The sequence below is a fragment of the Streptococcus sp. 1449 genome, from assembly GCF_013276805.1.
Classification (GTDB): Bacteria; Bacillota; Bacilli; order Lactobacillales; family Streptococcaceae; genus Streptococcus; species Streptococcus pseudopneumoniae.
In genome coordinates this window covers 1-57,671 of the sequence record NZ_VMLS01000009.1, presented here as the reverse complement: position 1 = coordinate 57,671, position 57,671 = coordinate 1, and the positions used below count along the sequence as shown (strand labels likewise).

The following is a 57,671-nucleotide window of genomic DNA, read 5'->3' as shown; positions in this document are numbered from 1 at the left end:
CATTTCTTTAAATACTTTACGCATTTCCTTCTCTAGTTTGGTTCTGCTTTCCATATCTCGACCTGGATATTGTTCTCGAAGCGCCTTAATGCGTGGCTGAGCTTCCTGCATTTTCCTAGAAGCCACCATTTGCACCTGAAAGACTGGCAAGAGGACTGTACGAATCAAGACCGTAAAGAGAATAATCCCCACTCCGATACTAATATCAAACGATAAAAAGCGAATGATTTCCGCAAAGAAGTAAACCAATTTACTCCAAAAATCAGCCGAATCGGCTGTAATATCGCTAGTTACCCCATTAGTCGCACAGGCTGTCATGATCAATAGAGACAGTCCTAGCAAACTAGTCAACTTTAGTTTCTTTTTCACTCCCATTTCCTTCCTGGTAAATCTTTGATAATTTTAATACGTGGAGTAGATTTTTCTCCATCTCTGCGTATCCCAAGGTTTCAACCCCTTTTCGAGCAATGACAACAAAGTCGACATCTTCTACCAGACTCCCTTTTGCATTCTGGATAATATGTCGGATTCGTCTCTTGATTTGATTTCTAGTGACCGCATTCCCCAGCTTTTTGCTAACTGATAGACCTACTCGAAAATGATTTTTCTGGTTTTCTAGTTGGTAGACGACAAATTTGCGATTGGCAAAACTTGTCCCCTCCTTGAAAATCGCCTTAAAATCTTTCTCTCTTTTTACACGAAAGTTTTTCTTCAAAACTCAACTCCATCTATTAAATTACTACTATTATACCATATTTTTCAAAAAAGCCAATCATAGCAAGGTTTTGGACAATTCTACCAATATTCTCTTGTTTATTTTTTAATCCTTTTCGTCGTGCTTTCATTCTCTTTCTTATTGTCACAATGTCTACCGTTCCCGTAACAGTCTATACTTAAAACTTAAAAAATTTGAAGTCATTTTCCCTGTAAACACTAAAAACGACAAAATGGTTAGAAAATTTATTTTCCAACCACTTTATCACATTCATTAAAGACAGAATTATCATTTTAACATTCTTAATTACAAGTATTTAAGCATAACTAACCCCAAATAGCACATTTTCCAGCAGAGATTCCTAATTGTGCAACGATTCCTGCAACGTTACTCTTCATGCCAAATTTAGCAAGTTCCATTGCTATATATGAGGCAGCTTTGCCCCACATTTTACCTTGAATATAACTGATAATGTCCCCTCTCATTAAATCAACAAGTTCCATACCTGGAATCATACCAATCAACTCATCACGCATACATGAAACAAAATCTCTATCTTGTAAAGAGGCTTGCAAGTTTTGAACCAAATTAGGCTCTGTATAAATACGTTCAATGCCCATTACAATATACGGTGCTAAAGTGCCATAGCGTTCTGTCAATAATTCTTTATTAACATAAAGAACGCCATTCTCATAACTCGTCGCTTCTGTAAACAAGAATTTCAAATCCTTCTCTACTTCGGCAACATCAATATACTCTACAGTTGTATTTGGAACCTTTGTTTCATTAGCGTATGCAATCCCTATAAAACTCGGTACCATAATAAGCAAAGTCGTAGCAATAACAATACATTTTGTAATTATCTTTTTCATCTCATTCACTCTTTCTGAAAGAAATCGTGTTGTGCTAAATAGTCATAATGTTGTTTGTTAAATTGATACTGTCCTAAATGTTGACTGATATTACCTACATCTACTGAAAAGATGTACTGTTCACTTTGATAGTGCCATTTAATTCTAACTGTGTTCAAGACTGTGTTATAACTAAAATCTTCAACTTGACTTCAGGACATTTCAATGACTTGATTAGGCCGATTTTCAGTTACATCACTAATGTCCATCAAGTAAATCCCCTTAGATGTGAATGACATAATCTTTGGCTTCACACTCGACTGAACATAGTAGACTCCTCCTATAATGAAAAAATCAATAAAGGATTTCAGCCATGTCTTTTTCTTAAAAGCCATCAGAAAATTCCTTTGTCCCTCGATATGACAAGTTGAAAGAAATGATTCAATCTGTTTTTCTGTTGCAAATTCCATAATAGTACCCATGATGTTACCTCCATAACTATAAACCAAGAACGATACAACAGCTCTTATAACTTATTACTGTACTATTATAGCATAAATTGTAAGCGGATACAATCAAAAATTGACATAATATAAAATATTAATCGATGACACCTGTCATTCTAAGCGAAAATTAGAAATAAGTTATCTTTTATCACTTTTATAGCAAATTTAAATTACAACAGCACAATACGACTTCTAATACATTTTTAGAAATGCATTGAAATCAGCTAATTAATTTATTCACATTTTATAGTATGTTGAAATAGAATATGAACAAATTGATTGAGAAATTCATCCTCATTTTTAACAATATTTCAGAAACCGATGTATCCTATTCTTGACTCAATGTACTATATCTCAATCCACTATAACGCTTCTTAAAATCATCCACCGCTATCTATGACTTCTACCTTTCAAAGCTAGTTAAGTTTAAAAAAAGAAGCTGGAAAAATAACTTTCCCAACTCCTTGTATTGAATATTTTTTTAGTTTCACTTATTTTTTCAAGCGTTCAACATCACGGGCAATGACTAATTCTTCATCTGTTGGAATAACCAAGACACGGATCTTCGCTGCATCTGTTGAGATGTCTCCTGTCACACCAAAGATATTCTTTTCATCATCAACATCACAACCAAACCACGAAATTCCTGAGATTACATCATGACGGAAATTTTCTGCATTTTCACCAACACCTGCTGTGAAAACAATGGCATCTGCTCCGTTTAGTACTGCAAGGTACTGACCGATATGTTTTTGAATACGGTCAACATACATTTCATAAGCCAAGCTAGCGTCGTGATTCCCTTCTGCTACAGCAGCTTCTATGTCACGCATATCGCTAGAATTAGCAGAAACTCCCAAAAGACCCGATTCACGATTAAGAACACTACTGATATCTTCTGGTGTATTAAAATCCTCTGTATATTGCATTAAGTAAGGAATGATAGCTGGATCAATGTCCCCTGTACGCGTTCCCATCATAATACCACCCAGAGGAGTGAAGCCCATAGAAGTATCAACAGATTTGCCGGCTTTCACAGCTGTAATTGAGCCTCCGTTACCAATATGACAGGTAATCAACTTCAAGTCTTCTAATGGACGTCCCAAGAGTTTTGCAGCTTCTCCTGCTACAAACTGGTGACTTGTACCATGAGCACCGTATTTACGAACCTTGTTTTCTGTGTAATATTTTGTTGGTAGAGGGTAGCGATAAGCTTTCTCTGGCATACTTGCGTGGAAGGAAGTATCAAAAACAACTACACTGGTAATGTCTGGCAACAATTCCTTGAAGGCACGAACACCTGCTGCATTGGCTGGATTGTGGAGAGGAGCCAACAAACTCAACTCTTCAACTTTTTCTAAAACATCCCCCTCAACAACTGTTGATTCTTTGAAATATTCTCCACCCGCAACAACACGGTGTCCAACACCTGTAATCTCATCATAAGCCTTGATAATATCGAAACGAATCAAGTCATCCAATAAGATTTTAACAGCTTGTGTGTGATTTTCGATATCTAAAATTTGTTGTTTAGAACGGCCATCAAATTTTACAGTTGAAATTGAATCTTTCAAACCGATACGTTCAATCAAGCCTTTCGCCAATACTTTTTCTTCTGGCATTAAGTATAATTGCCATTTTAAACTTGAACTTCCTGCATTTATTGCGATTGTTTTTGTCATTATCAATTACCTCTTTTAAGCGTTTTCAACTATTATAACAAAATCTATTTTATATTTCAGTACCTTTGCTCCAATTTTGAAAATTTTCTTTGAATTTCATTAAAATGCTTGCATCTTGCAAGCTAGCAAGTGGATACACAAAAGGCTCTACTGCTATTTCATTTTTCTTCTGTAAGATAAAAATAGCCTTAGATTGGTTGACATTGGCAAAGAGATTTTCAGGCAGACTAATCATAGCAACCAGACTCGCCTCTTCTTTCAGCCACCCTTTTAACAAATCACTTTGAGGGCTGGTCAACAAATCACTCGGAGCTAGAAAAATAGCGTATCCGTCTAACTTGAGATACTTAAGCCCTTGTTCCATGAGCAAGTGATGGGCGTAAGTATATTCTTGACTAGAAGCAACTTGATGACGCGACGCAACGGCATCATCAGGATAATAGCCGACCGGCAAGTCGCTGATGACCACATCGCTTTCTTTGAGCATTTGTGGACGAACGGCATCTCCTTGGACAAAGCCAGCCTGCAATCCGATCACGTCTGCCATGCTAGCTGCCAAATCAATCAGCAAATCATCCACTTCCATTCCCAAGTAATCCACCTTTTTATCAAGCGAGGTCAAGAAAGTAGCGCCCAGAATTCCCATGCCAGAACCCATTTCGAGGATAGTGATTTCTTCCTCTGTAAACAACTCTTCCACAATAAATACCAAAAGCAAGGCAATAGCATCTGGCGTAAACTGGTGATTAGCCTGCAGGGGCTCTGTCTGCCCAGCCTTCATCAAGAGAAACTGGTAGGTCTTGAGCCATTCTTCTTTGAGAAGCGCTAAGCGTTTAAGAACCTGATTGTTGTCTTTGACCTGATTTAGCTCAGTTTCACCGTCCAGATAGATGCTATTTTGCTCCACCAAGGCGTCATAAAAGTTGGTCGTCAAATCATTTTGGATGACTTGGACATTCTCTAGTAAATAGGTATAAGCTTGTTCAATTTTTTCAAAATCCATATTCCTATCTTACCAAATTTCCCTTCTTTTTTCCATCCTTATAGAAAATCCTATATGAAAGAGTATAAATGACAAGTTGGGCATCTAAATCTGACAGCAAAAGTTTCGTTGAATTTATTTCTATTGACTCTTGGCAGGGATGTTTATTCCGACAAATGGTCATAGAAATATAGCCGCCCAACTTCCCTAGAGAAAAAACGAAGCATGAATTGACTTACTATTTTTACAGAGTTTTCCAAGTGTTATACTAAGTTTCCATTTATATCTTTTCCCATTTTCCCAACAAAATTTTAAAGAGTTTTTATTTATTAGACTTCCTGCGAAACAAAACATGGTATAGTAGTTCTATGAATTATGAAGCAAGTAAACAACTAACTGATGCACGATTCAAGCGTCTTGTTGGTGTTCAGCGCACCACTTTTGAAGAGATGTTAGCTGTATTGAAAACAGCTTATCAAGGTAAACACGCAAAAGGGGGACGAAAACCTAAACTAAGCCTAGAAGACCTTCTTATGGCGACTTCAATATGTGCGAGAATATCGAACTTATGAACAAATTGCGGCTGATTTTGGTATCCACGAAAGCAACTTAACCCATCGGAGTCAATGGGTTGAAGTAACTCTTGTTCAAAGTGGTTTTACGATTTCAAGACCTCCTCTCAGTTCTGAGGACACGGTAATGATTGATGCGACGGAAGTAAAAATCCATCGCCTTAAAAAACAATTAGCGAATGATTCTGGTAAAAAGAAATGCCACGCTATGAAGGCTCAAGCGATTGTCACAAGTCAAGGGAGAATTGTTTCTTTGGAGATCACTGTGAACTATTGTCATGATATGAAGTTGTTCAAAATGAGTCGCAGAAATATCGGACAAGCTGGTAAAATCTTGTCTGACAGTGGTTATCAAGGGCTCATGAAGCTATATCCTCAAGCACAAACTCCACGTAAATCCAGCAAACTCAAGCCGCTAACAGCTGAAGAGAAAGCCTGTAACCATGCGCTATCTAAGGAGAGAATCAAGGTTGAGAGTATTTTTGACAAAGTATAGTAGATTGAAACTAGAATAGTACACCTCTACTTCTAAAACATTGTTAGAAATCGATTTGACTGTCTTGATTGATTTGTCCTGTTCTTATTTCATTTCACTATGAAAACGTTTAAAATATTTTCAACAACCTATCGAAATCATCGTAAACGCTTCGGATTACGAATGAATTTGATTGCTGGTATTATCAATCATGAACTAGGATTCTAGTTTTGCAGGAAGTCTAATAATGAAAATAAAGGACTAAAGTAATAACTCTAAATATATCTGATTTTTATAGGACATTTCATAAAAAAATCTACATACCTAGAGTCCTATTTAGTTATGTATCTTACATAAAGAGAAAGGAATTAATTATCATGAAATTATCTTTGTATAGTGAAGTTGACCATTACCATTCTTTAAGTTCTTATTCTTTAAATGATATTACACATACTGATACCCCAAAAAATATTATTGAAAAGTCTAAAAAAGATAAGTATAGATACCCAATAGTAATACTTAATAAAGAACATAAAGTAATTGGATTTTTTTGCCTACACCTAAACACTGGTCCTAAAGAGTATGGCTATTATCAAAATGATTATGCGCTTATTAGAGGATTTTCTATTGATGATAATTTCAGAAATCAAGGATATGGTTCTAATGCTCTGAATAAAATATTTGAATTCATAGACTCAACTTTAAAATTAGAAATTAACCATATTGTATTGGCTGTAAATGAAAAAAATATATTGGCTCAAAAAGCATATAGAAATTCAGGTTTTTTTGTTGTGAAGAAAGATTTAGAAGGAAAAAAGGGGAAATTAATTATTATGGAGAAAAGCAGAAACTAGTATCATTTCTAGTTTCTGCTTTTCACTAAGTCTGCTATAAATTTAGTATTCTAGCTTATTTGCATATTTTGAGAGGAATAATCTATATACTAAACTTTTATGTTTATAATCCATTCCTTTCGTTTCACTCAAGGCACAAGACAGAATGAAAAAGTGGTGTGCTCTTTATTTTGTTTTATAATAATAGTGAGAAAGTCTATCACTACTACAAATCACGTGGAGGTGAATAAGTGAGTGATACAGCCACTACCTCGCATATTTATAGGTGTCATTCTTTCCATCAAGCACAAGAACTGTGACTAGGAGAACGTAAACTTATAATTGAATAAGCGAATCGTTTGTGAAAAGGAAAGAATAGTCAAGGGATAGGCAGACTCAAATTTGGTAAAGGGAGACTCCTCATGTTAAAAGCCAAATTTCAATTTAAAAAATTTTAAAATTTGTTTCGCATTTACTACTCCTTGCATTTATATTGGATTGATTAACAGAACCTTTCGCGATGTTCCTTAGCAACTTCTTTGTACTAGGAAAATTTAAAAATTCGGATAGGTATCTACCCCGATTATTCACAAAAAAAGCATCCAAAATTTCTTTGTCTGATAGAAGATCAATCTGTTTCTCGACTGCTTGACAAACCAAGTTTGCAAGGAAGATATTTTTAGGGGAATCAAAAGTTTCTGCTTTGTGGTTAAAATCATGTCTCATATTTTTAGTTTAGCACAAAGTAGCTTGATTGGCTAGGAATTCTCTTTCTTTTCAACCTTCTCTTCTGATTTTTTCTTCTCTGCTTGATTACTTGAATCAGTCACTACCTCTTCCTTTTTCTCTGTTTTCTCTTCTTTGATTTTGACTGAAGGAAACAGAAACTCATATTGACTCTTCGGCGTACGAACCCTTGTCACCAAGCTTGTTTTCTTATTTTGATAGCTCACCTGACCCAGATTAAAGGTCTGTTCCCCACTTTCTTGCTCAACCTTATCTTTGGCTCGATTGGCCATGGCAAAAGCGACCAGCTTTTCTTTATTTAAAGCGTAGTCTTGATAGTGGGCGACTTGTCGGTTCAAGTAAAATTGTAACAAAAGACTAAAGATGGCTGCCATGGTGACTGCATAGAGGAGAACACCTGCCTTAACTTTTTTCTTTTTCCACACGATAGATGAACTCCCTTTCTAAGCCTTTTTGGAATTGAAAACGAAAGCGAACCACTTGATTCTCCTCTGTAATCTGCGCAGATTTGAGACCATAAACCATAGGCTGATAGCCTCGACCACTAGAATCTGTTTTACGAAAATCATCTGATCTGGACTTGCCAATGGCTATGTCCTTGCCATCTTGCTTCATATAGAGACGATTGCCCTCCACTTTTTCGAACTGCGAACGGTCTAATTCTGCTTCCAACTGGTCCACAAACAAGAGCCACTCTTTTTGCTCGCTCTGTTGCTGGTAGCGAACTTCTGAAATGAGAAGCTGACTCATGGCTTGAAAGAGGAGTAAGCTTCCACTGATGACAATGAGGGCAATCAGGGATTCTAATAAGGTAAAAGCCTTGACCTTATGGCTCTTTGATAGCCAACAACTGTTCTGAACCATGGTAGACCTCCAATCCCTTTTCACTAGAAAACACCTGAATCTCAACTCCGTTTATGTTTACCTGATTTTGACCTGTCTGCAAGGCCATCTTAGCTACCCTCAAGACTTCTTCCTTTTGCAAGATTTTTGCTTCCTCTTGCCTATTTTTTTGAATTTGTCCCAAAAGGAGGGTCGCAATGCTGGCAAAGATAGCTAGAGCGACTACTGCTTCCAGTAAAATCACTGCCCTAATTTTTTGTTTCCTTAATGCGTTTAATTTTTCCATTTCCTAGATATAATTGATAGCGAATCGCTCCTTTACTGGTCTGAAATTCAACCTTAGCTAAGGACGAATTGCCCCCAGCTCGGTCAAATGTAATACTTTGGCCTGATGGTGCCTGAATTCCTTTAGGAACTGTCAAGTTTTGACTGCCATTGCTAATGGTCTGCCCATCTAAGTTCAGACTAGTCTTTTGTTGACTAGCTACACTGCGTTTTTGGGTTTCCCGATAGAGTTCTTCAAACTCCATAAAGAAAATCTGTTCCTCTACCGCCGCAAAAGTGGACTGGACAGAGCCTGACAAGCCCAAGGCAAGGATACTCACAAGTCCCAAAACCAAGAGACTTTCAAGCATGGTAAAGGCCTTAATCCGCGACCGTTTGAGTCTTATTTTGTTTTGCATGATATTCTTTATAAGCTTTAGCTTGCTCTTCTGTGATGCGATCATCTGCTTGTAATTTGCTTAGAGTAGCCTCTTCATTTTTATTCAAACTATAAAGCTCTGCCTGACTTTCCACCACCTTAACAACAGCAGCTTTTCCTTTGTCGTTGACTGCTTCTTTTTGCTTGGTCAAATTAGGTACAAAAAGCAAGAGAAGTACGCTGATGATGAGCAAGACCACCAACATCTCCACAAGTGTGAAAGCTTTAACCTTAGCTTTTTTCAAGAATGTCATCATTTTTTTCATTTTAAAAATTCACCTCCATATTTTGATACATGGGCATGAGCATTGCCGCATAAAGTAAAACGATAATCAGTGCCACAAAGATAAAAACCAGTGGCTGCACCAAATTCATGGTGCGGTTGACTCGGGTAAAAAAGGCTTCCCAAGTTTTTTCAGCATAGATTTCCAACTCACTACCCAGCTTGGACTTGACTTCCCCATACTCGATGATGAGACTCAACTCCTTCTTAAAGAAAGGATAGGTTCCTATCGTCTGAGAAAATTCTCGGCCATTTTGCAGGGCTTGAGCCAGGTCTTGACCGATTTCTTTAAAGAGCTGGGAACCTTGTTCCTGCATCATTTGAAAAATCTGCGTCAGCTCCATTCCCTGCGAAATCATATTCCCCCATTCACGCGCATAATAGGCTGTCAGATAGGTCTGCACAAAAATTCCAAGAAAGGGAAGGCGTGCTAAGATAGAAAAGACTCGCATCTTAGAACTTCTTTTATAAAAAGTTAGCGCTAAAAGGGCAAGTATGGAAACAAAACCTACCATTCCTAGAAAAATTTGTGGGAGATTGCCAATAATGTAGGTGGCAATATTGCTACTATCCAGTTGTGGTAGTAGGTAGTTCCGTAGTCCCAGCATGATTAAGAGAAGAAATCCCAGCAAAATCAAGGGATAGGTCGCTACTTCAATCAATTTTTTCTTGACCTTAGCCAGATTGTCCAGATATTCTTCTATCTTTCCCAAACTCAGGTGGAGATTGCCATGAACTTCAGCTAGGGATAACTGGGTGACAATGGCACTTGAACATCCCAAACTTTCCATCATTTCTGAGAATGATTTCCCCTGAGACAAGCCTGTCCGCATCTGGCTCACACACTGCCTGTCCAACAAAGCACTCCTATCTAAAAAGGAGATGGTCTCCACCAGATGAAAACCGCTAGAAAAGAGATTGTTAAATAGGGTGATGATATTTTTTTGCTTAGCTGTAGCTAATTTTTTCCGTCTCAGCCTGAAGACTTGTGATATGTCCATCTTTAAGAAGCTGGTCAATTTGCTCATTCCACTTGGCTGCTTGGTGTTCTTGATAATCTCTGCTTGCAAAGTCAACGATTCCTCCTCCCCCGATTAATCTCTGGTAGCAGACTCCTTGCAGAACAACTGCCAATTCTTCTTCACTCACACCCAACTCCAGCAGACGCTCATAAACACCTCGGATACTCTTGGCGTGAATGGTTGAAAAAACTGTTGCACCTGTCAAACTAGCTCTGACCACTGCACGCGCCGTCTCGCTGTCCCGAATTTCTCCGATAATCAAGAGATCTGGTCGATGACGCAAGGAAAGTTTGATGAGATTTTCATAGGTTAGGCCGATTGCTTCGTTCAACTGCAACTGAAGCATGTCGTCCTGCTTGATTTCGACAGGATCTTCGATGGACATAACTTGCTGTCCTTTAAAGAGTGACTTGGACAATTCATGCATCAGGGTCGTCTTACCACTCCCAACCGGGCCAGCAAAAAGATAGAGTCCCCGTTGCCTGTACTGCTTGCCTAATTCTTCAATATCCTGAAACCAAAAATGCAAGTCCTGCTCTTCATCGTGCAACAAGCGAATGACTAAACTCTCATGCCCTCGATAATCGCCTACGGTAGATAAACGTAGGGACGCCATCTTCTGGTCATATTCATAGTCACAGGAACCGAGTTGACTACGTCGCTTTTCTCCCACATTCATACCCGCCACAAACTTAAAGTGACTGATGACGGCCGCAAATTTTTCGAAGTTATAACAGCCAATTTTACAGCGCTCGTCTCCTACCCTCATATGAAGCTCATAGGCATCTAACTTAGGGACAAAATAAATATCTTGCGCTCCTTTTTTCCGGGCCGAACGAATGATTTCTTGTGCAATTTCTTGAACCATACCTACCTCCTCACCTATACTATTCGCAAAGATTTGGAAAAAATAAAAAAGCAACTCCAAAAAGTTACTTTTTCTCTATTTTACTTTCATACGGCAAGAACGGTGCCTTTCCTTACCTGTTTGTTTTTCATAGCCTGGACGTAGTTTTTCATCTGGAATAACCTGCTCATCCTGTAAAAGAGCCAAAGAATGGTATTGTTGTAAATACTCATCACATTCATCACACCAGCGTTGATCTTCCGGGTCCCAAAAAATGGTCATCAAGTCCCTTCTACTTTTATAAAGAGGGGATTCTTGTTCCAATCTAAACCAGCAAGTCTTGTAGTATTTGAGAGCATCATAATACTGGTCAAATTTCTTACTTGCTACAATATCTTCTTCCCAACCTTCTAAGAACCACCAGGGTTCAAAATCTCCGTACATTTCTATAACACGATACATATTCATTCATTCCTTTGTACCATATATTATAACCAATTCCGCTAAACAAGGAAAGAAATATGCTCATTTCTTAATTTTTTTGATAAAAAATCCAGCCATCCTATGATGACTGAATTTCTATTTGCTTATGTTCCAAAATCTTTTTACTACTTAAGCCTCTGAAATATCGTTTTCGATGATGACCTTAATGGCATGGTGGTCTGCTGCCTTACCGAAGACTTCGTAGGCTTTTTCAATTTCACTGAGTTTGAAATAGTGAGTTACCAATTTTTCTGGTTCAATCTTATGACTTTCAAGTGCTTTCAACAATTGTGGAGTTGTATTTGTAGATACCAAACCAGTTGTTACATTGATGTTGCGAATCCAAAGTTTGTCCAAATCGAATTCAACTGGTTTACCATGTACACCACAGTTGGCAACTGTTCCGTCTACACCGATAATCTTTTGACAGAAATCAAATGTTACAGGAATACCAACAGCTTCGATAGCGACATCTACACCACGGCCATCTGTCAAATCATAAATTTCTTTAATCGCTTTTTCAGGGTCTGAAGAATTAACCTTGTGAGTCGCACCAAATGATAAAGCAGTTTCCAAGCGGTTATCGTCTAAGTCCACCATAATCAATTTGGCTGGTGAGTAGAACTGAGCTGTCAAGAGAGCAGCCAATCCAACTGGACCTGAACCAATAATGGCTACGCTACAACCAGGTTCTACTTTTCCTTTCAAGACACCAATTTCATACCCAGTAGGCAGAATGTCTGATAGCATAACCAAGGCTTCATCTGACAAGTCTTCTGGAGTGTGGTAAAGAGTGTTATCTGCATGAGGGACACGTAGATACTCAGCCTGCATACCATCAATCAAGTGACCAAAAATCCAGCCCCCTTCGTCTTCACAGTGGGCATAAATTCCTTTTTTACAGTAGTAGCATTTACCACAGGCACAGACACAAGAAATCAAGACCTTATCGCCTTTTTTGAAGTTCGAAACTCCTTTTCCAACTTCTTCCACAATCCCAATCCCTTCGTGACCAAGAATGGTACCACTTTGGCAAGCAGGGACATCCCCTTTGATAATATGGAGGTCTGTTCCACAAATAGTGGTTTTTACGATACGCACAATAGCGTCTGTTGGCTTGCGAATAACTGGTTTGTCTACATCAACAAAAGAAGCAAGTCCTGGTTTAACATAAGTATAGGCTTTCATAAAGCACTCCTCCGTTTTTTAAATGTACTATTTATAATATAATTGCAAGCCTTTTCAATTGGCTCTTTAGGTATTTTTGTGATATTTTTAACTTTTTTATTTACCGGTAAAGCAATGTAGATAAAAAAGCAGAAGCTAGCCTCTAACTTCTGCTTTCTCTCTTATGACTCATCTCCAATTTTTCTGATACCTGCAACAAAAATCGAAGATAATAATAATTGGGTAACACTCAACTGATCAAATCCAAAAATGTAATGTGCTAGCAAATGAAATAAGAAAACAAACAAAAACAAAGATAATAAAATCTTACACATAGATTTAAGCCCAGAAATTAATCCGTCCATTATTTGGATATACATCCCTAGCATCAACCCATTGAGCTACCGCATAACCTACATTGTAGAAAATGTTAATATAATCAAATATACGTTCAAGAAGTTCAGATAACCGATTGCTATAAATGCCTAAACGAATAGCAGCTTTTTTAGCTACCCTACTTAAAGTAGCTTTAGCAACTGCCAATCCTTTTTTCTTTACCAAATTACCAATGCCTGCCACACCACCGGAAATAGCAGTAGCAATTAGATTTTCTACTTTTTTAAACTTTTTTCATTTTTTCAAGTACAGTTTTTCAAATTATAGTAAAAAGAGCCAGAATTATACTGACTCTTCTATTGATTATTAAACTTAGAAGCACGTTCTTCTCCCCACCAATAGGGCATTAGTTCTGCGGCTTTCACTGTCTTTCTTGTATCGTAGTCCATCATGAATTCTGCATCTTTATTTTCAGCGTTCAACTCTAAAAGGAATTCTCTGCAAGCGCCACAGGGCATTCCTGAACTTCCACCATAAGGTGCTTTATCTCGAAAGGCTAATACTTTCTTAACCTTAGTTTGTCCTGAAAATTGGTACATATTGAAGAGGGCCGCCCGTTCTGCACAGAGATGGAAAACACCACAGGTTCCCTCCATACAGAAACCTGTAAATATTTGTCCATCTTCTGCTTCTACTGCAGCTACAACATGATTGGCATAAACAAAGTCTGATACTTCATGTGGATTGTATAGTTTCTGTGCTTCTTCGTACATCTTTTCCCAGATGTCCATTATTGTACCCTTCTTACTTAGAGATTTCCTTTAACATATTTTCGATATGCTGGATTGATTTTTCACGACCTAACAAGAAGATAGTATCTGGCAATTCTGGCCCATGCATTTCACCTGAAACTGCGATACGAATAGGCATGAAAAGATTTTTCCCTTTAATACCTGTTTCCTTTTGGACTGCTTTAATTTGTGGGAAGATATTCTCTGTCACGAATTCATCATCTGTCATCACTTCGAGTTTTGCTTTGAAGGCTTCAAGAACTGTTGGGACTGTTTCACCTGCCATGACTTCTTTCTCAGCCTCAGTTAATTCTGGGAAGTCTGAGAAGAAGAGGTCTGTCAATGGGATAATCTCATCTACTGATTTCATTTGTGGTTTATAGAGCTCAACTAATTTTTCAGCCTTGTCAGTCAATCGACCTGCTTCTTCTAGGAATGGTTTTGCCATTTCAAAGATAGTTTCTAGGTCTGCATTCTTGATATAATCATTGCTCATCCAGTCTAGTTTTTTCTGGTCAAAGGCTGCTGGAGACTTGCTGAGGCGGTTTTCATCGAAAAGTTTAATCAATTCTTCACGAGAGAAAATCTCATCTTCGCCACCTGGGTTCCAACCAAGAAGAGCAATAAAGTTAAAAACTGCTTCTGGAAGGTAACCTTTCTTTCGGTAATCTTCGATAAATTGAAGTGTATTAGTATCACGTTTAGATAACTTCTTACCAGTCTCAGAGTTGATGATTAAGGTCATGTGACCGAACTCTGGAGCTTCCCAACCAAGCGCTTCATAAACCATGAGCTGTTTTGGTGTATTAGCAATGTGGTCGTCTCCACGGATTACGTGAGAAATTTGCATATCATGGTCATCGATGACAACGGCAAAGTTGTATGTTGGGTAACCGTCTTTCTTTTGGATAACCCAGTCACCACCGATATTGCCACCTTCAAATTCGATATCACCTTTGACCATATCATGCCACTTGTAGATACCTGACTCATTGACAGCCAAACGAACCGTTGGGATAATCCCTGCTGCTTCACGTTCTGCGATGTAAGCCGCTTTTTCTTCTTCACTCATACCAAGGTATTCGTTGATATAGCGAGGTGTTTCACCTGCTGCTTCTTGGCGTTCGCGTTCAGCTGCCAACTCTTCTTCTGTGACGTAAGATTTGTAGGCTTTTCCTTCAGCTAACAGTTGGTCGATGTATTTTTGATACAAGTCCAAACGCTCAGACTGGCGATAATTCTCATGTGATTCTGGACTTTCATCCCAATCCATGCCTAACCAGCGAAGGTTTTCAAGTTGTGAACGTTCACCATCCTCGACATGGCGTTTACGGTCAGTATCTTCGATACGAATGAGAAATGTTCCACCATGATGGCGCGCATACAAGTAATTAAACAATGCTGTACGGGCATTCCCGATGTGTAGTAGTCCTGTTGGACTTGGTGCGTAACGTACGCGGATATCTTTTGACATAGTTTCTCCTATAAAGTCTCTAGGCGTCTGCCTTTTTGCTCTCTATATTATATCACAAGTCTTGGCTGAGTCCAATTTCTATGGATAAAGAGAGTAAAAAGAGTGGACAAACCACTCTTTTCTTCTATTATTATAGACGTGCGTTAAGTTCTTTGCTCAATTCTTCAAATCCTGGTTTTCCAAGAAGGGCAAACATGTTATGTTTATAAGCTTCAACACCTGGTTGGTCAAATGGGTTGATAGCATTCAAGTAACCAGAAAGGGCGATAGCCAATTCGAAGAAGTAGATAGTGTAACCAAGAGTGAAAGCATCTTGTTCTGGAAGAGTCACGTACATGTTTGGTACGTCACCATCTGTGTGGGCAAGAAGAACACCGTCAGTCGCTTTTTTGTTTACAAAGTCAACGTCTTTTCCTTGAAGGTAACCAAGTCCATCAAGATCTTCTTCCAAGCTAGGGATAATCACGTTCTTGCGAGGTTTGTCAACACGGACTACTGTTTCAAACATGATACGAGTTCCTTCTTGGATAAATTGACCCAATGAGTGCAAGTCAGTTGAGAAATTAGCTGAAGTTGGGTAGATACCTTTTTGATCTTTTCCTTCTGTTCAGGCACCCCTTGTAGATGCATCTGCTGGAAATTCCCTTGCACTGGCTGGCTAGTTTGATTGACTTGCCAAGCCCTTTGCGCTTGACCTTGACCGTCTTATTCTGGCATGCTTTTCTCCTTATAAATTTTGTTGATTTGTCATATTGCGAAAACATTGAAAAACAATGACAAATTTCACAATATTATAATATAAATTATTTTTCCTATCAAAAAAGAGAGTGGGAAAGAACTTCAAACAAGTTAAAAAGTTCGTCTTCCACCTCCCCCCGCACAGTTGATCAGGCAATCTTTGGGACTTACAAAGCGAAGGAAGATGCCAATCAACCACTAAGTTATCTGTTTTTTTAAATTTAGACTCAAAAGCCTGGACTTTTTGCCCAGGCTCTGATTCAAGTTTTTAGACTCTTATTTTTCTAGTATTCTTAATTAGATATTTTATCTTACTTAGGCAGCTTCGAAAATCTGAATGGTAGAACCTTTCTCAAGTACTACTGCTTGGTCTGCTGCGACATGGAGTGTACCAGGAAGGCTCCCCTCTTTTGAACCATCAAAAGAAATCGTGATATGCCCCAGTCCAGTTAAATTTTTTTCTACTACATTTCCTACGGCAGTAATCGAATATTCCTGACTATCTACGACCAGCTTTCCACCTTCTAGTATTGCACCTAGAAGATTTTTGTTATCGATTTTAAAACAATACTCTGCTAAATCTTCCGGAGCTTCTTCTCCAAATAAAATGAGCATATTAGCGTCTTGAATCATATTCTGAGCTTCAAGCCCCACTTGAATTACTTTAGCTTCAAAAATTTTCTTCATCTAATTCCTATTCATCCTTTCTCAAATCTGTCATAAACTTATGCTTATAGATAAGTTTAACATAATAGTTGCTGTGTTTACGTGCATCTATCAAAGTTCTACTGATAAAGGCCAATACTAGCTATCCAAGCTACTAGCACCCGCGGAACACCATTTAGAAAGCGTGAATAAAGTACAGAAGGAACACCAACCTCAACTGTTTCAGCTTTGGCTTCAGATAGACCGAGTGCTACAGGGATGAAATCACAACCGTTTTGGGTGTTGATAGCAAATATAGCTGGTAGAGCCATTTGGGGTGGAATATTTCCTTTTCCGATTTCGACTCCAATTAAGGTTCCGATAATCTGACTGATAACAGCTCCGGGGCCTAACAAAGGAGATAGGAATGGCAAGGAACAGATAAAGCCAATCAAAATGAGCCCCCAGATGTTCCCCGCCAGGGGAACCATTAATTTTGCCAGCCAATTTCCAACACCTGAACCTTGAATAACCCCAATCAGCAAGGAAACAAAGGCCATGAAAGGAATGATTGTATTGAGCATTGTCTGAATGGCTTCACGAGCAGCCTGGTTGAAAGTCGCAACGACCTTCCCAGCGCCCATCCCAATTCGTGCTACAATACTTGTTTCAGCTTTTTGCTCTGTAATTTTTTTACTAGTATCGTAAGTTGGCTTTTCAGTTACCACAGTTGTCGCTTTTTCGTCTTCATTAGCAGCAGAAATTTGATTAAGGCCAACTGCTGACACATAGATTTCCTCGGTGATATATTGAGCTAGAGGGCCACTTTTCCCTGTAGCGACAATATTGATTGTAGGGATCCCCTTTTTAGGATAAATACCGCAGCGAAGAGTACCGCCGCAATCTACGATTGCTAAAGCAATTTCCTCATCTGGGATAGAAGTTTTAAACCCGTTAACAGCTTCCATACCGGTCAAATCAGCAATTTTATCTACAATATCTGGCTTTTCTCCGCCACCAGTGATATAGATGAATTTATGCTTAGCCTCACTAGGTGTAATGACCAAAGGGCCCCCGAAACCACCATTTCCTTTAACAACTTTTATACTCTTATATGACATAATTTCACTCTTTCTATCAATCAAATGTTTTACTCAAGGTAACACCTTGCTGTTTTGCTACATAAGCAGTTGTAAAATCGGTTACCCAACCGCCTACAAAGTTCATGACAATCCCAACAAGCATGTAACGAATGGCTAAGTCCGTTTGACTTAAACCTAAATTTTGAATTCCTGTTGCAATTCCCACCCATACAAACAACTCCCCAGGATTGATATGCGGGAATACACCATTTGAAGTATGGCAGAACTGCATCTGAGCTGCTACAAAACTAGGTTTATAATATTCTGGTAAGAAACGTCCCATACTAATCGCCATCGGATTCCCCAGCATAAAGGCTGAAATGAAAGGTAAAATCATATACCGGCTAACAGGATTTTTGGCAGAAATCTTAGCTAGGGAATTGACCTTCTCTTCTCCCAAGAAAGCGATAAGGGTATTCATTGCAATCAATAGCATCAAGACAAGAGGTACAATATTTGTCATCCAGCTAATAAAGGTTTCTCCACCTAATTGGAAGAGTTTCATAAAACTCTCTGCAAATTCTGTAATATAATTCATAAGGAACTCCTTTTCTTATTTTTTTTTAAATAACTGTTTAATAGATAATTGTAAGTAAGCCGCATAAAAGCCGAATCCCAGAAAAGAATCAGAAGAACTTGTCTCTTTCTCAATACCTGCCTCATGCCAAAGATAGACTTTTCTAGCATCTTCTATAGCTGATTGCATCAACTTATTTTCTTTTCTCACAAGAGGATTATACTTGTCAAAATAATGGATGTCTTCTCCAACATAATCGTCCATATTTTGAAAACGCGCTAAGATTGTGACTCCTTGCATTTTGCTAGCTTTAAGAACCCGACCGTTTTCATCAACCGCGAACATGACAATCGTACCGGATTTGATTCTTCCGGATTTCCTGCCAATCGCTACGCGCCCCAGTTTCCGGAGCATCGTATAGGTCTTATTGAAGTCTTTCAGTTGCTGCCAGCCGAGGAACATTTGAAATATATAAGCTGCCATGACAAATACAGCGAAAATTATTATCGAATTCATTAAAATACTCCTTTGCTCTTAGAAAATGATAGAAACTCTGTCTCTGTTTCTACAGCCCTCAATGCTTCTTTTAGAGAAGGCTCTCCTGCAATTCGAAAAATGTCGTCATACAATTCCAGCAATTCACTTTCCATTTTTCTTTCAATTTCTGAGGGTATGGCGACTAGAAAGATAAATTCAATCCATTCATCTCCTTTTTGATAAGGCTCTTCTAGTTTTCCGAACATTAAAATAGTCTTTGCATAACCCTGGTTAATTGTATGGGGGAACGCAATTCCTCCACCAAAAATGGTTGATTGCTTTTTCTCCCTATCAATTATCCGATTTCTAAAACCTTCATCAATCATCTGAAGTTTCTCTAACTCCGCAGACATATTTAGCAAGTATTGCTGATAGGTTTTTTGGGGGCTTAATCGAATAAAACGTAAGCTGACTGTTTCTAGATTTTTTTGATGAAAAGCATTGGCTTTCTGCCATTCTTCCTGCAGCCATTGATCATCAAAAAGATGATTAACTTGAATGACTGGAGATTTAGAATCTTTATATTTTAGAGGAACTGTCGTAAAAATCGCGAAATAGTCCTGATTCAATTCCACATTAAAATCCTCTTCAGAATACTGAGTAATGTCTACATCATTTCCAATGACTCGTCTGAGTTGCTGGATAATCATCGCAGCAGTTCCTCTTCCTGTTGTGCAAACCACAGCTATCTGCTTGCGAGAACCCTTAACAGCAGAATTTTGTTTTCTTAAAATCATTTCAAAATACAAAGCCAGATATCCGATTTCAGATAATTCCAATTCAGAACCAAAAATTGTAGATAGTTCTTCTCCAGCAATTTTCGCCATTTCAAAAGCAAAAGGATATTGAGTTTGAACCTCGCCATGAAATATATCATTAGCTTGCACATGGAAAATCAGTCGATTGATTAAGGACCCTAAATGAGACTTGATTTCTTCAAATAATTCTTCATCATCAAAGTGAACCAACATAGTTTCTTTGACTTTCTTGACAATCCCTTGAAAAATGTATGCAAGCTGTTCAGATTGATAAGACGGCTTGCTTAAAGTGTCAATAAAACGGACATTAAACGGAAAACACAAAAAGTCTATCTCAAACTGACTGAGGGAAATCTTATAAGTCACCTCAATATGATAGATTAATTTCTCAGCCAAATGTGTCTCTGTTAAATCATTCCTATAGTAGGGAATAGGACAATTCAACACCCTAGATGTATGAATACGATCCACCATAATTGAAAGGGTCTTTCGAAGGAGCTCCTGTGTTTCTTTAGGGATTTTATAATCCTGGACTAGCGTCTCCAGAAAAGAAGATGTTGCCTCAGTGAGTGTCCTTCCTTCAAAGTAAGGAGCCACTTGGTGAATATAGAGCAAGCGCAAATTCAGCTCGCTCCCCAAGACCTCCAGCCCACGATTGGGCTTTCCTGAAATAGTGATAGAGTAACTCTCTGCCAAAGATTTTACTTGTTTTAAATCCTTATTAAGGGTACTTCTACTAACACCTACTTCCTCAGCCAAATCGTCAATAAGAAGAGGGGAGGTTGACTCAATTAAACGTTTTAGCAAATAGGCGATTCTTTTACTGGAAGAATTGAAGTCACTCTCCTGTTTTAAACTACCAGATAAAATCTTTTCCAACTCTGTATAGTCATACACTTCTAACATTAATTGATCATCTTGTGAGATAATCTGGATATTAGGAGCCAAAACATCATTTAATTGTTGGATACTCTTTTGCAAGGTTTGCATACTAATATCCAGCTCCGAGCGCATATCTACCAAGAAATAAGTTGGCTGTGAGACCATTTTTTCTAAAATGTTATACCATCGATTTACTAAGGTCAACTCTCTTCCTCACCTTCATTTTTTTAACCGCGAGTTTTACCTCCGGCAATATTTGTAGTGACACCTGTTATATAGCTAGAACGGTCTGAAATATAGAACGCTACAAGATCAGCTACTTCCCGTAGTTTCCCACTCCGTCCCAATGGAGTCGTTGAAGTTGAAGCATAACCAGCTCGAATATCTTCTACCGTCTTTCCACGGGTATAAGCAAGAGCTTCCTCGTAAGAAAGAGTTCGAAGACCCGTAGCTTCCATAATTCCTGGAGCAATTCCAACCACACGTACACCATGTTTACCAAGCTCTTTCGCCCATGAACGAGTGTAACTATAGACTGCTGCTTTCGTGGCAGCATAGGCACTTTGTCCTTCAGAACCTTCCAAGCCTGCTTCTGAAGCCATGTTTACAATTACACCTTTTCTATTTTGAACCAGAATCCGGCCTACTGCCTGGCTAACCAAATACAGACCTTTTTGGTTAATCATTGTTACTTTTTCAAACGTTTCATCGTCTAACTCGTAAGGACCTTTAGGATTTTCTGCATCAATTAATAATCTAGGGACATTAATCCCCGCATTGTTGACCACCGCATCAATATTGCCAAATCTTTCAACTATTTTAGCGACTCCTACTTCTACTTCAGAGCGAGAAGTTACATCAACTTTTACAAATAATAGATTCGGGTGACGCAAATCGTTGTCGCTAAGGTCAAAATTCGCTACATTGACACCTAATTCCAGCAATTCTTCAACGATTGCCTTACCGATCCCAGATGACGCACCCGTCACAAGAACTGTTTTGCCTTTTATATTTAACCAATCATTCATTTTGATACCTCTCAAGTTTTATTTACAAGGCAATTATACAGCGCTTTCATAAAAGAATTAAGACACTCTTTTTTACACTGTTCAAAAAAATGATAAACTAATTAAAAGGCTTGTACTAAAAATCCACAAGAAATGAACTTGTGGATCTTTTTTATTCTGAATTAGCTCAACATATATGAGAATCAAAGACGTGCATTCAGTTCTGCACCGAGCTCTTCAAATCCAGGTTTCCCAAGAAGGGCAAACATATTTTTCTTATAGGCTTCAACACCTGGTTGGTCAAATGGGTTGATAGCATTCAAGTAACCTGAAAGAGCGATAGCCAATTCGAAGAAGTAGATAGTGTAACCAAGAGTGAAAGCATCTTGCTCTGGAAGAGTCACGTACATGTTTGGTACATCACCGTCTGTGTGTGCAAGAAGAACACCGTCAGTTGCTTTTTTGTTTACAAAGTCAACGTCTTTTCCTTGAAGGTAACCAAGTCCATCAAGGTCTTCTTCCAAGCTAGGAATAATCACGTTCTTGCGAGGTTTGTCAACACGGACAACTGTTTCAAACATGATACGAGTTCCTTCTTGGATAAATTGACCAAGTGAGTGCAAGTCAGTTGAGAAGTTGGCTGAAGTTGGGTAGATACCTTTTTGATCTTTTCCTTCTGACTCACCAGCCAATTGTTTCCACCACTCTGAGAAGTATTGAAGTGATGGCTCGTAGTTTACCAAGATCTCAGTTGCATAGCCTTTACGGTAAAGGATGTTACGAACTGCTGCGTATTGGTAAGCTTCGTTTTCAGAGATTTTATCTGAAGTGTAGTCTTTGCGAGCTGCATTCGCACCTTCCATAAGGGCTTTGATGTCAGCTCCTGATGCTGCGATTGGAAGCAAACCAACGGCTGTCAATACTGAGAAGCGTCCACCGATATCATCTGGAACAACAAATGTTTCCCAACCGTTAGCGTCTGCTTCAATCTTAACAGCACCTTTTTGGCGGTCAGTTGTTGCGTAAATACGTTTGTTGGCTTCTTCTTGACCGTATTTCTTAACCAAGAGTTCTTTGAAGACACGGAAAGCAATCGCTGGTTCAGTTGTTGTACCTGATTTAGAAATCACGTTTACTGAGAAGTCTTTGTCAGCTACGTACTCTACCAAGTCAGCAAGGTAAGTAGATGAGATTGAGTTTCCAGCGTAAAGGATTTGTGGAGCTTTACGTTCTTCTTTTGTTTGCAAGTTTGCAAAGTGGTGGTTCAAGAAGTCGATTGCTGCTTTGGCACCAAGGTAAGATCCACCGATACCGATCACAACCAAAACATCGCTGTCTGACTTAATTTGCTCAGCAGCTTTCAAGATACGGTCAAATTCTTCGCGGTCGTAGTTTTCAGGAAGGTCCAACCATCCCAAGAAGTCGCTACCAGCACCAGTTCCTTTACGGATCAATTCGTCAGCAGCTGTAACTTGTGCTTGCATGTATTCCACTTCATGTGGTGCAACAAATTTGTCTAAAACTTTTGAATAATCAAATTTAATATGTGACATGTTATTCCTCCAATATTTCTTCTTTTCTATCATAACGCTTACCTTCGTTTTTTTCAAGCTTTTTTGTCGAATTTCTCCAATTTTTATCAGAATTCAAACGTTTGCGTAAAAATGTCACATTCCAAAAATTTTGAAAAAATAAAAGAAAGAACGACTAGATGTTCCAGTCGTTACAGTTCATTCAATAAATACTCAAATAATTCTAAATTACCATCTTCTTCATTAACCAGAAACTCTGGATGCCACTGCAAACCGATAATGCGGTGTTCGTCGATAGATTCAATCGCTTCAATGGTTTGATCTCTCGGATCAATAGCAGTTACACGGAAATTAGATGCCAATTCTTTGATACTCTGACGATGGACGGAATTGACCTGACTTTCTTTTCCAAATAGCTTGGCAACCACGCTTCCTTCCACTGTCTCAATAGAGTGAGATGTTCCGAAAGGTAGTCCTTGCCAGTGACCTTCGATTTCTTGATTGAGGGTTCCACCAAAGGCAACATTGACAAGTTGGACACCGCGACAGATTGCCATAATTGGTTTATTCTGACGGAGTGCTTCTTTCAAGAGTGCCAATTCAAATTCATCACGGACCAGATTATAATCATCGCTCTCGATGGTCTTTTTCTCTCCATAAAACTGAGGATGAACATTTTGGCCTCCTGTCAAAATCAATTTGTCAATCATTTCTACATAATCGCGTACAACTGACTCATCACCAACAGGAATGACTAGAGGGAGACCACCGACTTGACGAATGCTCTCTGCGAATCTACAAGATACAGATGAATGAATGTTTTTGCCTTCTGTGTCTACGGGACATAGATTTGCAGCAACTCCTACAACGGTTCTAGGCATGATGTCTCTCCTTTCGAATATTAACGATAGTCCTATCTTATCACTCAAAACGTCTTTCGTCTAATATGTTTTTTTAAAGGCCGTGATAAAAATTTTTTATGGACAAGAAAAAGCTGCCCCATAGGACAACTTCTTTCTTATTCAAAAACAAATTGATTGTGATAGAGTTCTGAGTAGAATCCACCTAGTTTCAAGAGTTCATGGTGGTTACCACGTTCAATGACCTCTCCATCTTTAAGGACAATAATCTGATCAGCATTGAGAATAGTTTTCAAGCGGTGGGCAATAACGAAACTGGTTTTGCCTGCTACAACTGCCTCCATGGCATGCTGAATCTTGCTTTCTGTCACCGTATCTACGTTTGAAGTGCCTTCATCGAGAATGAGAACTTCTGGATCTGTCATCAGGGTTCGAGCAATGGAAATCAATTGCTTCTGCCCTGTCGAGAAGATACTCTGCTCATCATCAATAAGAGTATCGTACTTATCAGGCAAACTTTCGATATAGTCGTGAATGTGGCTTGCTTTGGCTGCTGACTCAACCATTTCCTGACTGGCATCTGGCACACCGAAACGGATATTGTCTCGAATGGTTCCGCTAAAAAGAACGGAATCTTGCAAGACAATTCCCACTTTACTTCTAAGACTATCTAAATCATAGTCACGAATGTCTTTATCATCAAAATAAATACCGCCAGCATCAACATCATAAAAGCGATTGATGAGGTTCATAATAGTGGTTTTCCCTGAACCCGTTGGCCCAACAACTGCAGTCATCTGGCCTTTAGGGGCAGAAATGTTGACATCTTTCAAAATAGCTTTATCAGGCAAGTATGAAAAATCGATATGACTGATTTCAACACCTTCTTGCAACTGAGTGAAGATTGGAGCCTTTTCAGGTCGGATTTCTTCCTCTGCATCAAACATTTCCTGTATCCGTTCAGCCCCTGTAAAGGCCAACTGAAGACTTCCCCAACTAGCTGCAACTTGAATAATAGGCTGGTAGTACTGCTGTGAAAATTGGGCAAACATCACAATCAAACCTAGGGCTGTACTTGTTTCAATAGTCTTATCGTTTAATAGAACGGCCGAACCAGCAAAGATAACGACGGCTGTATTAACCAGACTCATCCCATTCATGACAGGGAACAGAATTCCTGAGAACATCCTTCCTTTAAAGGTTGCCTTGCGTACGCGCTCATTTTGTTCAAGAAATCCTGCCATCATATCCTCTTGAATTCCTTGCACAATCACGGCTTTTTGGCCTGAGATACTCTCATCCATATAGGCGTTGAGCTTCCCTACCTCTTTCTGCTGGAGATTGGTGTATTTGCGTGCCATTTTCACGATGAAAATCAACATGAGGAAGGCCACTGGTGTGCTGGCAATGGTGATGAGGGTCAGCGTCACATTTCTCGAAAACATGACAAGAATCAGACCAATGTATAAAACAATATTGCTCATGACCTGAATCAAGCTCTCGTTAAAGGCTTGGAGGATATTATCCAAATCACTGGTAAAACGAGACAAGATATCGCCATCTTGTCGGCGGTCAAAGAAAGAAACCGTCAAGCGAGCAAGCTTGCCAAAGAGGCCTTTGCGCATCTCGTTGGTCGACTCTGCAATCACGCGCGTCATGAGACACATGTATATGACACTGGAGATAAAGAGAACCAAAACCAGCAGGCCAAGATTGACCATGATTCCTGATAGACTTTGCCAAACAAGTTCTGGACTGCCATCTTGATAAGCTTGAACTAAATTAGCTAGCTGCGTCACTGCTTGTCCAGAAAAGACCGGAAAGAGGGCTTGGGCAAGAGTTGCCAGAACAATCATCAGGATAACAACTAAAAATGATAGCTTATAGACTTTAAAATAATTCCAAAAAAATTGAACTGTCTTCATATTACTCCTCCTTTCCTTTCTGTGTTTCATAGATTTCACGGTAAACGGCATTGTTGGCAACCAAGTCTGCATGCGTACCTTGACCAATCAATCGTCCTTGATCTAGAACCAAGATTTTATCTGCATGAACAACCGAGCTAATCTTTTGAGCGATGATAATGGTTGTTGTTCCCTTCAAGTCCTTATTCAAGGCTTCTTGAACCAGGCGCTCTGACTTAGCATCCAAGGCCGAGGTCGAATCGTCAAAAATCAGAATACGTGGATTGCTGACAATCCCACGCGCAATCGACATCCTTTGTTTTTGTCCACCTGAGAAGTTGGTTCCTCGTTCCTCAACTGGACTTTCAAAGGTTTTCTCCATACGATGAATGAATTCACTGGCTTGGGCAATATTGGCTGCACGCTCCATTTCAAATAGAGTGGCATCTCCTTTGCCCTGTCTCAAGTTATCTGCAATGGTTCCACTGAAGAGAATAGCACGTTGGAGAACGATAGAAACAGTTTTACGCAGGGTTCCTTCACTCACTTTGCGAATATCCTTGCCTCCGATTTTGATAGCCCCTTCCTGCGGGTCAAAGAGACGTGGAATCAATTGAGCCAAGGTTGACTTTCCTGCACCAGTGGCTCCAACTACACCAACCATCTGACCAGGTTCAATAGTAAAGCTCACATCTTTCAGCATCGGTTCCTTATCCATTGGATAGGTAAAGGTCACATTTTCAAAGCTAAGACTTCCGACCAACTCTTCATCTGGGACATCCTTGAAGGTCATGGCTGGCTCTGCGTCAAGAATTTCTCGAATACGACGCATAGAAATCATGGCACGACTGACAGAATTTCCTAAAAATCCAACCATAACAATGGTAAAGATAATCTGGCTCAAGTAATTGACAAAGGAAGCAATGGAGCCAACAACTGACGGATCCGACTGAACCATCCCTGCAACTAGCCAAATAGAGAGGAATACCGCCCCATAACCGACCAACATCATGAAAGGTTCCACTACTGAAAAGGCATAACCAATGTAAAGGTTTTGACCAAGAAGCTCGTCTGAAACCTCCGTAAACTTAGCAAATTGCTCTTTTTCTTGGACAAAGGACTTGACCACGCGAACGCCACGCAGATTTTCCTTGGCAATAGCATTGATGCGTTCAAGAAGGGTTTGAAACTTGGCAAAACGAGGCCCCATCATTCCCATCATGACAGCAGTCAAACCAAAAATCAAGACTACCATGAGAACAATCACCCACCACAGAGAAGGTAAGGTTTGAACTGCCAAGATAAAGGAACCGATGAACAAGAGGGGGAGTCTGAAAAGAATTTGGAAGGTCATCATGACGACGTTCTGAATCTGGTTGATATCATTTGTCATGCGAACGACTAGATTTCCCGCATTAAATTGTTCAATATTAGCATAAGAAAAGGTTTGGATTTTACGGAAGGCATCCTCCCGAAGGTCAGATGAAACTCCTTGGGCAATATAGGCTGCGAGGACAACATTGAGTCCACCAGCAACTAGACCGACTACGGCCACACCAATCAACCAAGCCCCGATACTATAAATAGCTTCATATTTTCCAGCAAGGAGGGCGTCTAAGACTTCCTGCAGATAACGCGGTTGCAGAAGTGAACTAGCAACCATCAAGCCTGTCATCAGAAGCGAAGTCAAGGCCTGCCACTTGTAGGTTTTTATTTTCTGAATCAGCATACTTTCTCCTTAAAAAATAGACAAAAGGGAGCGACAATGTGTCAGCTCCTTCTCATTCTGTTTGTGTGATGTTATTCTAGCAAAAAAGTGGGGGATTGTCAAAGAAGTCTCCTTGATACAGCTAGAATGACTAGTAATTTTCTCTTTATAGTTTCTGTTTTAACTCGACCAAGACATTCATAGCCTGCATAGGTGTCATATTGTAAACATCCAGTTTAGCTAATTCTGCTAGGATAGGATGTTCTTCAGTCGTATCAAAGAGTGAAATTTGTTCTGAGACAGTACTTGTTTGTTTCATAGGAGCAGGACTTTCTTGCCCCTGACTCTCCAGTTGCGTTAAAATCTTATCCGCTCTCGCTAAAAGATCAGCCGGTAAACCAGCAATCTTGGCAACATGGATACCATAGGATTTATCAGCTGGCCCTGGTTCAATCTTGTGAAGGAAGGTGACCTGCCCATCCTGCTCCAAGGTTGCCACGTGGACATTGACCAAGTGTTGTAAACTAGACTCCAGACTAGTCAACTCATGGTAGTGGGTCGCAAAGAGGGTCTTGGCTCCGATATGTTCATGGATGTATTCGATGATGGACTGGGCAAGAGCCATCCCGTCATAAGTTGCAGTTCCACGACCTAACTCATCAAAAAGAATCAAGGAATTCTTTGTTGCATGCGAAATGGCATTGTTGGCCTCCATCATCTCCACCATGAAGGTTGATTGGCCTGAAACCAAATCATCGGCTGCTCCGATACGGGTAAAGATAGCATCAAAAATAGGTAAATGGGCACTTTCTGCTGGCACATAAGAGCCCAACTGGGCCATTATCGCCGTCATGGCTAACTGACGCATGTAGGTTGACTTCCCGCTCATGTTGGGTCCTGTAATCAGTTGAATACTGGTATCTTCTGCCATCTGAATCGTATTGGGAATATAGGTCTGAGCCCCCATAACCTTTTCAACGACAGCATGGCGTCCTTTCTGGATATCAATTCGCGAATCATCTCCGAATTCAGGTCGAATCAAATGCTGGGTTTCAGCTACAACCGCCAGACTTTGCAAGACATCAACGGTCGCAATTCCTTGAGCTAGAGCCTGCAAACGCTGAATGTACTTGCCGACCTCTTCACGAATGCGCATAAAAATTTCGTACTCTAGGTTAGCTGACTTCTCACGCGCCTCCAACATGTCGCCTTCGATACGAGCTAATTCCTCGGTACCGAAGCGTTCTGAGTTTTTCAGCGTCGCCTTGCGGAAAAAGTGAGCAGGCACATTTCCCAGTTGTGAATTGGTCACATGGAAATAGTAGCCATCCTTTTTATTATAGTCAATCTTGAGCGTACTGATACCAGAGTTTTCGCGTTCCTTAGCCTCAATCTCAGCAATCCAGCCAGTCCCTTCTCTGAGAACGCGACGGTACTTGTCTAAAGTCTCATCAAATCCAGTTCGGATAATACCACCTTCTGTAATCACATGAGGAGCTTCAGGAGCAATCGCTGCGCTAATCAAACTCTCCAACTCAGGAATTCCATCCAGTTGTGCGATGAGATAGGCTAGAGCAGGTTGCTCCATCCCTTCTAAAATCGCACGAATCCGTGGCACACTAGACAAGGTAGTCGCCAACTGCAAGAGATCCTTGGGATTGGTCTTGCCAAAAGAAACACGACTAGCCAAGCGCTCAATGTCATAAACACCCTTGAGACTGTCTGTCAAATCACTACGCTCAAAGAAGTGGTCAAGAAAGACCTGCACCACTTCTTGACGTTGGACGATTCGTTCCTTATCAATCAAAGGACGATGAATCCAAGAACGCAAGAGACGCATCCCCATAGCCGTTTTGGTTTCATCCAAAAGCCAGAAAAGACTGCCTTGCTTCTTGCCTGAACGAGCATTCTCAACCAAATCCAGACTAGCCTTGGTCGCATAATCCATCTGCAAGAAATCTTTGATTTCATAGCGGATAACAGGCTTGAGGTGATTCAATTCCCTCATCTGAGTCCGATGAACATACTGGAGCAATTTACTAGATGCCGCTTGCTCCACAGCTGCCAATCGTGAATCCAGTAAATGAAGGTCTTCAAAGCCTTCTTTTTCATAGGAAAGTACCAGATTCATCTGACGACTAAGGATTTGTTCCTCTTCCTCAGACAAGTCATAGCCCAGCACCACTTCTCGAGCCTTGAGATTACGGATTTCCCCACAAACCAGCGTGAAATCCAAAAGACCTGTCACATAAAAGTCACCCGTCACCAGGTCCATATAAGCTAGGCCAAATTGATTGCCAGCACGGTCTATGGCAACCAAAAAATTATTCTGACTGTCCGGCTTACTGCTATCGACCACTGTCCCTGGCGTAATGACCTGAACAACCTCTCGTTTCACAACCCCAACTGCTTGTTTAGGATCTTCCATCTGCTCTGCGATAGCCACCTTATAGCCCTGCTCAATCAAGACATCGATATACTGTTGGGCAGAATGATAGGGGACACCCGCCATAGGAATCGGATTGTCGGCATTCTTGTTGCGACTCGTTAAGGAAATTTCCAGAATCTGCGCAGCATTGACCGCATCCTCATAAAATAATTCATAAAAATCACCCATCCGAAAGAGCAAAAACGCATCTGGATATTGCTTTTTAATCTCCACATACTGTTGCATGCCAGGTGATAGCTTTTCTGTCGCCATTGTCCGTCTCTCCTTGTCAAAAATAAGTCTTGAGAGCAACTCTCAAGACCTTACTTATCTTTCATCAAATCTAGCAAACGATCTTCCATGAGTTTGGCAACGTGCTGGTCTCGACAAATGACCAATAAGGTATTGGCACCAGCAACTGTTCCTAAAATCCATTCATCCTTGTTTGCATCTACAATATTTGCCAAAACAGAAGCTTCTCCCAGTTTGGTATGAAGCACCAAGGTAAACTCTGCTCTTGCAACACCTTCTAAATGATGAGACAAAAATTCCACCAAATCAATCTTTTCTGTCTCATTTGCTAGTACATAATACACCATATCATTTTTCTTGACCTTGGTCAAGCCGATTTCGCGCAAATCACGAGACAGGGTTGTCTGCGTCACAAAAACATTGTGCGCCTCCAACCGATCTTGAATTTCTTTTTGTGTACTTAATTTTTCCTCAGTAATCATTTTTTTTATTAACTGATGACGATCTCTTTTTCTCATAAAATCCTCTTATGTGAATATTTATAACTATTTTTATAACTATATTATACCAAAAAAACGGGAGATTTCAAAAATTTTTTCTTCTTTCTTTAAAATTGTGATAAAATAGTAGAAAAGTCCAAAAAGGAGCTCTTAATGAATACAAAAGAATTGATTGCTAGCGAATTGGCTAGCGTCATTGATAGCCTGGACCAAGAGGCTATTTTAAATTTACTGGAAACCCCTAAAAACTCAGAAATGGGAGACATTGCTTTCCCTGCTTTTTCTCTTGCAAAAGTCGAACGTAAAGCACCTCAAATGATCGCGGCTGAACTGGCTGAAAAAATTAACAGCCAATCCTTTGAAAAGGTTGTTGCAACAGGACCTTACGTCAACTTTTTCCTTGATAAATCTGCCATTTCTGCTCAAGTATTGCAAGCTGTTATCACTGAAAAAGAACACTATGCTGACCAAACTATTGGCAAACAAGAAAATGTTGTTATCGATATGTCTAGTCCCAATATCGCTAAACCATTTTCTATTGGTCACCTGCGCTCAACTGTCATCGGAGATAGCTTATCACATATTTTCCAAAAAATCGGTTATCAAACAGTCAAGGTCAACCACTTGGGAGACTGGGGTAAACAGTTTGGGATGTTGATTGTTGCCTACAAAAAATGGGGCGACGAAGAAGCTGTAAAAGCTCATCCAATCGATGAACTTCTTAAACTCTATGTCCGTATCAACGCTGAAGCTGAAAATGACCCTAGCTTGGATGAAGAAGCACGCGAATGGTTCCGTAAACTGGAAAATGGAGATGAGGAAGCCCTCGCTCTCTGGCAATGGTTCCGTGATGAAAGTTTGGTGGAATTTAACCGCCTTTACAATGAATTGCAGGTTGATTTTGACAGCTATAACGGAGAAGCCTTCTACAACGATAAGATGGATGCAGTTGTAGACATTCTTTCTGAAAAAGGCCTTCTTGTTGAATCAGAAGGTGCCCAAGTTGTCAATCTTGAGAAATATGGAATTGAACATCCAGCCCTTATCAAAAAATCTGATGGTGCAACTCTCTATATCACACGTGACTTGGCTGCAGCCCTTTACCGTAAAAACGAATACCAATTTGCTAAATCTATCTACGTCGTTGGTCAAGAGCAATCTGCCCACTTTAAACAGCTCAAAGCTGTCTTGCAAGAGATGGGCTACGATTGGAGTGACGACATTACTCATGTTCCTTTTGGTTTGGTTACAAAAGAAGGGAAAAAACTCTCTACCCGTAAAGGGAATGTCATCTTGCTAGAGCCCACTGTTGCAGAGGCTATTAGTCGTGCAAAAGCCCAAATTGAAGCTAAAAATCCTGAACTTGAAAATAAAGATCAGGTAGCACATGCTGTTGGGGTTGGAGCCATTAAGTTCTATGACCTCAAGACTGACCGTACAAACGGATATGACTTCGACTTAGAGGCCATGGTATCCTTCGAGGGTGAAACTGGACCTTATGTTCAATACGCCTACGCTCGTATCCAATCGATCTTACGCAAAGCGGATTTCAAACCAGAAACAGCTGGCAACTATAGCTTGAATGATGCTGAAAGCTGGGAAATCATTAAACTCATTCAAGACTTCCCACGTATTATCAACCGTGCGGCAGATAACTTTGAACCTTCTATCATTGCTAAATTTGCAATTAACCTAGCTCAATCCTTTAACAAATACTATGCACATACACGTATCTTGGATGAAAGCCCAGAACGCGACAGCCGTCTAGCCCTCAGCTACGCAACCGCAGTCGTTCTCAAAGAAGCCCTTCGCTTGCTTGGAGTAGAAGCGCCAGAGAAGATGTAAATCGCCAAAGTTACTTGATTGCAAAGCAATCTAAGTAACTAACGCCAAATCCTATTCGGACTTTGGCTAGGCGCTTCACTAGTTTTAGGACATAAATATGATCGATTTATGTTTCTTTACGTCGTAACCAGAGACACTTGCCTAAACGCTTCACTAATTCACCTAACCAAATAATAGACTTCCTGCAAAACTAGAATCCTAGTTCATGATTGATAATACCAGCAATCAAATTCATTCGTAATCCGAAGCGTTTACGATGATTTCGATAGGTTGTTGAAAACATTTTAAACGTTTTTACTTTGGCAAAGATGTTCTCAACCTTGATTCTCTCCTTAGATAGCGCATGGTTACAGGCTTTATCTTCAGCTATTAGCGGCTTGAGTTTGCTGGATTTACGTGGAGTTTGTGCTTGAGGATATATCTTCATGAGCCCTTGATAACCACTGTCAGCCAAGATTTTACCAGCTTGTCCGATATTTCTGCGACTCATTTTGAACAACTTCATATCATGACAATAGTTCACAGCGATCTCCAAAGAAACAATTCTCCCTGGACTTGTGACAATCGCTTGAGCCTTCATAGCGTGGCATTTCTTTTTACCAGAATCATTCGCTAATTGTTTTTTAAGGCGATTGATTTTTACTTCCGTCGCATCAATCATTACCGTATCCTCAGAACTGAGAGGAGTTCTTGAAGTTGATAAGGATTATGCTCTGGTTTCTTGTCTTGTTGCTCCTGGTTTTGAATTTGAGGATTTTGAATTATTTGAAAGGGTAGATCTACTGGCGACCTATCTAGAGCACAAGGAGATGATTGAGCGTTTGACCAGATCCTAGTCTTGATAAGCAAATTTAATCTGATTTAGCAATGTTAGGATTTCTGATAATTGTGTTATAATGTTACCAATAGGAGATAATAGATGACAAAACAAGTCTTATTAGTGGATGATGAAGAACACATTCTGAGATTGCTTGACTACCATTTAAGTAAGGAAGGCTTTTCTACTCAATTGGTAACAAATGGACGGAAGGCCTTAGCTTTGGCAGAAACAGAACCCTTTGATTTTATCTTGCTTGATATCATGTTACCACAATTAGATGGCATAGAAGTTTGTAAGCGGCTGAGAGCCAAAGGCGTCAAAACTCCAATTATGATGGTTTCTGCGAAAAGTGATGAATTTGATAAGGTTTTGGCCTTGGAATTAGGGGCTGATGACTACCTGACCAAGCCTTTTAGCCCTAGAGAATTGCTGGCGCGTGTCAAGGCTGTCCTCAGGCGAACTAAAGGAGAACAAGAAGGAGATGATTCAGATAATATCGCTGACGATTCTTGGCTATTTGGGACCTTGAAAGTATACCCTGAGCGTCATGAAGTCTACAAGGCGAATAAGTTACTGAGTTTGACCCCAAAAGAATTTGAACTCTTGCTCTATCTTATGAAACATCCCAACATGACACTGACTAGAGAGCGTCTTTTGGAACGTATCTGGGGGTATGACTTTGGGCAGGAAACACGTTTGGTGGACGTTCATATTGGTAAGTTGAGGGAAAAAATTGAAGACAATCCTAAAGCCCCTCAATTTATTCGAACCATTCGGGGTTATGGTTATAAGTTCAAGGAGTTATAGATGAAACGCTACCTTCAATTTTGGCTAGTCAATCTAAGTGTTAGCCTCATTCTGATTGCAGGGATGGCATTAACTTGGATCAGTAAAGGCATCGGTCTCTTTCTTCTAGCCCTTTCTTTGGGACTAGGTAGCTACTGGCTCTTTTGCCTTTGGAAATGGGAAGTTGCTTTTGAGACCTTGCACCAACCTCTCTTGACCAGTAGTGAATACTTTTTAGAAAAAGGGCAAGAAGACTTAAAGTCTTTGGCTCAGTATGTGTCTGGCCTAAAAACCAAAGTCTCCCAACAGGATCAGCAATACAAGGACCTAGCCGAAACAATGGAGGTTCTTCTGTCGCACCTAACCATGGGGACGTTTTTAGTTTCCGCTCAAGGTCAGATGTTATTATCCAGTCGCTCTCTGCCTCATTATTTTCCCGATGTGGACGGCGACATAAGTTCACTTGATGACCTCAAACGGATGGATATTCGGAATTTAGTTCACCAAGCCTTCGATCAAAAAACAAGGTTAAAACAAGAAGTAAGTGGGTTTCATGAGGGTGACCTGATTTTAGAAGTGACAGCAGTTCCCGTTTTTAGCCCCACCCAATCTGTGGAAGCTGTGCTCGTCTTGTTATATGATTTAACAACGATTAGAACTTATGAAAAGTTAAATTTAGCCTTTGTCTCAAATGCCTCCCATGAATTGAGGACACCAGTTACTTCGATTAAGGGCTTTGCTGAAACCATTAAGGAGATGTCAGCTGAAGAAGAAGCGCTCAAGGATGACTTTCTAGACATTATTTACAAAGAAAGCTTGCGTCTTGAGCATATTGTTGAGCATCTTCTTACCTTATCTAAGGCTCAACAAATGCCTATACAATGGACGACCCTTTCTTTGGCAGAATTTGTACAGGATTTGACTCAAAGCGTGCAACCTCAGCTCAAGAAGAAGGATTTACAGCTAAAGGTGCAGGTGCCAGATGATATCACCCTCGTATCAGATAGTCAATTACTTTCCCAAATCTTACTCAATCTTTTAACCAATGCCATCCGTTACACTGAACAAGGGGGAAAAATTGAGGTCAAGACCCAAAAGGTGAACGAAGGCATTAAGATTTCTGTGTCAGATACAGGGATTGGTATTAGTCAATTAGAGCAGGATCGTATTTTTGAACGTTTTTACCGAGTTAATAAAGGTCGAAGCAGACAAACTGGTGGCACTGGTCTTGGCCTTGCTATTGTCAAAGAACTTAGTCAATTATTAGGTGGCCAAGTCACGGTGACGAGTCAGCTTGGCAGAGGCAGTTGCTTCACGATTTTTCTTCCTAACCAATCTTTCGCACAGGACTAATAATTTTTAAAGCTATTTTTAGGAGCAGCCACTTTTCAAAAGTGGCTTTTTTGATTCTTTACACAATCTTTACATGAATCAGGGATAAACCTTTACAAAGACTTGTTAGACTATAAGTGTAGTAATCCTACACAAGAAAAATACATAGAAATAAAGGTGATTATTATGAAATTCAAAAAAATGCTTACTCTTGCAGCCATTGGCTTATCAGGATTTGGGCTTGTTGCCTGTGGCAATCAGTCATCTGCTTCCAAACAGTCAGCTTCAGAAACGATTGAGGTGATTTCACGAGAAAATGGCTCTGGAACACGGGGTGCCTTCACAGAAATCACAGGGATTCTCAAAAAAGACGGTGATAAAAAAATTGACAACACTGCCAAAACAGCTGTGATTCAAAATAGCACAGAAGGTGTTCTCTCAGCAGTTCAAGGGAATGCTAATGCTATCGGCTACATCTCCTTGGGATCTTTATCGAAATCTGTCAAGGCTTTAGAGATTGATGGTATCAAGGCTAGTCGAGACACAGTTTTAGATGGTAAATACCCTCTTCAACGTCCCTTCAACATTGTTTGGTCTTCTAATCTTTCCAAGCTAGGTCAAGATTTTATCAGCTTTATCCACTCCAAACAAGGTCAACAAGTGGTCACAGATAATAAATTTATTGAAGCTAAAACCGAAACCACAGAATATACAAGCCAACACTTATCAGGCAAGTTGTCTGTTGTAGGTTCCACTTCAGTATCTTCTTTAATGGAAAAATTAGCAGAAGCTTATAAAAAAGAAAATCCCGAAGTTACGATTGATATTACCTCTAATGGGTCTTCAGCAGGTATTACCGCTGCTAAGGAGAAAACCGCTGATATTGGTATGGTTTCTAGGGAATTAACTCCTGAAGAAGGTGAGAGTCTCAGCCATGATGCTATTGCTTTAGACGGTATTGCTGTTGTGGTCAATAATGACAATAAGGCAAGCCAAGTCAGTATGGCTAAACTTGCAGACGTTTTTAGTGGCAAATTAACCACCTGGGACAAAATTAAATAAAATGTTTGCTCCATAAATCTCTAAAGAGATGCAGACGTTTCATCGTACAATAAGATAAAGAAGGCAAGTAGGGAGGTGTCGCATCTCCCTTACTTTCTTCACTAGAAAGGACAAAATGTGACAAAACAAGCCTTCAAGGAAGCAGTTTTTAGGGCAATTTTTTTCATGAGTGCAGCAGTAGCTGTTGTAGCTATTTTGCTAATCTGTTTCTTTATTTTTAGTAATGGCTTGCCTTTCATGGCTAACTACGGCTTTACCCGTTTTTTATTAGGCAGTGATTGGTCGCCAACGAACAATCCGGCAAGCTATGGTATTTTACCAATGATTGTTGGTTCCTTATTAATTACCTTAGGAGCGATTGTGATTGGGGTGCCAACAGGCATCTTGACATCGGTGTTTATGGTTTATTATTGTCCAAAGCCCGTCTATGGCTTCTTAAAATCAGCTATCAACTTGATGGCGGCCATTCCATCTATTGTTTATGGTTTTTTCGGCCTACAATTATTGGTGCCTTGGATTAGAACCTTTTTAGGAAATGGCATGAGTGTCCTAACCGCTTCGTTACTATTAGGAATAATGATTTTGCCAACCATTATCAGTTTGTCAGAATCTGCTATCCGAACAATTCCCAAAACGTATTATTCTGGTAGCTTGGCTCTAGGAGCTAGTCATGAACGGAGTATTTTTAGTGTCATCTTGCCAGCTGCGAGATCTGGTATTTTATCAGCAGTTATTTTAGGAATCGGTCGCGCAGTAGGCGAAACCATGGCAGTTATTTTGGTGGCAGGCAACCAGCCGATTATTCCAAGTGGACTCTTTTCAGGAACCAGAACCTTAACAACCAATATTGTTCTGGAAATGGCTTACGCATCAGGTCAGCATAGGGAAGCCCTTATTGCAACCTCAGCAGTTCTCTTTTTCCTTATTCTCTTGATTAATGCCTACTTTGCCTACTTGAAAGGAAAATCATCTTATGAGTAAATACCTGCTAAAACTTCTCGTTTATTGTTTTTCAGCTTTAACCTTTGGCTCTCTCTTTTTAATCATTGGTTTTATCCTCATCAAAGGCTTACCTCATCTAAGTCTATCCCTCTTTTCTTGGACTTATACTTCTGAGAACATTTCCCTTATGCCAGCGATTATTTCCACCGTTATTCTGGTCTTTGGTGCTCTTCTTTTAGCCTTGCCCATAGGGATTTTTGCTGGTTTTTATCTTGTGGAATATACAAAAAAAGATTCCCTTTGTGTTAAAATCATGCGATTGGCCTCAGATACCTTGTCTGGGATTCCTTCCATTGTTTTTGGTCTGTTTGGCATGCTCTTCTTTGTAGTCTTCTTAGGTTTTCAATACTCTCTGTTATCAGGAATCTTAACCTCAGTCATCATGGTGTTGCCAGTCATTATTCGCTCAACAGAAGAAGCCCTTTTATCTGTTAGTGATAGCATGCGTCAAGCAAGTTATGGACTTGGGGCAGGTAAGTTACGGACTGTTTTTAGAATTGTTCTACCAGTTGCCATGCCAGGTATTTTAGCTGGAGTGATACTAGCTATTGGCCGTATCGTTGGTGAGACAGCTGCCCTCATGTATACATTAGGTACCTCTACCAATACGCCAAGTAGTCTCATGTCTTCAGGTCGTTCTCTAGCCCTGCATATGTATATGCTGTCAAGTGAGGGGCTACATGTCAATGAAGCCTATGCTACCGGTGTGATTTTGATTATTACTGTTTTAATGATAAATACTCTATCAAGCTTATTATCTCGAAAACTTGTGAAAGGAGCTTCCTAGTATGGGAACATTTTCAGTCAGACACCTAGACTTATTTTACGGGGACTTTCAAGCCTTAAAAAATATTTCGATTCAATTACCAGAAAGACAGATTACTGCCTTGATAGGCCCATCTGGTTGTGGTAAATCAACTTTTCTAAAAACCCTTAATCGGATGAACGATTTGGTTCCTTCTTGCCATATTGAAGGCCAAGTCCTCTTAGATGAGCAAGATATTTATAGTAGCAAATTCAACCTTAATCAGCTACGTAAGCGTGTAGGGATGGTTTTTCAACAGCCTAATCCCTTTGCCATGTCTATCTATGATAACGTGGCTTATGGCCCAAGGACACATGGTATTCGAGACAAAAAACAATTAGATGCCTTAGTGGAAAAATCTTTAAAAGGGGCAGCCATTTGGGACGAAGTCAAAGATAATCTTAAAAAGAGTGCCATGTCCTTATCAGGCGGTCAGCAGCAACGCCTTTGCATTGCGCGAGCTTTAGCAGTAGAACCTGATATTCTGTTAATGGATGAGCCGACTTCAGCCTTAGACCCTGTCTCCACTTTAAAAATTGAAGACCTCATTCAGCAACTAAAAAAGGATTATACGATTATCATTGTTACCCATAACATGCAACAAGCTTCACGTATTTCAGATAAAACTGCTTTTTTCTTAACAGGAGAAATTTGCGAATTTGGAGATACCGTTGACATGTTTACCAATCCAAAAGATCAGCGCACAGAAGACTATATTTCAGGACGGTTCGGATAAGGAAGGAAAAACCTATGAGAAATCAATTTGACTTAGAATTGCATGAATTAGAACAATCCTTTTTAGGACTAGGGCAACTTGTCCTTGAAACAGCTTCAAAAACCTTACTGGCCTTAGCCTCCAAAGACAAGGAGATGGCAGAGCTAATTATCAATAAGGATCATGCTATCAACCAAGGTCAAAGCGCTATCGAATTGACCTGTGCCCGTTTGTTGGCCTTGCAACAGCCACAAGTGTCTGACCTTCGATTTGTGATTAGCATCATGTCTTCTTGTTCAGACCTTGAACGTATGGGAGACCATATGGCAGGCATTGCTAAAGCTGTTTTGCAACTAAAAGAAAATCAACTAGCCCCTGACGAAGAACAGTTACACCAAATGGGTAAATTATCCCTCAGCATGCTATCCGATTTATTGGTTGCCTTTCCTTTGCACCAAGCCTCAAAAGCTATTAGTATTGCTCAAAAAGATGAACAGATTGACCAATATTATTATGCCTTATCAAAGGAAATCATTGGACTTATGAAAGACCAAGAAACCTCAATTCCCAATGGAACTCAATACCTTTATATCATAGGGCATCTGGAACGCTTCGCTGATTACATTGCTAACATTTGTGAACGCCTAGTCTACCTAGAAACAGGAGAACTAGTGGATTTGAATTAATTCAACTAATCCTTAAAAGAGAAGAGTACGATTAAGTGCTCTTTTTTATGGTTGTAAAAAAGTTCATTTGACCAATTTAAGCAGTGTAGATAGTGAGGAGCTGTTTCAATTCTATCGTGAACGAGGGAATGCTGAAAACTTTATCAAAGAAAGGAAAGCAGGATTCTTTGGGGATAAGACAGATAGTTCGACCATGGTTAAGAATGAAGTACGTATGATGATGGGCTATCTGGCTTATAATCTCTACCTCTTTTTAAAGCAGCTAGCTGATGATGAAGTAAAGGCCTTGACTATCAAGCGTTTTCGACCTCTCTTCCTTCATATTGCCGGAAAATATGTCTCTACTGCTAGACGACATATTCTCAAATTCTCAAGTCTATACGCCTATTCAAAACAATTTCAAGCCTTATTTGATACAATCTGCCAGATAAATCTGATACTCCCTATTCCATATAGAGCTAGAGGGCAGGGGAAAACATGCCTAACAATAAGTCACCTTATTTTAGAAATCGAGCATCAAACCAAGGGAGGAGTCTGCCCTTTTTTAGGAAAAAATCAAGACAAATCTCCTCAATCATGTCTCAAATATTAGAAATCAAGCAAAATCACCAGAAGGACAGTAGTTTAACTAGCTTTTCTGGTGATTTTTGAACTGTGTAGTTCGTTAGTGCCAGATATGAATAATTTGGGATGATAAATCTTTCTTCCTCAGGTAGCCTATCATAATACTCTTCAAAAATCTTATCAAAAACACTCTCTTTCTTTTGGGCGATAGTTTCATCTTCGTATGTAGGAGTCCTCATCAAGAAATACTTCAATTCTAGGTATTCCTTATCCAACTCTATATAACTTGGCATCAACTTGTAATCTTCACCCCCCAAACGTTCAGCGATATATTTTAACTTTGTTAGTGTTGGTCTGGATTCTCCATTTTCAATTCTAATTAATTGACGGATACTTCATTCAGACTCATCGCCACAAAATTCTGAACTACTGATTTTTTTAGCCAAACGTAATCTTTTAATTTTTTCGCCAAACTCTCGCAACCTACAAGAACCTCCTGAGTTGTTTACCTCTATTATAAGCATATACTGAATCAAACTATCTATCAGATTTCTTCTCACTTTAACTAAAGACTAAGAGTTTATCCCTTCGTCTCGGTTTTTGTGTATTTTTCAAGTAACAAAGCCACCATACCCCAGTAATGCAAGTGCAAAATCCCTCAGAATATGATAGAATAAGAGAAAGGACTCTATTAAGGAGGAAATCATGGAAAAACAAACCATCGCCGTCTTGGGACCTGGTTCTTGGGGAACTGCCCTTTCACAAGTCTTAAATGACAATGGACACGAGGTACGTATTTGGGGAAATCTTCCCGAGCAAATCAATGAAATTAATACCAATCATACTAACAAACACTACTTTAAAGATGTCGTTCTAGATGAAAATATCATTGCCTACACCGACTTAGCAGAGGCACTGAGAGATGTGGATGCGATTTTGTTTGTTGTCCCAACAAAAGTGACACGACTTGTTGCCCAACAAGTTGCACAAACCTTGGACCATAAGGTTATCATCATGCACGCATCAAAGGGATTAGAACCTGATAGCCATAAACGATTATCAACCATCCTTGAAGAAGAAATTCCTGAACATCTCCGTAGTGATATCGTCGTTGTTTCAGGACCTAGTCATGCAGAAGAGACCATTGTGCGTGACCTAACTTTAATAACTGCTGCTTCTAAAGATTTACAAACAGCTCAATACGTTCAGGAGCTATTTAGTAATCACTACTTCCGACTTTATACCAATACGGATGTTATCGGGGTCGAAACCGCTGGTGCTCTCAAAAATATTATCGCTGTCGGTGCCGGAGCTTTACATGGTTTGGGATTTGGTGACAACGCTAAGGCAGCCATCATCGCTCGAGGCTTGGCAGAAATCACCCGCCTAGGGGTAGCACTCGGGGCTAATCCACTGACCTATAGCGGCTTATCTGGTGTGGGAGATTTGATCGTAACAGGAACCTCCATCCACTCTCGTAACTGGAGAGCCGGAGATGCTCTTGGTCGTGGAGAATCCCTAGCTGATATCGAAGCCAATATGGGCATGGTGATTGAAGGAATTTCAACGACTCGAGCAGCCTATGAGCTAGCGCAAGAACTTGGAGTCTATATGCCGATTACGCATGCCATTTACCAAGTTATTTACCAAGGAACCAATATCAAAGATGCCATTTATAATATCATGAACAATGAATTTAAAGCAGAAAATGAGTGGTCTTAACCCTCTAGAGAAAGGATTCTTATGGCACTGAAAGTTAGAAAAGCAGTCATTCCTGCCGCTGGACTAGGAACTCGATTTTTACCAGCAACCAAGGCCCTTGCTAAAGAAATGTTGCCAATTGTAGACAAACCAACTATCCAGTTTATCGTGGAAGAAGCTCTCAAATCAGGTATTGAAGATATTCTGGTTGTCACTGGTAAATCAAAACGCTCTATTGAGGACCACTTTGATTCAAATTTTGAGCTTGAGTACAACCTCAAAGAAAAAGGTAAAACAGATCTGTTAAAATTAGTAGATGAAGCAACTGGCATGCGCCTTCATTTCATCCGCCAAACTCACCCTCGTGGTCTTGGAGATGCTGTCCTACAAGCCAAAGCTTTTGTGGGGAATGAGCCCTTCGTTGTTATGCTGGGCGATGACCTTATGGACATCACAGATGAGAATGCCGTTCCTTTGACAAAACAACTGATGAAGGATTACGAGCGGACACACGCATCAACCATTGCTGTCATGCCCGTACCACACGAAGACGTTTCATCATATGGAGTCATTGCTCCTCAAGGTGAAGGAATCAACGGACTCTATAGCGTTGAAACTTTCGTTGAAAAACCAGCGACCGAAGATGCACCAAGTGATTTTGCAATCATCGGTCGCTATCTACTCACACCTGAGATTTTTGATATCCTCGAAAAGCAAGCTCCTGGTGCTGGAAATGAAATCCAACTTACTGATGCTATTGATACGCTCAATAAAACACAGCGTGTTTTTGCCCGTGAATTTACAGGAGCTCGTTACGACGTTGGGGATAAGTTTGGATTTATGAAAACATCTATTGACTACGCCCTCAAACATCCACAAGTCAAAGATGACTTAAAAGATTACCTCATCCAACTGGGAAAAGAATTGGCTGAGAAGGAATAATACTCTTCGAAAATCTCTTCAAACCACGTTAGCTTCACCTTGCCGTACTCAAGTATAGCCTGCGGTTAGCTTCCTAGTTTGCTCTTTGATTTTCATTGAGTATAAAATAAAAAAGATAAGGTTCAAAAAATGCCTTATCTTTTTTCATTCCACAAATTTTCATCCCATTCCCTTGTAGAGAAGTAAGACTGCGAGTCCTACGAACAAGACTAACGCTACCAGTCTCTGACTAGCACTATACATCCGTCTTTCTCCTCTAACTGGAAAGATAATTGCTAGAAATGCGCCACCAACTGCACCTCCGATATGGCCTGCTAGGCTGATTCCTGGAATCAGAACACTTCCAATAATGTTAATCACAAAAAGTGTCAGATAAGACTGTCCTAGCTGTTGGATATAAGGATTACGAGTTGCATAGCGAAGAATGATAATCGCGGCAAATAGACCATAAAGAGAGGTGGATGCACCTGCTGCTAAGGATTTGGGACTAAATACAAAAACAAAGAGATTGCCCATCATTCCTGATAAAAGATAGAGAAAGAAAAACTGCTTAGAACCGAAAATCTCCTCTACCTGCCTTCCAAGATAATAAAGTGAAAGCATATTAACAATGAAATGCTCCCACCCAATATGAACAAAAATAGCCGAAAAGAGACGCCAAATTTGCTCGGGAAAGAGGCGAATGGCAGGCCCATACATGGCTCCAAATCGAAATAGAGTATCCGCCCTGTCAAAGTTTCCTCCTGTAGTTACCAACATTAGTAGAAATACCACGGCCGTCACTAAAAGAAAGAAACTCGTCACAGGGTAACGCCTATCAAAGATTTCTTTCATCAATCAGTACCTCCTGAACAGGAATATCATGATTTTCAGGAATAAAGTCCTGAATTTGACAAGGATATATCGTACTCAAAGTATGACCAGAAAAATATTCCAGATAGCGGTCATAATAACCTCCGCCATAGCCAATCCGATAGCCTTCCATCGTAAAAGCCAGCCCTGGGACATGAATCAAATCAATCTGAGAGGCATCTACCACTTCTAAATTTCCCTGTGGTTCCAGTAAGCCAAAGGAAGTTTTGACCAGTTGTTGCAGATCATAGACCACAAAGTCCATGCGCCCCTTGGAATAGGTTTTGGGTATCAGAACCTTCTTGCCGTCCCTCAGCGCCTGCTCAATCAATCCCTGCGTTTGAAATTCGTGCGGAAAAGAGAGATAGGTTGCGATGACCTTGGCTTCTTGGTAGAAGGGATGGTGTAAAAGCCGCTCAGTTAAAGTTTGGTCTATAAACTGTTTTTGCTGTCGAGGGATAGCCTTCATTTCTTGCAAGACTTGCTTGCGTAGTTCCGATTTCATAGACAACCCCTCTACTCTGCTGCCTTCTTTTTCAGGAAACTAGAGACCGCATCCACCCCAATAGCTAATGCTTCTTCCTTAGGAGCCATCTGAGGGTGATGAAGGGCGTAGGGACTATCGATACCCAGCCAAAACATCACGCCATCAACCTTTGAAAGGAGATAACCAAAGTCCTCGCCTGTCATAGCAGGCTCGATATCAATCAACTCAATTCCGTCTTTCTCTTCAAAAAAGTCCATTAGTTCACGCGCCAAGGCTGGATGGTTCTCAACAGGTAGGTATCCACCTTGTTTGAGTTCCACTTCGACTTCCATATCAAAGGCAGCTGCAACTCCTTCTGCAACTGTTTTGACCCGCTTTTGTACCAAGAGACTCATGTCCTGAGTCAAGGCCCGAATAGTTCCATGCAAAAAGGCTGTATCTGTGATAACATTGTTGGTTGTTCCAGCTTGGAAAAGACCAAAGGTCACCACTGCTCCCTCTATTGGGTTGACATTGCGGCTGACAACTGACTGCACCTGGGTCACAAAGTAACTAGTTGCCACCAAGGCGTCATTAGCTTCATGTGGAAAGGCTGCGTGTCCTCCTTTTCCTTTGAAACGGATCTTCACCTCGCAAGTTCCTGCAAAGAGTGTATGAGTATTGGTCGCAATCTGACCAACCTTCAAATCTGGTCGAACATGAAGCCCATAAAACTGGTCTGGCAACCAGTCTCCAAAAGCACCATCCTCATACATGAGCATGCCACCAGCTTCATTTTCTTCAGCAGGCTGAAACAGGAAGAGTAGATTATTTTTAGGTTGTTCCTCAAGGGCGCGCTCGAGACAGCCTAAGGCAATAGTCATGTGGAAATCATGGCCACAAGCGTGCATGCGACCTTGATGCTGAGAAGCAAAAGGAAGTCCTGTTTGTTCAACGATAGGCAGACCATCAATATCCGTCCGCCAACCAATAGTACGCTCTGGCTGACTTCCCTGCAAGTAAACCAAAATACCTGTCCGCCAAGTACGAACTTGAACAAACTCCTTGCCCGCAGTCAATTTCTCAATCACATCCAGCAAATAAGCATGAGTTTTGATCTCCTCCAAGCCAATCTCTGGAATCTGGTGCAAATCTCGTCTAATCTGAATCAAATCTAACATCTATCTATCCTCCCATATAGCAGAAAGAGGCTGGAAAAGGGTTCCGCCTCTATTTTTCTTTTACAATTACAAGGTACGAAGCGCATCTTCTAGCGCTGTTTTTTGTTGAGTTTGGGCATCAATCTCTTTGATAATTCGAGCTGGAACACCTGCTACTACTACATTTTCTGGAACATCTTGGGTAACGATAGCTCCTGCTGCGACAACTGAACCACTACCGATTTGGACTCCTTCGATAACCACTGCATTGGCACCGATAAGAACATTGTCTCCAACACGGACTGGTTCTGCGCTAGCTGGCTCAATCACACCTGCTAAAACTGCACCTGCACCAACGTGGCTGTTTTTCCCAACGATGGCACGGCCACCAAGGATAGCCCCCATGTCAATCATGGTTCCTGCACCGATTTCAGCACCGATATTGATAACAGCTCCCATCATGATAACAGCATTGTCACCAATTTCTACCTGGTCACGGATAATAGCGCCTGGCTCGATACGAGCGTTGATAGCACGTTTATCTAGCAAAGGAACTGCAGAATTGCGAGCATCTTGCTCAACAACATAGTCTTGATTTTCTACCAAACCATTGAGAAGCGGAGCCACGTCCTTCCAGTCTCCAAATAAAACATTCCCTAGTCTAACAACCGAGCTAGGTACAGCAGTTGCGAGTTGTCCCTCAAAAGTTACTTTCACACTGGTTTTCTTCTCAGCATTAGCGATAAATTGGATAATTTCTTGAGCATTCATTTTTGTAGCAGTCATAAAAAAACCTCTCATTCTTTATAATGATAACTATTCTACCAAAAAAAGCCTCAAATTTGAAGCCTTTTTGTCTGTTTTTAGGTATGATTTTTTAGGGATGTGAGATAAAACGTGCTGTCGGTAAAAGCAAACCCCTACCGATACAACCTAAAAACACTCTTCACAACTATCTCCCCGTGTTTTATTGACTATTCTAGTATAGCACACTTTTAGAATTAAGAAAAGACTTTTTATCTACTTTCTTTCGCTTCTTCTATAGACAAAAATATCATGGGTAAAATAATCAAGGCCATAGCTAGAAGGAGTGACCAATCCACTACCAGGCCTAAGAACAAAACACTCAAGAGAGCAGAAGAGAGAGGTTCACTGGCACTGATAACGGAAACCACCAAAGGAGAAACCAAGGACACCGCCTTCATGGAAATAAAAAAAGCAAAAGCCGTCCCAAAGAAAGCGATAATGAGACAAATCAAGATACTCCAAATATCAAGAGTAAAGGAAAGCTGATGCACTGGCGAGAGAACATTGCTAAATAAACCTGCCAAAATCATCCCCCACCCAACCGTGGGTACAAAACCATAGCGCTTCGCAAAAGGCTGGGGCAAGATAACATTAAACATAACACCCATAGCACTCAGTAAGCCCGTCACAAGGGCTAGTGGTGTCATGGATAACTGAGAGAGATCTCCCTTTGTCGCCATCAAGCAAACACCCAGCATGGCAACCAAAACATAGAAAACAGCGCTTTTTGACGCTCGTTTTTGATAAACCAAGCGATTGTAAAAGAGGATAAAGACAGGGCTAATAAACTGTAAAATAGTTGCTGTCGTAGCATTTGAGTATTCTACACAGAGATAGAAAAAATACTGAACTGAAAAAATCCCCAAAATAGCATAGGCTAAAAAGGGCAGGTAATTTTTCTTGTCTCGCCAAATATCTAGCACTTGCGATTTTAATTGTATTGCAGACCAAATGAGTACAAGACTCCCTGCCAGTGTCAAACGCATAGAGGTAATCCAGCCCGAAGACACCTGATAATGAGTAAAGAAGTACTCTCCTAAAATTCCACAGATTCCCCATATTAAGCCGGATAGGAGCGAATAAATTTTTCCGTTAACAATCTTTTTCTGATACTGATTCATACCCTTATTGTAACACGAAAGGAAAAAAGTGGCAATCCATTGATTGGCCACTTCATTTAGAGAATTATCGTCTCGCCCTTGAAGAAGAAGGTCGTGTAGTAGTTGAGTTACTGCTATCGCTAGAACTACTACTTGAGCTGCTGGAGCTTGATGGAGTTGGTAGACTCCCCACGATGCTAGACCAAGCATTCTGATAATCCGCATCACTTCCACCAATAGCAAAGCGATAACTGGTCGTTGGCGCTCCTGTCTTATTAGCCCAATAGCTGGTAACAGTCGAACCTGTAACATCTACCTCTTTTCCTTCGACAGAAACCTTCCCTGGTTTTTGACCTGTTGATTTCAAGACTTCCGATTTCACTACACTAGGATCTAAAGTAAAGCGCTCGTTCCCCCAAATGCTTGGTGAGGCTTGCTGAATCGCATTTACCAGATGAGCCATGTAATTAGAGTTATTGGAATAACCTGCTCTACGTGACAATGAATGATTATCATCATGCCCAATCCAGCCACCTAGGGTTAATCTAGGTGTCGAAAGCATGAGCCACATATTTTCGTCTTGGTTGGTTGTACCAGTCTTCCCAATCCAATCTGCATTAGCCAGAGTAGGATTTAAAACAGTCAGATTCGTCTTGAAGGTTGTTGTCACACGAGAGGATAGAACTTCTCGCAGCAAGCCCTGCATAATTGTCGCAGTAGCTTTTGAATAGACTTGAACTGGTTTATCCTGATACTCATACACCACTCTACCATCTGCTGCTTCAATTTTAGAAATCACATGTTTCTGATGATAAACTCCGTTATTAGCTAGGGTCTGATAGCCATTAGTATGCTGGGCAACTGTGACTTCAATACCACCACCCATTGGCAGGCTCTCAATACCGTACTCAGGAATCTCGTAACCCATCTTTTCCATATAACCCTTGACATCAACACCCTTTTCACGGAGCATACGATAGGTCCAGTAAGCAGGGATATTCCATGAATAGTTCAGAGCTTCTCCCAAGGTCATCATTCCTGTTCCCTTGCTATTAGCATACATAATCGGATTACCATTAGCAAAGTTTGTTGGATAGTTAGATAGAATCGTTTCGCTTCCCATCAAGCCCTGATCAATAGCAATACCGTAGGCCAGCAAAGGCTTGGTAGTAGAAGCTGGTGAGCGTTTGGTATCAAAGGCATGATTATTTTGATTTTCTTGATAATTACGACCACCTACAAAGCCTAGAATAGCACCTGTTTGGTTGTCCATCAAGACATTCCCTACTTCTACACGACCTGTTCCATCGTCTAAAAGATAGCCATAGTCAGCAACCGCATTTTGCATGGCAGAATGAATTTTCTGGTCTATGGTAGTAGTAATCTTATAACCACCATTTTCAATTTCCTTGGCTGCCAAATCACGATAAAACTTCTGAGTTGCCTCATTTTTCAATTCCTTAGTGGAGACATTGTCTCTCTGAGCTAGATAGTCATACATACGTTCTTGAGCTTCTGCCAAAGTTGTAAAGTATAAATAGTCTCGTGAAATTCCTGTGACCGTGCCCGAGGGTAAAAAGTCCTGTTTAAGGTCATAATCCTTGTACTGAGAATACTCGTCCTTGCTTAAGGCACCTGTACGATACATACTGTAAAGAACTGCCTTAGCCCGTCTTAAGCCAATTTCTAGGTCTTCATCACTCTTCAACTCCCCAGTATTTTCATAAGGAGAGTAAGTAATGGGACTCTGTGGAAGTCCTGCTAAAAATGCTGCTTGAGGAACAGTCAACTGACTGGCATCGACACCGAAAATCCCCTCAGCCGCCTGCTGAGCTCCTGCAATATTCTGCCCCTTATTATTTCGGCCAAAGGGAGCCACATTGAGATAGGTCGTTAAAATCTCATCTTTATTCATGGCGCGTTCCAAGGCAAGAGCATCCACAATCTCTGTCGCCTTACGAGCCAAGGTCGGCGCATCCCCAACCACCTGCTGTTTAATCAGTTGCTGGGTCAAGGTTGAACCCCCACTAGAGGAACCCAAACCTACAAATTTCCCCAAGGTCGCACGAATCACCGCCTTGGGTACTACACCCTTATGTTCTTTAAAGTGTTCGTCTTCCGTCGCAATGATAGCCTTCTTCAGATTTTCCGAAATTTGCTCAGATGAGATAGAAGTGCGCAACAAATCACTCTCTATGGAAGCAATCACCGTCCCATCCGCATAGGTAATCTCTGAAATAGAAGAGATGTCCTTGACCTGATGTACCAATTCTTCTGTCTGAGGCACCCGAACCTTGTCAAATAAGGCCACTCCGTACCCCAAAGCAATCCCAGCTCCCAACATTCCTCCTAGAAAACCGAGTACAAAGAGTAAGTTAAATAAGGCTTTTATACTCAGTAAAATAGCTGGAAAAACGGCTGACTTATCTAAGGTTTTAGATTTTTTGGTACTTGAACCTTTCTTGCCAGGTCTAGCTGATTTTTTATGTTTTTGTTTTTGCTGGAAAAATTCCAGCATTTTTCGTTTTAATTCATTTAATTGATTTTGCATGGACTTCCTCACTCTATCTATTATACCACAAAAGGGAAACTTTCAATAAAATAGCCACTTTCTTCCCTATTCTGCTAGGCTATTGCCCAAGTTTGTGATACAATAGGTAGAAACAATAATTTTAAAAAGGAGAAAAGACACATGCACATTTTTGATGAGCTAAAAGAGCGTGGTTTGATTTTTCAAACGACTGATGAAGAAGCTTTGCGTAAAGCCCTAGAAGAAGGTCAAGTTTCTTATTATACTGGCTACGATCCAACTGCTGACAGCCTTCACCTAGGCCATCTTGTCGCAATCTTGACAAGTCGTCGCTTGCAACTAGCAGGTCACAAACCTTATGCGCTCGTTGGCGGTGCTACAGGTCTCATCGGAGATCCGTCCTTCAAAGATGCTGAACGTAGTCTCCAAACAAAAGACACAGTAGATGGCTGGGTCAAGTCTATCCAAGGACAACTTTCTCGTTTTCTTGACTTTGAAAATGGGGAAAACAAGGCTGTCATGGTCAACAACTACGACTGGTTTGGCAGCATCAGCTTCATTGACTTCCTCCGTGATATTGGAAAATACTTCACTGTCAACTACATGATGAGTAAGGAGTCTGTGAAAAAACGGATTGAAACAGGGATTTCTTACACTGAGTTCGCTTACCAAATCATGCAAGGGTACGACTTCTTCGTCCTTAACCAAGACCATAATGTCACTCTTCAAATCGGTGGTTCTGACCAGTGGGGAAATATGACAGCTGGTACCGAATTGCTTCGTCGTAAAGCTGACAAGACTGGACACGTTATCACAGTTCCGCTTATCACAGATGCAACTGGTAAGAAGTTTGGTAAATCAGAAGGAAACGCAGTCTGGCTCAATCCTGAAAAGACCTCTCCATACGAAATGTACCAATTCTGGATGAATGTTATGGACGCTGACGCTGTTCACTTCTTGAAGATCTTTACTTTCTTGTCACTTGATGAGATTGAAGACATTCGTAAACAATTTGAAGCAGCGCCACACGAACGCTTGGCTCAAAAAGTCTTGGCTCGTGAAGTCGTTACACTTGTTCACGGCGAAGAAGCCTACAAAGAAGCCCTCAACATCACTGAGCAGCTCTTTGCAGGAAACATCAAAAACCTTTCTGTTAAAGAACTTAAACAAGGACTTCGTGGTGTGCCAAACTACCAAGTTCAAGCAGACGAAAACCACAATATCGTGGAACTGCTCGTGTCATCTGGTGTGGTTAACTCAAAACGCCAAGCCCGTGAAGATGTCCAAAACGGAGCTATCTACGTCAACGGCGACCGTATCCAAGACCTTGACTATGTCTTGAGTGACGCAGATAAGTTAGAGAATGAACTGACTGTTATCCGTCGTGGAAAGAAAAAATACTTTGTATTAACTTACTAAATTGTTCAACATTTACCTATAAAAAAAGGAGTTACCCTCGAGAAAGGTAACTCCTTTTTGCTGTTAATAGTCCCCACCTATCCCTTAATAGACAGGCTACGCAGTACAATACGTAAGGTTGTTAGATTATGTAAGATAGAAAGATTTGAAGGACTGAGCCAATTAAACAAGCCAAAGCCAATCAAACTACTATTTACGACAACGGTATCTTGAATATTCTTCTTGATGAGTGTTTGCAAAGATGATGATAGCCAATCCAACTCTTGGAAGAAATCCAAACGATTATCTAACAATAAGATATCACTCATCTGCTTAGAAATATCTGCACTCTCATTCATCACCACACCAATATCTGATAGGGTTAGAGCCGCTGAGTCATTCAAGCCATCTCCAACCATCAAAATAGTGTGACCTGCTTTCTGCAGTTCCTCTACTAACTCAAATTTCCCATCAGGTTTCAAGTCTGTATAAACCTGATCAAAGGGCAAATCTTTGACTAATTCCTCTGTCCTAACCAAGGTGTCCCCTGTTGCCAGAATCAATTTTTTCCCTTGTTCCTTAAGTTTCTCCAAGGCTGCTTTTGCTTCTTTTCTCAAAGGAGTATGAATACAGAACATTCCAATCAATTCATTCTGGTAGGCTAAGAATAAGAGATTGTAGTGACTCTTGTACTCTTCAATTAAAGCATTTTGTTCTGAACTGATATGAATCTGCTCATCCTGCATCAAGACATAATTCCCAATAAGAACTGGTTGGCCATCTATATGAGATTTGATCCCCTTGCTTGCGATATATTGGAGTTTCCCATGCATTTCCTCATGTTCAATTCCCTCTATCTCAGCTTGCTTGACGATGGCATTAGCAATAGGATGATAAATGTGTTCCTCAAGACAGGCACTGATTCTGAGAATATCTTCCTCACTATAGTCTCCAAAAGGTAACACCTTTTCAACTATAGGATAACTAGTTGTGATTGTTCCTGTCTTATCAAACAAGAAAGTATCAACTTCCAGATATTTCTCCAGAACATCTCCATCCTTAATCACCATTTCACGGTTCAACCCTTCCTTGATAACTGTCAAATAAGCTACAGGAGTAGAGATTTTCAAAGCGCAGGAGAAATCGACCAATAGGAAAGAAATAGCCTTAGAAAAAGAACCTGTCAATAGGTAAGTCAGCCCAGCCCCCAAGAAATTATATTTGACGACCTTGTCCGCCATTTTGATGAAATAGCGTTGTTTCGTTTTCTTGTTTTCTTCAGATTTCTTCATCAACTCAATCAGCTGTAAAATACGGCTGTTCATCTGATTATCTGTTACACGAATGCGTAACTCTCCAGTTTCTAATACTGTATTTGCACAAACCAAATCAGACTCTCTTTTTTCAACTGGAAAACTCTCTCCTGTCAAGGAACTTTCGTTGACCATACCTAAACCTGAAACTACTTGCCCATCAAACAGAATTTCATTTCCTTGAGATAAGATCAAGACATCTCCTATTTGAACATCGGAACTCTTGATACTAACAACCGTATCGCCCTGTACTAGGAATACATCGCTCTCTTTTGCAAGAAGACTCTGTTCTAAATCTGTTGCAGTTTTTTTCAAGGACCACTGATCTAAATGATTCCCCAAATCAAGCATAAACATGATATTGCTAGCTGTCTTGGATTGGTTCATAAACAAAGACAATAAAATAGCCGAACAGTCCAAGACTTCCATCGTTAGTTCCTTACGCGCTAGTGTTTGATAGGCTTCTCTAATATAACCCAAAGCCTGATAACAAGTCCATATATAGCGAATAGGATACGGCACAAAACTACGAAAAAGTACACGCTTAACCGCTGCACCTGAAACAATAGAATAAGCACTCTCTTCTCTACGAATGGGAAGAGTCATCAACTCAGAAACTTTCCCTTTATCAATTCTTTTTAAAAAGGCTTCTGCATTATCTAATACAGAAAAGCCTTCTTTTATGCGTAGAGTAAAGTGCTGTTGATCCATGTAAAACTGGATAGACTCAATCCCCTTTTCATCTCTCGCCAAGGAACGAAGATAGTCTTGAATATCCAAGGTAAGTGAAAAAGAAGATGATAGTCGGATATGTTGGTATCCTCTATGTAGCACTTTAAAAGACATATTATTCACCTATAAGGCTATCTAATTGCTCTTCTTTTTTCTCTTGCTCGTACAAATATTTGGCATCTTGCAAGACATCGTCTCCATGTTGCTTCACAACAGAAACAGATGCATCTAGCTCGTCTTTCAACTTGTAAGCCTTAGCCAAAGCTTTAGAATAACCTTTTTTAGCTTCCTTACTTGCTAAGATTTTCAAACCAAGGGTACCAAATGCGACACCACCCAAAAATAATGAAGATTTTTTCGCAACTTTTGCAACGGTTAATACTTCTTTTAACATACTTATTTCCTCCTTATCATTATTATATAGCATTTTGGATATAAAAGCAATTTAATTTTGGTACTTTGAAAAGTAATGATACTACTATTTAATTCTATTACAAATCATCCTAAAGTTGCTTTCATTTGCCTCTTTTGATACACTTAAACTATGAATACAAATCTCAAACCCAAACTTCAGCGTTTTGCTTCTGCGACTGCCTTTGCCTGTCCTATCTGTCAAGAAAATCTGACTCTGCTAGAGAACAGTCTCAAATGTAACAATCGCCATTCTTTTGACTTGGCTAAATTTGGCTATGTCAATCTGGCACCTCAAATCAAGCAATCTACCAACTACGACAAGGAAAACTTTCAAAACCGGCAACAAATCCTAGAAGCCGGCTTTTACCAAGCTATTTTAAATGCTGTATCTGACTTGCTTGCAAGCTCAAAAACTACCACAACAATCTTGGATATTGGCTGTGGCGAAGGTTTCTACTCTCGAAAACTCCAAGAAAGTCACTCTGAAAAAACTTTCTATGCCTTTGACATCTCCAAAGATTCAGTCCAAATCGCTGCCAAGAGCGAACCCAACTGGGCAGTCAATTGGTTCGTTGGTGACTTGGCTCGTCTTCCTATAAAAGACGCCAGCATGGACATTCTGCTTGATATCTTTTCGCCTGCCAACTATGGAGAATTTCGTCGCGTTTTATCCAAAGACGGTATCTTGATAAAGGTTATCCCAACTGAAAATCACCTCAAGGAAATCCGTCAGAAGGTACAAGACCAACTGACAAACAAGGACTATTCCAACCAAGATATCAAAAATCATTTCCAAGAACACTTTACCATCCTATCTAGCCAAACGGCCTCTCTGACTAAGCCTATCACAGCAGAGCAACTTCAAGCCCTGCTCAGTATGACCCCTCTCCTCTTTCACATCGACCAGAGCAAGATTGACTGGAGCCAACTGACAGAGATTACCATTGAAGCAGAGATTCTGGTTGGGAAAGTACTCTAAACTATACTTCCCAAAGGTATAAAACTTACCGAAAATCTTCAATATTACGAAAACGCATAAGAACAGGTGCTCAAAAACCTTAATCTTATGCGTTTTGTTATAGTTTCTATACACATTAAGTGGAAATCTTTGAAACCAGTTCTTTTAATAACCATTGAATACCATATAGTACATTTGCCCCAAATATGATATAGGCCGTATAAATCAAGTATTTCGATTTTTCCCGCCTTAAAGAATAGATCTTGTACAAGATAAACAAATTTAAAATAATAAATAATAGAGACAAAATCTTCCTCCAAAATAAATCCTAAAAGTACACAGTCAAGCATAATTCTAATCTTTATTTTCGATTCGAAATTACAAACTTATCAATGAATAGTAAGTGATATAAGGCAAGTACAGACCCCCAGAAACTACCTCGAAGAGAGATTTCTTGATGATTGAGAGGAAGCAAATCGTGGTTACCTATATAGAGGCAGGTCAAAATAACAAATAGTATCCAAAATAAATCAGTCCATTTATATTTTGAAAAATATTTTTTTAACATAAAAACACCTTCTTTCTTTACTACACTTACATTATATGATAAAATGTAAGTGAATACAAATAAAAAGGAGAAAAGCTCATGAAAACTACTAAATTTTTTGCAGTTGCTATTTCTGCAGGTATCTTAACTCTTAGTCTCGCTTCACCGTCTCTTGCCTTTGCGCAAAGTGTGGCACACCCACCAAAATCTCATGATGCAAGACTCCAGACTAAGCGACTTGTTCTTGAAGAAAGTAAAGTTTATAGTTTACAGGATGTATTCAATTCATCTAATTTAAGTGTTGAAGAACAAGAACAAATTACTAAAGATGTTTTAAACTTCGTTGAAATTGAAGGAAATTCAATGGATAGAACTATTATGAGGACTGTTATACGAAGATTAAGTCCTTCAGAAGTTAAAGAGATAGCACTTTCTAGTGATCCAGCTGGGACTCTAGTAGGAATGCTCCCTGGTATAGGTAATGTGTATTCGGCCTTAAAATATTTATCTGACGATATGTATCTTACAGCGGCTAGAAATGGTTGGGGATTGGAATACGTGATTGCTGTAGATAGAGATAACCCAACATCTACAGGAATAAACTTTTATTGGAACTACGTTAAATAAAATTTAAAGAAATTGCCTTATTCAATTAATATTCCTATAAGAAAGCAGATGATTCCAATGTACAAACTATAATTATCAACTCTTAATATCCAACTTAGTTATGAAAGAATGGTAGGTGATTGTCATGAAAAAATACTAGTTACTCTATTATTTAGTTGTTTAGCATTATTTTGTTTGCCTATTTCTGTAAATGCCGACACTAATAATAATCTTGTCATAAAATTCAATGAACTAACATTTACTTCTGGATTATAATATCCCTAATCCAGAAGTAATCTATTCAAAATCAGGATTCAAAGAAGTCGCAACTGTTCTTGATAGTGATACTGGAAAAGTTGTCGAAACTATCGAACTTATCCCAGATCTTTCTCGCGCTACAGTTACCTCACATACATTAAAAAGAAGTGCAACATTTGCTAGAACTACAGTTCAATTAAGTGTAAACATTGAATTATATAATGAGGGTTCTTTCCGTCAGATTAACTCAGTTCAAGGTTATTACTTAGGAATAACAAATTCTATTACAAACACATATATTGAAGGACAAAACGTTGATGTTTGGTCTCCAAAAGGATACCCCACAACAAGTATAAAGTATGCTTATAATGGTACTTTAACAGCAGCTATAAACAGTAGTGGTTCAGCTCAAGTTAAAGCAGAGTTGTTAGGAGCTGGATTTACATTTGGAGGTACTATTGGAGGTACATCATATTATAGAGTTCCATTTAATCAAAACGGAACTATTAGTCTATACAACTATTAGTCTATACTAACTTAGGAGGTAATCGATATTATGAATGAAAAAAAACGTACATATTTTATTTGTGCAAGTATTATTATTTCATCTATAATTTTAGGACTCTTTATTTATAACGGACTTGACGTTTTGGGTCAATTTATAAACGATGGCCTCAGGGTAATTAATAGTAATAGGTAGTTAATAGAATTTAAATAAAAAAACGGTAATTTAGTGAATGAACTGCACCCCAAAAGTTAGACAGAAAAAATCTAACTTTTGGGGTGTTTTTATTATGAAATTAACTCATGATGATAAAGTTCAGATCTATGAACTTAGAAAACAAGGATATAGCTTAGAGAAGCTTTCAAATAAATTTGGGATAAACAATTCTAATATTAGGTACATGATTAAATTGATTGATCGTTACGGAATAGAGTTCGTCAAAAAAGGAAAAAATCGTTACTATTCTCCTGATTTAAAACAAGAAATGATTCATAAAGTCTTACATGAAGGCTGGACTAAAGATAGAGTTTCTCTTGAATACGGCCTCCCAAGTCGTACGATACTTCTTAATTGACTAGCACAATACAAGAAAAACGGGTATACTATTGTTGAGAAAATAAGAGGGAGAGTACCTAAAATGGGACGTAAGCCAAAAAAGAGACCTGAAGAGAGAACAGAATTAGAACGTCTTCAAGCAGAAAATGAGTACCTGAGAGCGGAGAATGCCATCCTAAAAAAGTTAAGAGAACTCCGATTGAAGGAGGAAAAAGAGAAAGAAGAAAGACAGAAATTGTTCAAGAATTAATGACTGATTTTTCGTTAGATATTCTTCTAAAAGCCATTAAATTAGCTCGTTCGACCTACTACTATCACTTGAAACAGCTAGACAAACTAGATAAGAATCAAGAGCTTAAAGCTGAAATTCAATCCATTTTTATCGAACATAAGGGAAATTATGGTTATCGTCGGATTCATTTAGAACTAAGAAATCGTGGTTATCTGGTAAATCATAAAAGAGTTCAACGCTTGATGAAAGTACTCAA

General features: G+C 39.8%; 53 protein-coding genes and 9 pseudogenes (1 of these 62 running past the window's edge). 19 read left to right on the top strand and 43 right to left on the bottom strand.

Annotation, left to right across the window (positions count from 1 at the left end):
* From HT687_RS02535 to HT687_RS02510, 6 genes and pseudogenes are all read right to left on the bottom strand, one after another.
* On the bottom strand, nucleotides 1-369 hold the start of the coding sequence (locus tag HT687_RS02535; protein ID WP_212750524.1) for a membrane protein insertase YidC. It extends 456 nt beyond the left edge of the window; the window shows 369 of its 825 coding nt (coding positions 1-369); it begins with the start codon at nucleotides 367-369; the stop codon falls past the left edge of the window.
* Nucleotides 344-715 (bottom strand): ribonuclease P protein component, encoded by a 372-nt coding sequence (gene rnpA / locus HT687_RS02530; protein ID WP_000739244.1) that lies wholly within the window; start codon nucleotides 713-715, stop codon nucleotides 344-346. Before rnpA ends, HT687_RS02535 begins: the two co-directional genes overlap by 26 nt.
* Before the next feature lie 326 nt (nucleotides 716-1,041).
* Complete coding sequence (locus HT687_RS02525) at nucleotides 1,042-1,587, bottom strand: hypothetical protein (RefSeq protein WP_050223352.1); 546 nt, start codon at nucleotides 1,585-1,587, stop codon at nucleotides 1,042-1,044.
* Nucleotides 1,588-1,592: 5 nt separating this feature from the next.
* Nucleotides 1,593-2,048: pseudogene (locus tag HT687_RS12300) on the bottom strand (hypothetical protein).
* Nucleotides 2,049-2,563: 515 nt separating this feature from the next.
* Nucleotides 2,564-3,754, bottom strand: coding sequence for an acetate kinase (locus tag HT687_RS02515; protein WP_172924070.1), 1,191 nt, complete (start codon nucleotides 3,752-3,754; stop codon nucleotides 2,564-2,566).
* A 49-nt stretch (nucleotides 3,755-3,803) separates the two neighbouring features.
* Nucleotides 3,804-4,757, bottom strand: a complete 954-nt coding sequence (locus tag HT687_RS02510; RefSeq protein WP_172924069.1) for a class I SAM-dependent methyltransferase — start codon at nucleotides 4,755-4,757, stop codon at nucleotides 3,804-3,806.
* A gap of 347 nt (nucleotides 4,758-5,104) precedes the next feature.
* On the opposite strand from HT687_RS02510, the pseudogene HT687_RS02505 reads away from it, so the two are divergent.
* From HT687_RS02505 to HT687_RS02495, 3 genes and pseudogenes are all read left to right on the top strand, one after another.
* Nucleotides 5,105-5,801: pseudogene (locus HT687_RS02505) on the top strand (IS5 family transposase); the annotation flags it as partial.
* Nucleotides 5,802-5,903: 102 nt separating this feature from the next.
* Nucleotides 5,904-6,011, top strand: a pseudogene (locus tag HT687_RS02500) (IS5/IS1182 family transposase); the annotation flags it as partial.
* A 149-nt stretch (nucleotides 6,012-6,160) separates the two neighbouring features.
* Complete coding sequence (locus HT687_RS02495; RefSeq protein ID WP_000777684.1) at nucleotides 6,161-6,637, top strand: GNAT family N-acetyltransferase; 477 nt, start codon at nucleotides 6,161-6,163, stop codon at nucleotides 6,635-6,637.
* Between the two features lie 579 nt (nucleotides 6,638-7,216).
* On the opposite strand, the pseudogene HT687_RS02490 reads toward HT687_RS02495, so the two are convergent.
* The 26 genes and pseudogenes from HT687_RS02490 to argR all read right to left on the bottom strand — a co-directional run.
* A pseudogene (locus HT687_RS02490) lies at nucleotides 7,217-7,342 on the bottom strand (SAM-dependent methyltransferase); the annotation flags it as partial.
* Nucleotides 7,343-7,374: 32 nt separating this feature from the next.
* Entirely contained in the window at nucleotides 7,375-7,788 is a 414-nt protein-coding gene (gene comGG, locus HT687_RS02485) for a competence type IV pilus minor pilin ComGG (protein ID WP_000265633.1), read from the bottom strand.
* On the bottom strand, nucleotides 7,766-8,227 hold the full coding sequence (comGF, locus tag HT687_RS02480; RefSeq protein WP_000250513.1) for a competence type IV pilus minor pilin ComGF: 462 nt from the start codon (nucleotides 8,225-8,227) through the stop codon (nucleotides 7,766-7,768). Before comGF ends, comGG begins: the two co-directional genes overlap by 23 nt.
* A complete protein-coding gene (comGE, locus tag HT687_RS02475) occupies nucleotides 8,190-8,492 on the bottom strand; it encodes a competence type IV pilus minor pilin ComGE (RefSeq protein ID WP_000413380.1) in 303 nt (100 codons plus the stop codon). Before comGE ends, comGF begins: the two co-directional genes overlap by 38 nt.
* On the bottom strand, nucleotides 8,455-8,889 hold the full coding sequence (comGD, locus tag HT687_RS02470; RefSeq protein WP_007284894.1) for a competence type IV pilus minor pilin ComGD: 435 nt from the start codon (nucleotides 8,887-8,889) through the stop codon (nucleotides 8,455-8,457). The genes comGE and comGD overlap by 38 nt, the downstream gene beginning before the upstream one ends.
* Nucleotides 8,852-9,175 carry a competence type IV pilus major pilin ComGC gene (comGC, locus tag HT687_RS02465; protein ID WP_000738649.1) on the bottom strand — a complete coding sequence of 108 codons (324 nt, stop codon included), beginning with the start codon at nucleotides 9,173-9,175 and terminating at the stop codon, nucleotides 8,852-8,854. Before comGC ends, comGD begins: the two co-directional genes overlap by 38 nt.
* A 1-nt stretch (nucleotide 9,176) precedes the next feature.
* Entirely contained in the window at nucleotides 9,177-10,193 is a 1,017-nt protein-coding gene (gene comGB / locus HT687_RS02460; RefSeq protein ID WP_080674617.1) for a competence type IV pilus assembly protein ComGB, read from the bottom strand.
* Entirely contained in the window at nucleotides 10,141-11,082 is a 942-nt protein-coding gene (gene comGA / locus HT687_RS02455; protein WP_000249547.1) for a competence type IV pilus ATPase ComGA, read from the bottom strand. The genes comGB and comGA overlap by 53 nt, the downstream gene beginning before the upstream one ends.
* A gap of 75 nt (nucleotides 11,083-11,157) precedes the next feature.
* Complete coding sequence (locus tag HT687_RS02450) at nucleotides 11,158-11,523, bottom strand: DUF1033 family protein (protein WP_000286404.1); 366 nt, start codon at nucleotides 11,521-11,523, stop codon at nucleotides 11,158-11,160.
* Between the two features lie 150 nt (nucleotides 11,524-11,673).
* The gene (locus tag HT687_RS02445; protein ID WP_000649463.1) at nucleotides 11,674-12,732 is read right to left on the bottom strand and encodes a zinc-dependent alcohol dehydrogenase family protein; all 1,059 of its coding nucleotides are present in this window, start codon (nucleotides 12,730-12,732) and stop codon (nucleotides 11,674-11,676) included.
* 318 nt (nucleotides 12,733-13,050) lie between these two features.
* Complete coding sequence (locus HT687_RS02440) at nucleotides 13,051-13,290, bottom strand: hypothetical protein (protein WP_000907299.1); 240 nt, start codon at nucleotides 13,288-13,290, stop codon at nucleotides 13,051-13,053.
* A gap of 113 nt (nucleotides 13,291-13,403) precedes the next feature.
* Entirely contained in the window at nucleotides 13,404-13,838 is a 435-nt protein-coding gene (locus HT687_RS02435; protein ID WP_000355903.1) for a cytidine deaminase, read from the bottom strand.
* Between the two features lie 13 nt (nucleotides 13,839-13,851).
* Entirely contained in the window at nucleotides 13,852-15,312 is a 1,461-nt protein-coding gene (gene gltX / locus HT687_RS02430) for a glutamate--tRNA ligase (protein ID WP_023934278.1), read from the bottom strand.
* 130 nt (nucleotides 15,313-15,442) lie between these two features.
* Nucleotides 15,443-15,919: pseudogene (pgi, locus tag HT687_RS02425) on the bottom strand (glucose-6-phosphate isomerase); the annotation flags it as partial.
* Nucleotides 15,920-16,365: 446 nt separating this feature from the next.
* Nucleotides 16,366-16,737 (bottom strand): PTS glucitol/sorbitol transporter subunit IIA, encoded by a 372-nt coding sequence (locus tag HT687_RS02420; RefSeq protein ID WP_023935311.1) that lies wholly within the window; start codon nucleotides 16,735-16,737, stop codon nucleotides 16,366-16,368.
* Nucleotides 16,738-16,835: 98 nt separating this feature from the next.
* Nucleotides 16,836-17,816, bottom strand: a complete 981-nt coding sequence (locus HT687_RS02415) for a PTS glucitol/sorbitol transporter subunit IIB (RefSeq protein ID WP_020992831.1) — start codon at nucleotides 17,814-17,816, stop codon at nucleotides 16,836-16,838.
* 16 nt (nucleotides 17,817-17,832) lie between these two features.
* Nucleotides 17,833-18,375 (bottom strand): PTS glucitol/sorbitol transporter subunit IIC, encoded by a 543-nt coding sequence (locus HT687_RS02410; RefSeq protein WP_023934057.1) that lies wholly within the window; start codon nucleotides 18,373-18,375, stop codon nucleotides 17,833-17,835.
* Between the two features lie 15 nt (nucleotides 18,376-18,390).
* Nucleotides 18,391-18,870 (bottom strand): transcriptional regulator GutM, encoded by a 480-nt coding sequence (locus tag HT687_RS02405; RefSeq protein WP_023934056.1) that lies wholly within the window; start codon nucleotides 18,868-18,870, stop codon nucleotides 18,391-18,393.
* Nucleotides 18,870-20,696 carry a PTS sugar transporter subunit IIA gene (locus HT687_RS02400; protein WP_080673552.1) on the bottom strand — a complete coding sequence of 609 codons (1,827 nt, stop codon included), beginning with the start codon at nucleotides 20,694-20,696 and terminating at the stop codon, nucleotides 18,870-18,872. Before HT687_RS02400 ends, HT687_RS02405 begins: the two co-directional genes overlap by 1 nt.
* A 62-nt stretch (nucleotides 20,697-20,758) precedes the next feature.
* Nucleotides 20,759-21,559 carry an SDR family oxidoreductase gene (locus tag HT687_RS02395; RefSeq protein ID WP_023934055.1) on the bottom strand — a complete coding sequence of 267 codons (801 nt, stop codon included), beginning with the start codon at nucleotides 21,557-21,559 and terminating at the stop codon, nucleotides 20,759-20,761.
* Nucleotides 21,560-21,741: 182 nt separating this feature from the next.
* On the bottom strand, nucleotides 21,742-23,091 hold the full coding sequence (locus HT687_RS02390; protein ID WP_023935317.1) for a glucose-6-phosphate isomerase: 1,350 nt from the start codon (nucleotides 23,089-23,091) through the stop codon (nucleotides 21,742-21,744).
* 170 nt (nucleotides 23,092-23,261) lie between these two features.
* Nucleotides 23,262-23,951 (bottom strand): gamma-glutamyl-gamma-aminobutyrate hydrolase family protein, encoded by a 690-nt coding sequence (locus tag HT687_RS02385; protein ID WP_023934053.1) that lies wholly within the window; start codon nucleotides 23,949-23,951, stop codon nucleotides 23,262-23,264.
* Between the two features lie 137 nt (nucleotides 23,952-24,088).
* Nucleotides 24,089-25,855: a multidrug efflux ABC transporter subunit PatB gene (patB, locus tag HT687_RS02380; RefSeq protein ID WP_023935320.1), complete on the bottom strand. Its 1,767-nt coding sequence runs from the start codon at nucleotides 25,853-25,855 to the stop codon at nucleotides 24,089-24,091.
* Between the two features lies 1 nt (nucleotide 25,856).
* On the bottom strand, nucleotides 25,857-27,563 hold the full coding sequence (gene patA, locus HT687_RS02375) for a multidrug efflux ABC transporter subunit PatA (protein WP_031233400.1): 1,707 nt from the start codon (nucleotides 27,561-27,563) through the stop codon (nucleotides 25,857-25,859).
* Between the two features lie 145 nt (nucleotides 27,564-27,708).
* A complete protein-coding gene (mutS, locus tag HT687_RS02370; RefSeq protein ID WP_031233401.1) occupies nucleotides 27,709-30,243 on the bottom strand; it encodes a DNA mismatch repair protein MutS in 2,535 nt (844 codons plus the stop codon).
* A 50-nt stretch (nucleotides 30,244-30,293) separates the two neighbouring features.
* Nucleotides 30,294-30,740, bottom strand: a complete 447-nt coding sequence (argR, locus tag HT687_RS02365) for an arginine repressor (protein ID WP_001231476.1) — start codon at nucleotides 30,738-30,740, stop codon at nucleotides 30,294-30,296.
* A gap of 135 nt (nucleotides 30,741-30,875) precedes the next feature.
* On the opposite strand from argR, the gene argS reads away from it, so the two are divergent.
* Complete coding sequence (gene argS / locus HT687_RS02360) at nucleotides 30,876-32,567, top strand: arginine--tRNA ligase (protein WP_023935327.1); 1,692 nt, start codon at nucleotides 30,876-30,878, stop codon at nucleotides 32,565-32,567.
* Between the two features lie 190 nt (nucleotides 32,568-32,757).
* Here argS and HT687_RS02355 read toward each other — a convergent pair.
* Nucleotides 32,758-33,270, bottom strand: a pseudogene (locus tag HT687_RS02355) (transposase); the annotation flags it as partial.
* On the opposite strand from HT687_RS02355, the pseudogene HT687_RS02350 reads away from it, so the two are divergent.
* The 9 genes and pseudogenes from HT687_RS02350 to HT687_RS02310 form a co-directional block, all read left to right on the top strand.
* Nucleotides 33,263-33,403: pseudogene (locus HT687_RS02350) on the top strand (cupin domain-containing protein); the annotation flags it as partial. The pseudogenes HT687_RS02355 and HT687_RS02350 overlap by 8 nt on opposite strands.
* A gap of 83 nt (nucleotides 33,404-33,486) precedes the next feature.
* On the top strand, nucleotides 33,487-34,194 hold the full coding sequence (locus HT687_RS02345; RefSeq protein WP_000166478.1) for a response regulator transcription factor: 708 nt from the start codon (nucleotides 33,487-33,489) through the stop codon (nucleotides 34,192-34,194).
* Nucleotides 34,195-35,526 carry an ATP-binding protein gene (locus HT687_RS02340; RefSeq protein ID WP_023935331.1) on the top strand — a complete coding sequence of 444 codons (1,332 nt, stop codon included), beginning with the start codon at nucleotides 34,195-34,197 and terminating at the stop codon, nucleotides 35,524-35,526.
* 165 nt (nucleotides 35,527-35,691) lie between these two features.
* The gene (locus tag HT687_RS02335; RefSeq protein WP_138699688.1) at nucleotides 35,692-36,567 is read left to right on the top strand and encodes a substrate-binding domain-containing protein; all 876 of its coding nucleotides are present in this window, start codon (nucleotides 35,692-35,694) and stop codon (nucleotides 36,565-36,567) included.
* A 117-nt stretch (nucleotides 36,568-36,684) separates the two neighbouring features.
* The gene (gene pstC / locus HT687_RS02330) at nucleotides 36,685-37,548 is read left to right on the top strand and encodes a phosphate ABC transporter permease subunit PstC (RefSeq protein WP_023935334.1); all 864 of its coding nucleotides are present in this window, start codon (nucleotides 36,685-36,687) and stop codon (nucleotides 37,546-37,548) included.
* The gene (gene pstA / locus HT687_RS02325; RefSeq protein ID WP_000049768.1) at nucleotides 37,541-38,356 is read left to right on the top strand and encodes a phosphate ABC transporter permease PstA; all 816 of its coding nucleotides are present in this window, start codon (nucleotides 37,541-37,543) and stop codon (nucleotides 38,354-38,356) included. The genes pstC and pstA overlap by 8 nt, the downstream gene beginning before the upstream one ends.
* A 1-nt stretch (nucleotide 38,357) precedes the next feature.
* Entirely contained in the window at nucleotides 38,358-39,110 is a 753-nt protein-coding gene (gene pstB / locus HT687_RS02320; RefSeq protein ID WP_023935337.1) for a phosphate ABC transporter ATP-binding protein PstB, read from the top strand.
* 14 nt (nucleotides 39,111-39,124) lie between these two features.
* A complete protein-coding gene (gene phoU / locus HT687_RS02315) occupies nucleotides 39,125-39,775 on the top strand; it encodes a phosphate signaling complex protein PhoU (RefSeq protein WP_001245789.1) in 651 nt (216 codons plus the stop codon).
* A 61-nt stretch (nucleotides 39,776-39,836) separates the two neighbouring features.
* Nucleotides 39,837-40,229 (top strand): annotated as a pseudogene (locus HT687_RS02310) (transposase); the annotation flags it as partial.
* Between the two features lie 151 nt (nucleotides 40,230-40,380).
* Here HT687_RS02310 and HT687_RS12160 read toward each other — a convergent pair.
* A complete protein-coding gene (locus HT687_RS12160) occupies nucleotides 40,381-40,632 on the bottom strand; it encodes a hypothetical protein (protein WP_007284768.1) in 252 nt (83 codons plus the stop codon).
* Nucleotides 40,633-41,044: 412 nt separating this feature from the next.
* Here HT687_RS12160 and HT687_RS02300 point away from each other — a divergent pair, with 412 nt between their 5' ends.
* Complete coding sequence (locus HT687_RS02300; RefSeq protein ID WP_023935341.1) at nucleotides 41,045-42,061, top strand: NAD(P)H-dependent glycerol-3-phosphate dehydrogenase; 1,017 nt, start codon at nucleotides 41,045-41,047, stop codon at nucleotides 42,059-42,061.
* Nucleotides 42,062-42,082: 21 nt separating this feature from the next.
* Nucleotides 42,083-42,982 (top strand): UTP--glucose-1-phosphate uridylyltransferase GalU, encoded by a 900-nt coding sequence (gene galU / locus HT687_RS02295; RefSeq protein ID WP_001185620.1) that lies wholly within the window; start codon nucleotides 42,083-42,085, stop codon nucleotides 42,980-42,982.
* Nucleotides 42,983-43,141: 159 nt separating this feature from the next.
* Here galU and HT687_RS02290 read toward each other — a convergent pair whose 3' ends face one another.
* The 6 genes from HT687_RS02290 to pbp1b form a co-directional block, all read right to left on the bottom strand.
* Nucleotides 43,142-43,816 carry a rhomboid family intramembrane serine protease gene (locus HT687_RS02290; protein ID WP_000658506.1) on the bottom strand — a complete coding sequence of 225 codons (675 nt, stop codon included), beginning with the start codon at nucleotides 43,814-43,816 and terminating at the stop codon, nucleotides 43,142-43,144.
* Entirely contained in the window at nucleotides 43,800-44,339 is a 540-nt protein-coding gene (locus HT687_RS02285; RefSeq protein WP_023935345.1) for a 5-formyltetrahydrofolate cyclo-ligase, read from the bottom strand. The genes HT687_RS02290 and HT687_RS02285 overlap by 17 nt, the downstream gene beginning before the upstream one ends.
* A gap of 11 nt (nucleotides 44,340-44,350) precedes the next feature.
* Nucleotides 44,351-45,481 carry an N-acetyldiaminopimelate deacetylase gene (locus tag HT687_RS02280; protein ID WP_023935347.1) on the bottom strand — a complete coding sequence of 377 codons (1,131 nt, stop codon included), beginning with the start codon at nucleotides 45,479-45,481 and terminating at the stop codon, nucleotides 44,351-44,353.
* A gap of 66 nt (nucleotides 45,482-45,547) precedes the next feature.
* Entirely contained in the window at nucleotides 45,548-46,246 is a 699-nt protein-coding gene (dapD, locus tag HT687_RS02275; RefSeq protein ID WP_000127477.1) for a 2,3,4,5-tetrahydropyridine-2,6-dicarboxylate N-acetyltransferase, read from the bottom strand.
* 230 nt (nucleotides 46,247-46,476) lie between these two features.
* Entirely contained in the window at nucleotides 46,477-47,388 is a 912-nt protein-coding gene (locus tag HT687_RS02270) for a DMT family transporter (protein WP_054388467.1), read from the bottom strand.
* 64 nt (nucleotides 47,389-47,452) lie between these two features.
* Entirely contained in the window at nucleotides 47,453-49,918 is a 2,466-nt protein-coding gene (gene pbp1b / locus HT687_RS02265) for a penicillin-binding protein PBP1B (RefSeq protein WP_054388468.1), read from the bottom strand.
* Nucleotides 49,919-50,059: 141 nt separating this feature from the next.
* Between pbp1b and tyrS the strand changes: the two genes are divergently transcribed.
* Complete coding sequence (tyrS, locus tag HT687_RS02260; protein WP_172924068.1) at nucleotides 50,060-51,316, top strand: tyrosine--tRNA ligase; 1,257 nt, start codon at nucleotides 50,060-50,062, stop codon at nucleotides 51,314-51,316.
* A 77-nt stretch (nucleotides 51,317-51,393) separates the two neighbouring features.
* Here tyrS and HT687_RS02255 read toward each other — a convergent pair whose 3' ends face one another.
* Complete coding sequence (locus HT687_RS02255; RefSeq protein WP_054388469.1) at nucleotides 51,394-53,454, bottom strand: heavy metal translocating P-type ATPase; 2,061 nt, start codon at nucleotides 53,452-53,454, stop codon at nucleotides 51,394-51,396.
* A gap of 1 nt (nucleotide 53,455) precedes the next feature.
* Nucleotides 53,456-53,734 carry a DUF6110 family protein gene (locus HT687_RS02250; RefSeq protein ID WP_000910909.1) on the bottom strand — a complete coding sequence of 93 codons (279 nt, stop codon included), beginning with the start codon at nucleotides 53,732-53,734 and terminating at the stop codon, nucleotides 53,456-53,458.
* Nucleotides 53,735-53,884: 150 nt separating this feature from the next.
* Between HT687_RS02250 and HT687_RS02245 the strand changes: the two genes are divergently transcribed.
* On the top strand, nucleotides 53,885-54,733 hold the full coding sequence (locus HT687_RS02245) for a putative RNA methyltransferase (RefSeq protein ID WP_054388470.1): 849 nt from the start codon (nucleotides 53,885-53,887) through the stop codon (nucleotides 54,731-54,733).
* Between the two features lie 340 nt (nucleotides 54,734-55,073).
* Here the strand turns inward: HT687_RS02245 and HT687_RS12295 are convergent, their stop codons facing one another.
* Nucleotides 55,074-55,280, bottom strand: a complete 207-nt coding sequence (locus HT687_RS12295; RefSeq protein ID WP_054388471.1) for a hypothetical protein — start codon at nucleotides 55,278-55,280, stop codon at nucleotides 55,074-55,076.
* Between the two features lie 78 nt (nucleotides 55,281-55,358).
* Between HT687_RS12295 and HT687_RS02240 the strand changes: the two genes are divergently transcribed.
* Nucleotides 55,359-55,886 carry a DUF4148 domain-containing protein gene (locus tag HT687_RS02240; RefSeq protein ID WP_000858870.1) on the top strand — a complete coding sequence of 176 codons (528 nt, stop codon included), beginning with the start codon at nucleotides 55,359-55,361 and terminating at the stop codon, nucleotides 55,884-55,886.
* A gap of 1,031 nt (nucleotides 55,887-56,917) precedes the next feature.
* Nucleotides 56,918-57,671 (top strand): annotated as a pseudogene (locus HT687_RS02235) (IS3 family transposase); the annotation flags it as partial.

What these genes read in the sequence shown, in the direction of transcription:
- HT687_RS02525 (WP_050223352.1), bottom strand. Translation starts at nt 1,587, where the DNA reads ATGAAAAAGATAATTACAAAATGTATTGTTATTGCTACGACTTTGCTT.
- HT687_RS02515 (WP_172924070.1), bottom strand. Translation starts at nt 3,754, where the DNA reads ATGACAAAAACAATCGCAATAAATGCAGGAAGTTCAAGTTTAAAATGG.
- HT687_RS02510 (WP_172924069.1), bottom strand. Translation starts at nt 4,757, where the DNA reads ATGGATTTTGAAAAAATTGAACAAGCTTATACCTATTTACTAGAGAAT.
- HT687_RS02495 (WP_000777684.1), top strand. Translation starts at nt 6,161, where the DNA reads ATGAAATTATCTTTGTATAGTGAAGTTGACCATTACCATTCTTTAAGT.
- comGF (WP_000250513.1), bottom strand. Translation starts at nt 8,227, where the DNA reads ATGGTTCAGAACAGTTGTTGGCTATCAAAGAGCCATAAGGTCAAGGCT.
- comGE (WP_000413380.1), bottom strand. Translation starts at nt 8,492, where the DNA reads ATGGAAAAATTAAACGCATTAAGGAAACAAAAAATTAGGGCAGTGATT.
- comGD (WP_007284894.1), bottom strand. Translation starts at nt 8,889, where the DNA reads ATGCAAAACAAAATAAGACTCAAACGGTCGCGGATTAAGGCCTTTACC.
- comGC (WP_000738649.1), bottom strand. Translation starts at nt 9,175, where the DNA reads ATGAAAAAAATGATGACATTCTTGAAAAAAGCTAAGGTTAAAGCTTTC.
- comGB (WP_080674617.1), bottom strand. Translation starts at nt 10,193, where the DNA reads ATGGACATATCACAAGTCTTCAGGCTGAGACGGAAAAAATTAGCTACA.
- comGA (WP_000249547.1), bottom strand. Translation starts at nt 11,082, where the DNA reads ATGGTTCAAGAAATTGCACAAGAAATCATTCGTTCGGCCCGGAAAAAA.
- HT687_RS02450 (WP_000286404.1), bottom strand. Translation starts at nt 11,523, where the DNA reads ATGTATCGTGTTATAGAAATGTACGGAGATTTTGAACCCTGGTGGTTC.
- HT687_RS02445 (WP_000649463.1), bottom strand. Translation starts at nt 12,732, where the DNA reads ATGAAAGCCTATACTTATGTTAAACCAGGACTTGCTTCTTTTGTTGAT.
- HT687_RS02435 (WP_000355903.1), bottom strand. Translation starts at nt 13,838, where the DNA reads ATGGACATCTGGGAAAAGATGTACGAAGAAGCACAGAAACTATACAAT.
- gltX (WP_023934278.1), bottom strand. Translation starts at nt 15,312, where the DNA reads ATGTCAAAAGATATCCGCGTACGTTACGCACCAAGTCCAACAGGACTA.
- HT687_RS02420 (WP_023935311.1), bottom strand. Translation starts at nt 16,737, where the DNA reads ATGAAGAAAATTTTTGAAGCTAAAGTAATTCAAGTGGGGCTTGAAGCT.
- HT687_RS02415 (WP_020992831.1), bottom strand. Translation starts at nt 17,816, where the DNA reads ATGTCATATAAGAGTATAAAAGTTGTTAAAGGAAATGGTGGTTTCGGG.
- HT687_RS02410 (WP_023934057.1), bottom strand. Translation starts at nt 18,375, where the DNA reads ATGAATTATATTACAGAATTTGCAGAGAGTTTTATGAAACTCTTCCAA.
- HT687_RS02405 (WP_023934056.1), bottom strand. Translation starts at nt 18,870, where the DNA reads ATGAATTCGATAATAATTTTCGCTGTATTTGTCATGGCAGCTTATATA.
- HT687_RS02400 (WP_080673552.1), bottom strand. Translation starts at nt 20,696, where the DNA reads ATGGTCTCACAGCCAACTTATTTCTTGGTAGATATGCGCTCGGAGCTG.
- HT687_RS02395 (WP_023934055.1), bottom strand. Translation starts at nt 21,559, where the DNA reads ATGAATGATTGGTTAAATATAAAAGGCAAAACAGTTCTTGTGACGGGT.
- HT687_RS02390 (WP_023935317.1), bottom strand. Translation starts at nt 23,091, where the DNA reads ATGTCACATATTAAATTTGATTATTCAAAAGTTTTAGACAAATTTGTT.
- HT687_RS02385 (WP_023934053.1), bottom strand. Translation starts at nt 23,951, where the DNA reads ATGCCTAGAACCGTTGTAGGAGTTGCTGCAAATCTATGTCCCGTAGAC.
- patB (WP_023935320.1), bottom strand. Translation starts at nt 25,855, where the DNA reads ATGAAGACAGTTCAATTTTTTTGGAATTATTTTAAAGTCTATAAGCTA.
- patA (WP_031233400.1), bottom strand. Translation starts at nt 27,563, where the DNA reads ATGCTGATTCAGAAAATAAAAACCTACAAGTGGCAGGCCTTGACTTCG.
- mutS (WP_031233401.1), bottom strand. Translation starts at nt 30,243, where the DNA reads ATGGCGACAGAAAAGCTATCACCTGGCATGCAACAGTATGTGGAGATT.
- argR (WP_001231476.1), bottom strand. Translation starts at nt 30,740, where the DNA reads ATGAGAAAAAGAGATCGTCATCAGTTAATAAAAAAAATGATTACTGAG.
- argS (WP_023935327.1), top strand. Translation starts at nt 30,876, where the DNA reads ATGAATACAAAAGAATTGATTGCTAGCGAATTGGCTAGCGTCATTGAT.
- HT687_RS02345 (WP_000166478.1), top strand. Translation starts at nt 33,487, where the DNA reads ATGACAAAACAAGTCTTATTAGTGGATGATGAAGAACACATTCTGAGA.
- HT687_RS02340 (WP_023935331.1), top strand. Translation starts at nt 34,195, where the DNA reads ATGAAACGCTACCTTCAATTTTGGCTAGTCAATCTAAGTGTTAGCCTC.
- HT687_RS02335 (WP_138699688.1), top strand. Translation starts at nt 35,692, where the DNA reads ATGAAATTCAAAAAAATGCTTACTCTTGCAGCCATTGGCTTATCAGGA.
- pstA (WP_000049768.1), top strand. Translation starts at nt 37,541, where the DNA reads ATGAGTAAATACCTGCTAAAACTTCTCGTTTATTGTTTTTCAGCTTTA.
- pstB (WP_023935337.1), top strand. Translation starts at nt 38,358, where the DNA reads ATGGGAACATTTTCAGTCAGACACCTAGACTTATTTTACGGGGACTTT.
- phoU (WP_001245789.1), top strand. Translation starts at nt 39,125, where the DNA reads ATGAGAAATCAATTTGACTTAGAATTGCATGAATTAGAACAATCCTTT.
- HT687_RS12160 (WP_007284768.1), bottom strand. Translation starts at nt 40,632, where the DNA reads ATGCCAAGTTATATAGAGTTGGATAAGGAATACCTAGAATTGAAGTAT.
- HT687_RS02300 (WP_023935341.1), top strand. Translation starts at nt 41,045, where the DNA reads ATGGAAAAACAAACCATCGCCGTCTTGGGACCTGGTTCTTGGGGAACT.
- galU (WP_001185620.1), top strand. Translation starts at nt 42,083, where the DNA reads ATGGCACTGAAAGTTAGAAAAGCAGTCATTCCTGCCGCTGGACTAGGA.
- HT687_RS02290 (WP_000658506.1), bottom strand. Translation starts at nt 43,816, where the DNA reads ATGAAAGAAATCTTTGATAGGCGTTACCCTGTGACGAGTTTCTTTCTT.
- HT687_RS02285 (WP_023935345.1), bottom strand. Translation starts at nt 44,339, where the DNA reads ATGAAATCGGAACTACGCAAGCAAGTCTTGCAAGAAATGAAGGCTATC.
- HT687_RS02280 (WP_023935347.1), bottom strand. Translation starts at nt 45,481, where the DNA reads ATGTTAGATTTGATTCAGATTAGACGAGATTTGCACCAGATTCCAGAG.
- dapD (WP_000127477.1), bottom strand. Translation starts at nt 46,246, where the DNA reads ATGACTGCTACAAAAATGAATGCTCAAGAAATTATCCAATTTATCGCT.
- HT687_RS02270 (WP_054388467.1), bottom strand. Translation starts at nt 47,388, where the DNA reads ATGAATCAGTATCAGAAAAAGATTGTTAACGGAAAAATTTATTCGCTC.
- pbp1b (WP_054388468.1), bottom strand. Translation starts at nt 49,918, where the DNA reads ATGCAAAATCAATTAAATGAATTAAAACGAAAAATGCTGGAATTTTTC.
- tyrS (WP_172924068.1), top strand. Translation starts at nt 50,060, where the DNA reads ATGCACATTTTTGATGAGCTAAAAGAGCGTGGTTTGATTTTTCAAACG.
- HT687_RS02255 (WP_054388469.1), bottom strand. Translation starts at nt 53,454, where the DNA reads ATGTCTTTTAAAGTGCTACATAGAGGATACCAACATATCCGACTATCA.
- HT687_RS02250 (WP_000910909.1), bottom strand. Translation starts at nt 53,734, where the DNA reads ATGTTAAAAGAAGTATTAACCGTTGCAAAAGTTGCGAAAAAATCTTCA.
- HT687_RS02245 (WP_054388470.1), top strand. Translation starts at nt 53,885, where the DNA reads ATGAATACAAATCTCAAACCCAAACTTCAGCGTTTTGCTTCTGCGACT.
- HT687_RS12295 (WP_054388471.1), bottom strand. Translation starts at nt 55,280, where the DNA reads ATGTTAAAAAAATATTTTTCAAAATATAAATGGACTGATTTATTTTGG.
- HT687_RS02240 (WP_000858870.1), top strand. Translation starts at nt 55,359, where the DNA reads ATGAAAACTACTAAATTTTTTGCAGTTGCTATTTCTGCAGGTATCTTA.